Raw genomic sequence first — 51,984 nt, 5'->3', positions numbered from 1 at the left:
CCGCCGCCGTCCGGGACCGGCCCCCAGGCCGCACGCCCGGACGGCGGGCGGGCGGAGGGCCGGGGGTACGGCGGCGCGCCGCGCCGCCGCTTGATACCTACAAGAACAATTCGGCAGTGCGCAGACACGACAGCAGACAGCGGCTGCGTCTTTGAGCTGATCAGGCAGACGGTTGGCTCAGGCTTCGGTGCGCTGAGTTGATGGCGGCCAGAAGTTCGCGGGCCGAGGCGTCGCGCTTGCCACTGAGGGCGTTCTCTACTCCGGCGAGTTGTTGGAAGGCCCAGCGGGATTCGGTGCGTTGGGCGGTTTCCAAGGCCAGGCGTCCGCTGGTGAGGCCTTCGTTGAGGTCGCCGATGCGGAGTTGGGCGGCGGCGATGTCGGCGTGGACGGCGGCGATCTTCTTGTGGTCGGTCTCGTGGGAGAGGGCGTTGAGGGCGGCTTGGCCTTCGTCGATGACGCGGTGTTCGTCGCCGAGGTTGACGTAGGTCGAGAGCCGGTAGGCGGCCATCCGGCCGGGGTCCAAGAAGCGGGTCCACGCCCGTTCGCGCTGAGGCCGCGCGTCGCCGTAGGCATCCCTTGCCTGCTCCAGTCGGGTGAGTGCCTGCCGGTCGCCGAGGCCGGCGAGTTCTTCGGCCTCGCGGGCCAGGAGCCAGGCGCGGGTGGCGTTGTCTCCTTCGGCCGGTAGGTACTGCTGGGCCAGGCGGATGTTCTGCACGGCGGGGGCGCCTCGGGTGGCATAGGAGCGGTAGGCATACGCGCATGCTTGGATGATCGGATGCCCGCTCTGCTGTGCTGCCAGGGCGGCGATGCGGTCGAACGCGGCGGACTGCCCCTGTTGCTTGATCTCCCAGGCGATCCAGGAGGCCAGGACCGCTGCCTCACCCGTCGTCGCGGCCAACCGGCGGCGTAGGCGGTCGGGAAGTCCAGCCTGGAGCAGAGTGCTCAGTTCGTTGAGGTGGGCGGTGAGGCCCTGGTAGAGGCTGCGGGCGGGCATGGTCTCTTCAAGGCGGTGGAAGCCGATCGTGCGGGCTTCGAAGCGTTCGACGGTGTCTTCTTGGTCGGCGCGGCTGCCGGAGAGGGCCAGGGTGAGGCGTTCCCAGGGGTTGGCGATGGTGGCGGCGCTTTCGGCGGTCAGTCCGGCTGCGAGGAGCAGCATCGTTCGGCGGTCCATGTGGCCATCCAGCCTTCCCACGATCCAGGCCAGCGTCAGCATGTCAACGTCGCAAGCGTCGTCGCTCTGGCGCGAGCCGATGACTACTTGTTCCACGCTAAGAAGGCTGCTTGCTGGTGTTCCATCCCTCGCCGGGATGGGTGTCGCGGGGAGAGTCACGCCGGTGAGGACGCGGGGGGCCAGGCCCAGGATCATGCGGGCGGGGTCGGGCATGCCCAGGCCCTCGGCAATGCGCTCGAAGACGTCGAGTGCGGTGACTTGGGCCTTGTTCTTCATGTACTCGCTGACTTTGCCCTGGCTGAAGCCCACGGCGACGCCGATGCGGGTCTGGCTGATGCCTGCGTACTGGCGGACGAGCCGGAAGAGGTGGCCGATGTCGCGATTTGTGAGGGCGGCGTGCATTTCGGGGCGTTGCCACAGGTCGGTCGGTATGACGACCGGTTCGGCCCCGTCTGCGGGCATGTGCCGTTTCCCCTTGCGTCCTTGGACTGCCGGTGACTCCACGCTCACGCCTCGCAGTTATCCCGTCAAGGGATATCGCTGATCCCGGCTCAGGATTCCGGCTCGGGATGGGTTGCCTTGTCGCAGGTGAACACGCTTGTCCCATGACTCGAAGCGATCGGCCAACAAGTGAGAGGTGCCGGGCCTGCCGAGCGACGGGATGGCGCTATGTGCGCAAGAGCCGCATGGACGCGTTGCGTCGCATCGACGGTACGGCGGTCGAACTTGTCCGCGTGGACTGCTTCGAGTGTTCCGGAGTCGGAAGGAAGCGGGCGGAGTAGTGGAGATCATCACGGACTGTATGAGTCCGCACGTCAAGGACGCTCAGGGAGGGCACATGCAGTTGGTCTGGCAAGAGCGGCCTGCGCGTAACGAGCGTGTCCGGGTGGCGGCCTGGACGTGCCCGTTCCATGCGACCTCGTACGAGCTGTGCCGCCTGGGCGGGCAGTCGCACATTCGCCGGATCCTGCGCACCGAAGACGGCGAAGTGATCCACGAGACCTACCAGTGGCCCGTCAGGAAGGCTGAGGAGGTCTGGAGGGCGCTGCTGAAGGGCCACGTCGTCTGAGCAGAGGGAGGACGGCGGTGCGGTTGACGAGAGCGTCCCGCACCGCCGTCCTCTTGTCGGGGGTAGGCCTATCTGTCGGCGGAAGGGGTTGCTCAAGCAGCATGCGCTGATAGCCTGCTTGGCTAGACAGGCATGTTGAATGTGGAGCCCTGATGTCATTTGAATACACACCTCCGAAGTACGCGCAACTGATCGCGGAACTGGAGCGGCGCATCGACTCGGGCGAGTATCCGCCCGGCTCCCCGCTGCCCAGTGAACACCAGCTCATGGCCGAATTCGCGATGGCGCGCCCGACCGTGGTCAAGGCCCTCGGCGTCCTGCGGGATCAGGGCTGGATCGTCACCCATCAAGGCAAGGGCCGCTTCGTGCGCGGGCGACCCGCCATCCCCACCAGCCAGCAGGCGCGGGCCGGGCGGGAACTCCTCGACCGCAAGGAAGTGCAGGTCTCCAGCCGATTGCTGGTGACCGGGGAGGTCGAGGCGCCCAACCGGATCGCGTCCTATCTGGCGCTCAAGCCCAAGTCGCCGGTCATGCTGCGGCGCTCGCTCATCGAGCACGACAACGAGCCGACCGAGATCTCCTCCACCTGGCTACCGGTCGAGACGGCGCAAGGCACAGCGCTGGCCGAGTCGGAGGAGTTGAAGCAGGGTCTTCGGCGCTACGTGGAGAGTGCGGCCGGCGCAGCGCTGGATCACATCATCGAGCACGCCACCGCGCGCAACCCGACCAAGGAGGAGTGCTCGCTGCTCGGCGTCAAGAGTTCGGCTGCGCTGCTGGCCGTCTATGCCGTGGCGTGCGACGCGACCGGCAAGCCATGGGTGGTGGTCGAGTCTATTCTGCCTGGTGACCGGCACGAATTGGAGGATGCCTACCCAATTCGGTAGCCGGAGTTCCAACTTCCTCACGAAGCCCGCTTGGTGCACTTGACTGGCCAAGTGGGCTTCGTGCTTAATGGGCTTACAACTTGGTCAGTCAAGATGGCTGACCGCTCAAGAGAGGGAGTGATGCAACATGGCAATCCAAGGCCCCATCCCCGTCACGTTCGCCCAGGTCTTCCCGCACGGCTGCTACAGCGTCGGGGAGGTCGAGCCGGTCAAGGACTTCGAGGCCTCCACGAACGGCCGGTTCGTCCAAGCGCGGGACAAGCAGACGGCGGAACTCGTCTGGCAGATCCCCGTCATGGACGCCGACCCGTCGCTCAAGGCCGCTCAGAAGACCGTGGCCGTCAAGATCCTCAGCCCCACACAGCCGGTCGCCCCGGCTCCCGTCGCGGGGCTGCCGTTCACGCCGGTCGAGTTCGACGGCATGACCGTCACCCCGTACGTCAACGGGGCCGGGCGGCTCGCCTACTCGATCAAGGCACGGCAGATGCTCGCCCCGCGCACCAACGTCAAGTCCGCCAGCAACAGCAAGGAGGTCGCCGCATGAACGACGGCTACAGCTACACCGTCATCCGCGTCCAGCCCGACGAGCAGCCCCACATCGGGGTCTCGATCTACCCGGACGCCCTGGCCGAGGTGAAGTACTTCCCGGCCAACGAGCGTTCCCACGCCTTCATCACCATCACGCACGGCGCTGCGGACGTCACCATCGGCACCACGAACACGGCCGAGATCACCGACGAGCACGTCACCTTCGCCCGCCACCTGCGCGACGCGGCAACGGCCTTCCTCACCGACTGCGAGCGCCTGCACGCCGAACAGCAGGCGGCGGCCTGACAAGCAAGCGGGGCCGCTGGAACTGGTCCTTCCGGCGGCCCCTCATCTCCCCTGACACACATCACGAGAGGTCTTCAGCCTAATGTTCAAACGGCTTCCTGGTGACGAGGCGCGCAACCTCGTCACCACCAGCCCGGACACCGCCGTCGTCTTCCAACCGGCCGTCGTCCGCACGCCCGCCCTCATCACCCTGGTCATCTACCTCTACCGCTTCCTCGTCGCCCTGGTCCGGACGATCTGGCGGCACCCCGTAGCGACGGCCGTACCCGCTGCCCTCGGCTTCACCTGGTACCAGTACGGCTGGCCGCTGGCGGTGTCCCTGTTCGGGATCGTCACGCTGAGCCTGACCGCCTGGGCCTTCATCGACCGGCCGTCCTTCGCCCGGCTCGTCGGCTGGCGACTGCTGGCCTGGTGGCGGCTCATGTCGGTCTACCGCCGTCACTGGCAGTCCGTCATGGACGTCTCCGGCCTCGGCAAACGGGTCAACGGACGTACTTACCTGCCCTGGCTCGTCCGCGTCCAGTGCGACGGCTGGGCCGACCGCATCACCGTACGCATGCTGCGCGGGCAAGCAGTCAAGGACTGGTCCGACCGCATCGAGAACCTCGCGCACGGCTTCGGCGTCACCTCCTGCCGGGTAGCGCTCATCAAGGGCGGCAGACTGCTGCTCATCTTCCCGCGCCGCGACCCCTTGGCCACGCCGATCCCCGCGCTACCCGTTCCCGACCAACCAACCGTGGGACCGGTCGAGATCGGCAAGCAGGAGGACGGCCGACCACTGAAGCTCAAAGTGCACGGAACCCACGTCCTGATCGCGGGCGCGACCGGAGCAGGCAAGGGCTCCTTCCTATGGGACACCATCCGCGGCTTGCTCCCCGCCATCCGGGCGGGCCTGGCCGAAGTCTGGGCACTCGATCCCAAGCTGATGGAGCTGTCCTTCGGACGCGAGCTGTTCCAAGGCCGCTACGCCGCCGATCCCGCAGACTGCGCCGATCTCCTCGACGAGGCGGTCAGCGTCATGCAGAAGCGCGCCGCCCGCTTCGCCGGTCTCCAGCGCTCCCACGTCCCAACGATCGAGGACCCGTTCGTCCTGGTCCTCGTCGATGAGGTCGCGTTCCTGACCGCCTACCAGCCCGACCGGCAACTGAGGCAGCGCATCTCCGCTGCCCTGGCCACGCTCGCCACCCAAGGCCGCTCGGTCGGCGTCGGCGTCATGGCCGCACTCCAGGACCCGCGCAAGGAGGTCATGAACATCCGCAACCTGTTCCCCGACAAGATCGCGCTGCGGCTCGATGAGTCCGAGCAGGTGGACATGGTCCTCGGCGACGGCGCACGCGACCGGGGCGCACTCGCCGACCACATCTCACCTATCCCCGAGCAAGGGGCCGGCGTCGCCTACATGCGACTGGAGACCTCACCCGAACCCATCCGGGTCCGCGCCGCCTACGTCTCCGACACCGACATCCGCGCCATGGTCGCCCAGTTCGGGGAGGCCGCATGACGCTCGTCCACCTCCTCAACGGCCTTCGCTGCGCCACCTGCCACACCCTCAACGTTCTCCGGCTCGATCCGGTCCGCGCCCTGGTCGAGTGCTCCGAGTGCGGCCAGACCGCCCTCACCATCACCGACGAAGGGAGGCCCGAATGACCAATCCGAACGATCGCGCTCTTCCCCGCACGGTGCGGCTCGCCATGCCCGCTGCCCGGGATGTCGTGGTAGAGGTTGCCAAGCAGAACGGCGTCTGCATCCGGCCCGTCCCGCTCAAGCGGCTTGACGTCGTCACAGGACAATGGGAGATCATTGACGCCCCCTGCGGCACGACCATGGAGGCGCAGTGTCCTCCGTGCGCGAAGCGCAATCGGCAGCTACGCATGGCTCAGTGCCGGGAAGGCTGGCACCTCGACGAGGAACCCACGATCACGCCGAACGAGGCGAACGACGAACAGCGTTGGCTCGTCGAGTTCCGCTCCGACGTTCAGGCGCAACGAGACGTGGCCGATCGTCTCGGCGACGACACCAGCGACCTGGACGCCGTCATCGAGGGGCTGGACGCCGAGATCAACGAAGCGGGCATGCGTGGCAACGTTCTTGGCCGCACCACACCCAAGCGCTCGCGCTCGACGAGGCGACGTCAGGATGCCCCAGACCTGCCCAAGCGGAAGATGACGCCCACCACTCTGGGCCGGACCTTCGAGGCCCCGGACGGCCGGACCTACCGCCCCTCATTGTTCGTCACCCTCACCCTTCCGAGCTACGGCAAGGTACGTGACGGCGCGCCCATCGATCCGGACACCTACGACTACGCGCGGGCCGCTCGTGACGCCCTGCACTTCTCCAAGCTCGTCGATCGCTTCGTTCAGAACCTTCGCCGCGTGGCGGGCTACGACGTGCAGTACTTCGCGACCGTGGAACCGCAGAAGCGCCTTGCTCCCCACCTGCACATGGCCGTCCGGGGCACCCTGCCACGTGCCGAGATCAAGCAGATAGCGGCCGCGACGTACCACCAAGTGTGGTGGCCACAGGCCGACGAGCCGGTGTTCGAGGGCGAGCATCTACCGGTCTGGGAGCAAGGGGCCGGCTACCTCGACCCCGACACCGGAGAGGTCCTGCCCACCTGGGACGAAGCGCTCGACCAGCTCGACGCCGACGAGGACGCCCAACCGCTCCATGTGATCCGCTTCGGCGATCAGGTGGACGTCAAGGGCGTGCTCGGGGGCACCCAGGACTCCGACCAATGCATCCGCTACCTGTCCAAGTACCTGACGAAGAGCCTCAGCGAAGGGCTCGACAACCAGACCCAACGAGACCACGCGGCCCGCTTCGTCGAAGCCCTCCGATTCGAGCCGTGCTCCCCCACCTGCCCCAACTGGCTGCGGTACGGCGTCCAACCGAAGGGCGCCAAAGCTGGCATGGCTCCCGGCCGCTGTCGCTCCAAGGCACACAAGCCCGAACACCTCGGCTACGCCGGTCGTCGCGTCCTGGTCTCCCGCAAGTGGAGCAACAAGACGCTGGCCGAGCACAAGCAGGACCGCCGTACCTGGGTCCTGGAAGCCCTCGGCCAGGCCGACGAGCCCACCGACCCACACCGCTACGTCTGGCAACCGGTGAAGGCCGGCGATCCCGACCTCGCGCCCATGGGCGTCCGCCTGCTCCGATCCGTCGCCGAACGGCAGCGTTGGCGCGCTCACCTGAGACAGCTCGAAGAGCAGAGTCTTTCGGCAAATCCGCAGGCTGCCTGAAGAGAGGAACACCTTGGACCAACTCTTCACCGTCCCCGAAGCAGCCGAGCTGCTGCACACCTCGACTCGCTTCGTCCGCCGACTCATCGCCGAACGCCGCATCGAGTTCGTCAAGGTCGGGCGGCACGTCCGCATCCGTGAATCCGCACTGATCGCCTTCGTCGTCGCGGGCACCGTCGCCCCCATGACGGCCTTCGACGCAACCGGGAGGGTCGCCTGATGGCGAACAAGAACAACCATCGCCGTTTCGGCAGCATCCGTCAGCGGGAGTCCGGCCGCTACCAGATCCGCTACCCGGGACCAGACGGGCGGATGAGGTCGGGCACCGAGACCTACGAGCGCAAGTCCGACGCTGAGCGGGCGCTGTCCCTCATCGAGGCTGCGATCATCAAGGGCGAATGGAACGATCCAGAGCGCGGCAAGATCAAGCTCAAGGACTATGCCGACACGTGGATCACCCAGCGCCCTGGGCTGCGTCCCCGGACAGTGGATCTCTATCGGTGGCTGCTCAAGAAGCACATCGCGCCGTATCTCGGCAACGTGCAACTGGCCAAGATCTCCACCTCGACCGTTCGGCAGTGGCGGGCCGACCTGCTCGGCAAAGGGATGTCGGTCGGTATGGCGGCCAAGGCGTACCGGCTCCTGCGCGCCGTCCTGATGACCGCCGCCGAAGATGACGACATCATCCCGCGCAACCCCTGCCGCATTCGTGGGGCCGGCGACGAGCACGCGGAAGAACGACCCGTGCTCACCGTCTCGCAAGTGTTCGAGCTGGCCGAGCGAGTCGGGGTGCGTCCTGTCGGCAACGTGCGCAAGGTCAAGGAGGGCGCGTACCGGCTGCGCTTCCAGCGGCACGGCGAGATGCGTACTCACCCACAGGTATTTCTCACAAGGGCAGAAGCCGACCGGGTGCTGTGGAAGATGGCCGCCGAGAAGCGGACCGGCTCCACCCAGGACCGACGCTTCCGCGCGATGGTGCTGCTGGCCACGTTCGCAAGCCTGCGGTGGGGTGAGGTCAGCGCGCTACGCCGGATGGACATCGACCTCAAGACGCGTACCGTCCGCGTCCGGGTCGCGTTCGTCGAGCGTTCGACGGGTGGTCTCGTGCTCGGGCCGCCGAAGTCCAAGGCCGGACGCCGGACGATCGGCATCCCGCAGAGCATCGTCCCCATGCTCAAAAAGCACATGGACACGTACGTCCAGGACCGCCCCGACGCTCTGATGTTCCCCGGGGCCAAGGGCGGCCCGATGCGCCGGAGCGGCTTCAACACGCGTACCCGGTGGGTGGACGTCGTCACGGACATGGGGCTGCCTGGGCTGCACTTCCACGACCTGAGGCACACGGGCAACATGCTGGCCGCAGAGTCAGGCGTGGGCCTGAAGGACCTCATGGCGCGCATGGGGCACGACAACGTCCGGGCGGCCATGATCTACCAGCACGCCGTCAGAGGCGCTGACGAGGCCATCACGAACGCCATCGACCGGCAGCTCGAAGCACGGGACGACGACGATGACGAGGGCACGGCCGGTGTCCTGGTCCCCACAGGGTGATCATGAGCTAATGGCCCGTTAATGGCCCGCGAAGATCGAACAAGTCCGGAAACAAACAAGGCCCGGGTCGGGATTCATGTCCCTACCTGGGCCTCACCAGTTGGAGCGGGTGACGGGAATCGAACCCGCGCTGTCAGCTTGGGAAGCTGATGTTCTGCCATTGAACTACACCCGCGCACACCCCGAAGGTTGCGACCCCCACTGTAGCGGAAACTTGGCGCACAACAGCAATCCCAGCCCCACGTACTTTGTTGCCGCCCGGTAAGTTGCTCAGCGTGTTGCTATCTGACCGTGACATCCTCGCCGAGATCAAGGCCGGGCGGCTGGCCGTGGATCCGTTCGATCCGGAGATGATCCAGCCCTCCAGCATCGACGTGCGGCTCGACCGCTTCTTCCGGGTGTTTGAGAATCACCGGTACCCGCACATCGATCCGTCCATCGAGCAACCGGATCTCACGCGGATGGTGGAGCCCCAAGGGGACGATCCGTTCATCCTGCATCCGGGGGAGTTCGTGCTGGCCTCCACGTACGAGGTCATCACCCTGCCCGACGATCTGGCCTCGCGGTTGGAGGGGAAGAGTTCGCTGGGGCGGCTCGGGTTGCTGACGCATTCGACGGCCGGGTTCATCGATCCGGGGTTCAGCGGGCATGTGACGCTGGAGTTGTCGAACGTGGCGACCCTGCCCATCAAGCTGTGGCCGGGGATGAAGATCGGGCAGTTGTGTGTGTTCAGGCTCACCTCCCCGGCCGAGCACCCGTACGGATCCGCCAAGTACGGCTCCCGCTACCAGGGCCAACGCGGCCCCACGCCGTCCCGTTCGTTCCGGAACTTCCATCGCACGCAGATGTAACAAAGATGAACAAAAGGTGAACATCAGGGGAATAATGGAGTGAACGCACTCCGTTCGGCGCTCGTTCGCTCAGCCCTCCTGAGCTGCGCCGACGGTGGCGCAAGCTGCAAAAGGGCCTAAAACTACGCGGAACAGCGGTGTTGCACAACATACGCCGGGTAGCCAGAAGGCGAAGGGGACATGAAGTTCGCATTTCGCCTGGTAAGCCATACCCTCTTCCACGGAACCATCCCCGCACATCTGGAGAACGACGTGCGCCTGCGTCTCACGCCTCGTGAGGACAGCTACTACGACCTGTTCGCCGACTCGGCGAACAACCTGGTCACGGCATCCCGGCTGCTGGTAGAGATCATCAGCGACGGCTCGGACAGGGAAGCCCTGGCCGAGAAGATGCGCGCTTGCGAGCACGCCGGTGACGAACGCACCCATGCGATCATGAACCGGCTCAACGAGAGCTTCATCACCCCCTTCGACCGCGAGGACATCTACCGGCTCGCATCGAACCTCGACGACGTGATGGACGCCATGGAGGCGGCCTCCGACCTGATCGTGCTTTACCAGATCGACCACCTGCCCAAGGACGTCGTACGCCAGGTGGAGGTGCTGGAGCGGGCCGCGGAGCTGACCGCCGAGGCGATGCCGCGCCTGCGCTCGATGAAGAACCTCAACGAGTACTGGATCGAGGTCAACCGCCTTGAGAACCAGGGCGACCAGGTCTACAGGCGACTGCTGGCCAAGCTGTTCAGCGGTGAGTACGACGCTCTCACCGTCATGAAGATGAAGGAGGTCGTCGACGCGCTCGAAGAGGCGGCCGACGCCTTCGAGCACGTGGCCAACACCGTCGAGTCGATCGCGGTCAAGGAAAGCTAGGCCCAGCAGTGGACCTCACGCTCGGCCTCGTCATCGGCGTGGTCGTCATCGCCCTGATCTTCGACTACACCAACGGGTTCCACGACGCGGCCAACGCGATCGCCACCTCCGTCTCGACCAGGGCCCTCACTCCCAGGGCCGCGCTGTTCATGGCCGCGGCCATGAACTTCATCGGCGCCCACCTGGGCACCCAGGTCGCCCAGACGGTCGGCAGCGGCATCATCGACGCTCCGGACGGCTCCCACGGCCTGGTCATCGTGGCCGCGGGACTCATCGGCGCGATCACCTGGAACCTGATCACCTGGTACTTCGGCCTGCCCTCCTCCTCCAGTCACGCCCTCATCGGCGGCCTGGTGGGCTCCGCGCTGGCCTCGGCCAGCGTGGTGCACTGGGACGGCGTGATCGAAAAGGTCGTCATTCCGATGGTGTTGTCGCCGCTGGTGGGGTTCTCCCTCGCCGCGGCGATCATGATCGCAATATATTGGATCTTCCGCAACAGCCAGCCGGGCAAGACCAACCGCGGCTTCCGCTACGCGCAGACCGTCTCGGCCGCCGCCATGGCGCTCGGGCACGGGTTGCAGGACGCGCAGAAGACGATGGGTGTGATCTTCCTGGCGCTCACCGTCGGCGGGTTCGCCCAGCCGTCGGACCCCATCCCGCAGTGGGTCATCCTGGCCGCCGCCGGGGCGATCTCCGCGGGTACGTACGCGGGCGGCTGGCGCATCATGCGCACCCTGGGACGGCGCATCATCGCGCTGGACCCGCCCCAGGGCTTCGCCGCGGAGTCGGCGGCGGCGACCGTGTTGTACGGTGCCGCCATCGGGTTCGGCGCGCCCATCTCCACCACGCACACGATCACCTCGGCGATCATGGGTGTGGGGGCCACCAAGCGGCTCAGCGCCGTGCGGTGGGGGGTCGCGGGGAACATCATCACCGCGTGGATCCTGACCATCCCGGCCGCCGCGCTCGTGGCGGCGGTGTCCTACTTCATCCTGCACGCCGTCGTCGAAGGGTGAGTACGCACACAGGATCCGCTACGCCGGCGCGTACATCACGTCCACGTCCCACCGGTTGAACCCGAGGGACTCATACAACCGGATCGCCGCCGTGTTGGCCTCGTCCACGTACAGCATCGCCTGGGCGAGGCCGCGCGAGCGCAGGTGACTCAGGCCGGCCAGGGTGAGGGACTTGCCCAGGCCGGTCCCCTGTTGTGCGGGATCCACGCCGACCACGTACACCTCACCGAGGGGTTCGTGGCCGTGGTCGGAGGAGCCGTGGATCTTCGTCCAGTGGAATCCGGCCAGCTTGTCGTCGCGGAAGGCCAGGAAGAAGCCCGCCGGGTCGAACCAGGGCTCCTGCTCGCGGCGCAGCAGGTCGTCCATCGTCCACGCGCCCTGCTCCGGGTGGTGGGCGAAGGCGGCGGCGTTCACCTTGAGCCAGGACTCCTCGTCCTGACCGGGTACGAACGCGCGCAGGCTCACCCCGGGCGGCAGCGAGTACGCGGCCAGCGGCGCGAACAACGAGCGGCGCATCTGCCACAGGGAACGCACGCGCTCGAAGCCGAAGGCGGCGGCCAGCGCCCCGGCGCCCGCGTGGTCACCGTGCGCCCACAGCCGGGGCCTGCCGTCGGTCAGCTCCATGACCGCGCTGAGCAGGCGCGCCCCGTACCCCTGACGGCGCTGGGCCGGGCGGATGACGAGCTCCACGCTCGGCCCTTCGACCTCGTCGGTGGGATCGACGTGCGCGTAGCCGGCCAGCGCCGCGCCGTTCCAGATCAGCAGGGAGCGGGCCTGCGGGTCTCCGCCGTACCGAAGGTGCAGCATCACATGCTCGTTCAGCGGACGGACGCCGTCGCTCTCCGTCGCCTCCTCCACCAAGGCGAGCACCTCGGCGATCTCCTGGTCGTCCAGCCGTTCCCTGATCTCCACGCGCACGTTCACAGAACGAACTCTAGGCGTCCCACTGGCAAATAACGCCATGTGACGGCCCCGTAAATCGTTACCTTTGCGACATTGGTTGCATAGGTTGCGGTCGTAACGTCTGTGGCCATGATGTCTCGTTCCCCCCTCCGGCTGGCGCTGGCCGGAGCCGTCGCCTCGGGCGCGGTCCTGCTGGCCACCATCCCGGCCAACGCGAGCAAGGCCACCATCCCGGCCAACGCGAGCAAGGCCACCATCCCGGCCGACGCGAGCAAGACCGCGCTCCCGGCCAATGCGAGCAAAGCGCCCAGGACGGTCCCCGTCCGGCTGCTCGCGCTCAACGACTTCCACGGCCACCTCGAGCCTCCGACCGGCTCCTCCGGCCGCATGGTGGACGAGCACGGCAACACCGTCGACGCCGGCGGCGCCGCCTACGTGGCCGCGCACATGAAGGCCAGGACCGACAGGAACACCATCGCGGTGGCCCAGGGCGACCTCATCGGAGCCACGCCGCTGATCTCCGCGGCCTACCACGACGAGCCGTCGATCGAGTTCATGGACAAGCTGGGGCTCAAGGTGGCCGCGGTCGGCAACCACGAGTTCGACGAGGGCTACACGGAGCTGCGGCGGATCATGAACGGCGGCTGCCACCCGGTGGACGGGTGCTCGCCCGCCGGAAAGTGGAAGGGCGCCAAGTTCGACTACGTGGGCGCGAACGTCCTGTTCAAGAACCGGAACGAGAAGACCGACGCGCTGGCGGCGCTGGGCGGCTCGAACTCGCCCAAGGTCAAGCAGGTCCTGGCCGACTGGGGCGTGCCCGCGCTGCCGCCGGTCAGCATCAAGTGGATGAACGGCGTGCCGATCGGCTTCATCGGGCTGGTCACCCGGACGACGCCGGACATCGTCACGAGCGAGGGCATCAAGGACCTCAAGTTCGTGGACGAGGTCAAGGCCGCGAACGTGGCCTCCAAGCTGCTCAGGCTGGTGGGCGTCAAGGCCCAGGTCGTCCTGGTGCACGAGGGTGACCAGGTGACGGCCGGCCAGTCGCCGGACGCCTGCGCCGCCGTACCGGGATCGGGCAACCGCATCGCCACGCAGGTGGACGCCGAGATCGACCTGATCCTGAGCGGCCACTCGCACCAGGCGTACCTGTGCAAGGTCAAGGACCCGGCGGGCAACGACCGCGTGTACTCGCAGGGTGGCTCGTTCGGCCGGGTGATCACGCAGGTCGACATGAACGTAAATGTCAGGAGCCGCGACATCGACCGCGCCTCGGTGGTGGCGGACAACCAGGTCGTGACCCGTACAGTCACCGCCGATCCCGAAATTTCGGCGTTCGTACAGACTTGGAAGGAGCGCGTCGCGCCCGTCGCCAACAAGGCGGTCGGCACGATCAGCGCCGACATCACCAACGCGGCCGCCCCGTCCGGTGAGTCCGCCCTCGGCGACCTGATCGCCGACGCCCAGCTCGCCGCCACCAGGACCGGCGGCAACGCGCAGATCGCGCTGATGAACCCCGGTGGTGTACGTGCGCCGCTGACGCACGCCACCTCACCCGCGAACGAGGGCGACGGCGTCGTCACCTACGGCGAGGCGTTCACCGTGCAGCCGTTCAACAACCTCATGCAGGTCGTCACGCTGACCGGGGCCCAGCTCAAGACGGTGCTGGAGCAGCAGTTCACCGGCGGGCCGAACAACCAGGCGTTCACCAAGATCCTGCAGCCGTCGGCGAACTTCACCTACACCTACAGCCAGAGCGCCGCCTGGGGCTCGAAGGTCTCCGGCATGAAGATCGACGGCGTGGCCGTCACGGACACGCAGACGGTCCGGGTCGCGGCCAACAACTTCCTGGTGGGCGGCGGCGACGCGTTCCTCGCCTTCAGGGACGGCACGGACCTGTGGAGCGGGCCGCTGGACATTGACGCCTTCGTCGAGCACCTCGGCAAGGACAACCCCATCGCCCCGCCCGCCACCAACCGCATCACCGTAGTCAGCTAGCCGCCTGCGGGCCCGCCTCCTCGGGGCGGGCCCAGGCCAGCCACTTGCGCGCGATCTCCGCCTCCAGGTCCACCCCGTGATGGCGGGCCATCAGCAGCGCGTGACACACCACATCGGCCAGCTCCGCCCTGAAGTCGGCGTCGAGCTCCTCGCCGGTGCGCCCCTTCGTCCTGGCCCTGCCCGTGAGCATGAGGAACGCCTGCGTCAGCTCGCCGACCTCCTCCTGGAGCTTGAGCAGGAACCAGGTGTCGTCGCGCTCTATCCCGACATGCCGCGCGTAGTTCCGCGAGATGGTCTCGATCTCATCGGTGAGCTCGGGGAGGTGCATGCCCCCGAGTCTAGAACAGGCTTGCATGTGTAAGATGAATCTGACAGGTGAAAGCGAGGTAGCCACTGACAAGCAAGAAGCTGCTGGACACGCTGGCGGCGATCGGCCATCCGCTCAGGCTCAAGGTCATCGCCGAGCTCGCCACGGGCCGACTGCACGTCAGCGAGCTGGCCAGGCGGCTGGGGATATCGCGGCCGCTGCTGTACATGCACCTCCAGCGGCTGGAGGAGGCAGGCGTGATCACCGGTGAGCTGGAACTGTCGCCGAACGGGAAGGCGATGAAGTTCTACGAACTGGTGCCGTTCGAGGTCCACGTGACTGTGGACACGGTTCTCGACGCTCTTCGCGCGGATGAGGCAGCAGGACAGGAAGGACTCGACAACGTGCAGGAGAGCGATCGATGAAGGACATACTCCTCCCCCTCGGCGTCATAACGATCATGACCATCGGCATCGTGGTGGCCTTTGTCCGCACGGCCAAGCTCCACAGGGCGGCCATGGCGGAGTACCGGGCGGCCGTGGATGCGATGACCCAGCAGCAGGACCGGGTGAACACGCAGCTCGGCGAGCTGACGGACCGGGTGGCCGAGATCGAGCGCCTGCTGCGCAGCGTCGACTGAGATCAGCGAGACAGACCGGCAGGACAGACCAGTAAGACAGATCGGCAAGACCGGGTGCGGCGAGCTGGCACTCGCCACACCCGGGACGGAAGTAGCGCGACCACGCCGTTTCCGGCGTGCCTTCATGCGCACCCACCTCCAAGGAAAGGAGAGCAGTTCATGCTGCTCCCACGCAAATCTGATGACGGACCGGGACGGTCCCCCGTCGTACGGGTGGCCGCCTGGAGCGCCGCCCACCCGTGGCGGGCGATCGCCGCCTGGCTCCTCTTCGTGGTCCTGTGCCTGGGTACGGGCATCGCGGCCGGCACCAACAACGCCTCGACCGAGGACTACTGGATCGGCGAGGCCGGCCGCGCCGAGGCCATCGCCACCAGCGTCGGCCTGGAACGCAAACCCGTCGAACACATCCTGATCCGGACAGGAACGGGACGGCTGGACCCCGCCGCCGCCCGCGCCGCCGCCGAGGACGTCACCGCCCGCATGCGCGGCCTGGCCGAGGTGGAGAAGGTGGACCGGCCCGTACGCGCGGCCGACGGCACGGCGCTCCTGCTGTCGGTGACCATGAAGGGCAAGGAGCTGGACGCGCGGACGCACGTCGATCCGCTGCTCGCCCAGACCGCCGCGGCCCAGCGCGACCATCCCGGCCTGATCCTGGAGCAGACCGGCAGCGCCTCCATCAGCAAGGGCGTCAACCAGCAGCGCAGCGACGACCTGGCCATGTCCGAGGCGATCGCGTTCCCGGTCACGCTGATCACCCTGCTGCTGGTGTTCGGCTCGGTGCTCATGGCCGTCGTGCCGCTGCTGCTGGCCCTGTCGTCGATCGCCGCCGCCATGGGGCTGTCGATGCTGGTCTCGCACCTGCTGCCGGACGCCGGGGTCGGCAACAACGTCATCCTGCTGATCGGCATGGCGGTCGGCGTGGACTACACGCTGTTCTACCTCAAGCGGGAACGCGAGGAGCGGGCCCGCGCGGGCGGGCGGCTCAGCTCCCAGGCCGTGGTGGAGCTGGCCGCCGCCACCTCTGGGCGGGCGGTCATCGTCTCCGGGCTGGCCGTCATCGTCTCCACCGCCACCCTGTTCCTGGCCTCCGACGTCGTGTTCTCCTCCCTGGCCACCGGCACCGTGCTGGTCGTGCTGGTCGCCATGGCCAGCTCGGTCACCGCGCTGCCCGCGCTGCTCGCCGCGATCGGCCGGCGGGCCGAGCGGCGCGCCGCCCGTACTCAGAAGCAGGGCAGGCCGGCTCAGAAGCGGGGCAGGCCGGAGGGCGGCAGGTTGTGGAACACGTTGCTGCGGCCCGCCGGACGGCATCCGGGCCTCACGCTGGCCGTGTCCGTGCTGGTGATGATCGGCCTGGCGCTGCCCGCGCTCGGCATGGAGCTTCGGGTGCTCAACAGGGACAGCCACTCCCGGGAGATCCCGGCGTTGCAGATCCACGACCGGATCGCCGCCGCCTTCCCCGCGTTGCAGACCCGGCATCACGTCGTCGTACGCGACGGGGATGGGCGTACCGGCGAGGTGGCTCAGGCGATCAGCGAGCTCAGCCGGCGGACCGAGGCCGATCCGCTGTTCGTGAAGGACGCCACGACCGGGGTGCGGACCTCCCCTGACGGGCGGGTCAGCGTGGTCGAGCTCGCGGTGCCGTACCGGCTGAGCTCGCCGGAGGCGGAGCAGTCGCTGTCGCGCCTGCGTGAGCAGTACCTGCCCGCGACCGTGGGAGCGGTGCCCGGCGTCGAGACCGCCGTCACCGGGGACGCCGCCCGCAACGTGGACGACCTCGCACACACCAACGACAAGCTGCCGCTGGTGACCGGGTTCCTGCTGCTGGTCACGTTCGTCATGACGGCCGTGGTGTTCCGCTCGGTGCTGCTCGGGCTGCTCGGGGTGCTGCTCAACACGTTGTCGGTGGCGGCCTCGTTCGGCCTCGTGGTGGTGTTCTTCCAGCATGGCCTGGCCACGGATCTGTTCGGGTTCGATCCCGCCGCCACCAGCGCCATCGGGTCGAGGGTGCCGCTGTTCCTGCTGGTCATCCTGTTCGGGTTGTCGATGGACTACCAGGTGTTCGTGGTCAGCAGGATCAGGGAGAAGGCGCTCGGCGGGCTGCCGACCCGGCAGGCGGTGCTGGACGGCATCGCGAGCTCGGCGGGCGTGGTGACCAGCGCCGCGATCGTCATGGTGACGGTGTTCGGCGGCTTCGTGTTCCTGAACCTGGCCGAGATGAAGCAGATCGGGTTCAGCCTGGCGGTGGCCGTGCTGCTGGACGCCTTCGTCATCAGGACCACGGTCCTGCCCGCGGCGATGATCCTGCTCGGGCGGCTGAGCTGGTGGCCCGCGCGCCTGTCCCGCCGCGCCCGGCCGCACGCGCCGCAGCCCGCGTCAGGGGTCCCCTCCAGGTTGTAGCCCTTCGCGGCCGGGGTCGGGGTGGGTCTTGGTGTCGTGGTGAGTTCGGATGAGGTCGTACAGGGCGGCGGCCAGGGCGATGGCGACCGAGGTCACCACCACGGCCAGGCCGTGCCTGAAGGCGGTCGGCCAGCCCTCGCCCAGCCCGCCGAAGAACACCGAGCCCACCGCCGCGATCCCGATGGCGGTGCCCAGCCGCTGCCCCGTCTGCAGCACCCCGGCCGCGCTGCCCCCGCCCTCCGGCGGCACCTCCGACAGCGTGATGGCCTGGTTGGGCGCGATGACCAGGCCGCTGCCCATGCCCGCGAGCAGCAGCGGCAGCGCGGTGGCCAGGCCGACCGCCTGGCCGGGTACGAGCGCGGTGGCCTCCATCGTGGCCAGCAGGCCGACGATCACCATGCTCAACCCGATGGCGACCAGCCGGCGGCCCAGCCGGGAGACCAGGTGGCCGCCGAGCAGCGCGGCCGAGGCGGAGCCGAGCGCGAACGGGGTGATCGCCAGCCCGGCCGCCAGCGCGCTGTAGCCGCGCCCGCTCTGCAGGTACAGCGTGAAGATGAAGAAGATGCCGGTGAACCCGGCGAAGTAGAACAGCGCGATGACCGAGCCCAAGCTGTAGGAGCGCTTGCGGAAGAGCGCCAGGTTCACCAGCGGCTCGCGCCGGTAGAGCCGCTCCCAGACGACGAACCCGACCAGCACCACCAGGGCGGCCGGCACGAGCAGCCACTTGGCCGCGCTCTCCCACTGGTGCCGCTGGATGAAGGGCAGCAGCAGCCCCGCCACGCCGATCCCGAGCAGCAGCACGCCCACCGGGTCCATGCTCTCGGGCCGCCGGTGCACGAGTTGCGGACGCGGCAGCAGCCGCCAGGCCAGCGGCAGCAGCACCATCCCGATGGGCAGGTTCACCAGGAACACCCACCGCCAGCCGAAGTCGGGCCCGAACACGCTCACCAGCGCCCCGCCGATCAGCGGCCCGGCGGCGGTGGAGACGCCGATGGTGGCGCCGAGCGCGCCGAAGGCGCGGCCCCGCTCGTACCCCTGGAACATCTGCTGGATCAGCCCGGAGACCTGCGGGTTCAGCATGCCCGCAGCCATGCCCTGGACCAGGCGCGCCACGATCAGCACGTGCATGTTCCAGGCGAGGCCGCAGGCGAGGCTGGACAGGGTGAACAGCGCCACGCCCCACAGGAAGACCGTCCTGCGGCTCCTGGAGTCCCCCAGCCGACCGGCGGGGACCAGGAGGAGGCCGAAGGTGAGCGCGTATCCGGACAGGGTCCACTGCAGGCCGTCCTCCGAGGCGTGCAGGCCGTCGCGGATGGAGGGCAGCGCGACGTTGACGATGCTCACGTCGAGCCCCGTCATGAACGCGGCGACCAGGCACACGGCCAGCGCCCGCCGTCGCGTGTCGCCCCCGGACGACACCATCGTCACTGACTTCTGATGCCCCTGCTGATCACGAAATATCGCTTAAAGGTGCTTTCTTTGCCCGCTCCGGCAGCCCCTTCGTTTCCGGGCGGCGGGCGGGTAACGTCCGATCATGGGCACGATGGAGGTCGAGCGGAACGGCATCAACGCGGTCCCGGCGGACGAGCGGCACGGCCGGCCGAGAGATCTGTTCTGGCCCTGGGCGGGCGCCAACCTGTCGCTGTTCGGGGTGGCCTTCGGGGTGTACGTCGTCGGGCTCGGGCTCGGCGTGGTGCCCGCGATCATCGTCGGCGCGCTGGGCTACGCGCTGTCGTTCCTGCTCGTGGGCCTGGTCGCGGTCGGCGGGGCCCGCTCGGGCGTGCCGACGATGACGCTGGGCCGGGCGCCGTTCGGCTTCCAGGGCAACAAGCTGCCCACGCTGTTCAGCTATGTCTCGAACGTCGGCTGGGAGATCGTGCTGGTCACGCTCTCGGCGCAGGCCGGCGCGGAGATCCTGCGGCGGCTCGCGCCGGACGTCCCCACCACGACCACCACGGCTGTCTGCTTCGCCGTCGCGGCGGTGGTGGTGATCGCGGTCGGCGTGTACGGCCACGCGATGATCATGGTTGTCCAGCGTTACCTGACGTACGTGTTCGTCGTGCTCACGATCGTCTACCTGGTCCTCATGGCGCCCAGGCTCGGCGGCTCCCTGGAGACCACGGCCGGGCCCGGTGGCTGGCTGGGCGGGATCATCTTCGCGATGACCCTCCTCGGCTTGGGCTGGGTCAACTGCGGCGCTGACTACTCCCGCTACCTGCCCGCGAACTCCCCGCCGCGCCCGGTGGCCCTGTGGACCATGCTCGGGGGCGCGCTGCCGCCGCTGGTGCTGCTGGTGTTCGGCGTGCTGCTGGCCGGAGGCGATCCGGAGCTGGCCGGGGCGGCGGGCGCCAATCCGGTGGCGGCGCTGGCCGAGGCCCTGCCGACGTGGTTCCTGCTGCCGTACCTGCTGACCGCCATCGGCGGCTTCCTGGCCGGCGCGATCATGGACATCTACTCGTCCGGGCTGTCGATGCTGGCCCTGGGGGTGCCCGTCAGGCGGCACCACGCGGTGCTGATCGACGGGCTGCTCATGCTGCTGGGCGGCTACTACCTGCTGTTCGTCTCGACCAGCTTCCTGGCGACCTTCCAGGCGTTCCTGGCCATCGTGGGCGTGGTGATGGCGGCCTGGGCGGCGATCTTCCTGGTGGACATGTGGCGGCTGCGGGCGGGCGGCAAGGACTACGACGAGCGGCTGCTGCGGGCCGGCGCGCCCGCCGTCAACTGGGCGGGCGTGGTGTCGCTGGTCGTCGCCTCGGTCGTGGGGCTCGGGCTGATCAACTCGGCCGACGAGAACATCGCCGGGGTCGTCGGCTTCCTGATGAGCGAGGAGTTGAAGGGCGGCACGTTCGGGTCGGCGAACATAGGTGTGGTGATCGCGCTCGTGCTGGCCGGACTGTTGTATTACCTGCTCACGGCGGCGAGAAGGCGTGCGGTTACTCTTAGTGATTGATGACATACACTCCGTTGCGTCTGCTGAGGTGGGCGATGCATGTCACGGCCTGCGGCCTGCTGGCGATCGCCATGATCGGCGTGCTGCGCGAGGACCGCATGGCCGTGGCGGTCCAGGGCCTGATGCTCGGCCTGCTGTACGCCGCCGGCCCGGCGATCTGGGACCGGCCCGTCGCGGGGCGCGTGTGGCTGGGGCTGGTGACCGTCGCGTGGGTGGTGCCCGCCGTGGCGTCGCCGCCGTTCGTGTGGCTGGCGTTTCCGTTGTTGTTCGCGTACCTGCACGTGCTGCCGTTGTGGGGGGCCATGTTCGGCGTGGCGGTGCTGACGTCGGCGGCGGCGCTGGCGGCGGCCTGGCATGCGGGTGAGTTCAGCGTGCCGCTGCTGGTCGGGCCGGGTCTGGCGGCCGTCGTCGTGACGCTGCTGGCCATGGCCTGCAAGGCGCTGCAGGCCGAGCCAGGGAGATGAGTCAGGCCGTCACGATGGCGAAGTCCGGCGCCGGGCGGTCCAGCACGGCCACCAGCCGCTGCAGCACCGTCGTGTCCCCCTCGCGGTCCACGCCCTCCACCCCCTTGCCCGCCGCCAGCAGACCCACGAGCTGGGCCTTGGTCAGCCGCAGCGTCAGGTCCGCGCCGGCGCCGTCGCTCGGGGCGGGCTGCTGCACGAACGCGCCGTTGGACAGCGTCGTACGGTAGCGCTCCCCCAGGTCGATCAGGTGCCAGTCGATGGCCAGGCGTTCGTGCCAGGCCCGCGGCCCGTCCACCCGGATGGAGATCGAGTCGAAGATCTGCTCCACGGTGAGCGCGGCGAAGAAGTCGGGCGAGGTGGCCTCCATGGTCGCGGGCACGATGCCGTCGGTCAGCTCCAGCGCTCCCATCAGGTAGAAGTTGCGCCAGGTGGCGTTCTCGGCCCCGTGGCCGAGCCGGGTGTAGACCTCGGCCAGCAGGTCGCGGGCCTCCTTGTTGCCCTCGTCGGCGAAGACGGCGTGGCCGAGCAACTGGGCGGCGAAGCGCAGGTCGTTCTCGTCGATGTAGCGCCTGGCGAAGGCGACCACGGCCGCGCCGCCGCCCAGGCACTCGACGTAGCGGATGGCGCTCTCCCTCGGCGGGTGCTCCCACAGGTGCGCGGGGTTTCCGTCGAACCAGCCCAGGTAACGCTGGTAGACGGCCTTGACGTTGTGGTTGAGCGAGCCGGAGTAGCCGCGGGCGTGCCAGGCCTGCTCCAGTTCTGGCGGCAGCCGTACGGCCTCGGCGATCTCGGGTCCCGTCAGGCCCTTGTTGAGCAGGCGCAGGGTCTGGTCGTGCAGGTAGGCGTACAGGTCGCGCTGCTGGGTCAGGAAACGTTCGATGCGCTCGCGGCCCCAGGTGGGCCAGTGGTGGGAGGCGAAGGCGACGTCGGCGCGGTGGGCGTACAGGGCGATGGTCTCGGTCAGGTACCTGGCCCAGGCGCGCACGTCGCGTACCGCGTCGCCGCGCAGCGGCAGGAGGTTGTGCTGGTTGTGGGTGGCGTTCTCGGCCAGGCACAGGGCGCGGTGATCGGGGAAGAGCACGTTCATCTCGGCGACCGGCGTGAGCTGGAAGATCATCCTGACGCCGTCGATCGTCTCCTCCTGGCCGGTACGCGCGATCTCGGCGGTGGGCGGGATGAGCGACATGGTCCCGGTCGAGGCGGTCATGCCCAGCCCCGCGCCGATCTGGCCCTCCGGGGAGCGGGGCAGGGCGGGGCCGTACATGTAGACGGCTCTGCGTTTCATGGCGGGGCCCGCGTAGACGCTCTGCGTGATCGCGTGTTCCATGAAGCCGGCGGGGGCCAGGATCGGCACGCCGCCGCCGGTGACGCCGCGTACGCCGCCGAAGTGGTCGGCGTGCGCGTGGGTGTAGACCACGCCGGTGACGGGGCGGTCGCCGCGGTGGGTCCGGTACAGCTTGAGCGCGGCGGCGGCGCACTCGGTGGAGATCAGCGGGTCGATGACGACGACGCCGCGTTCGCCCTCGGCCAGCGTCAGGTTGCCCAGGTCCAGGCCGCGTACCTGGTAGATGCCCTCGGTGACCTCGTACAGGCCCTGTCTGGCGCACAGCGCGCCCTGCCGCCACAGGCTGGGATGGGCGGTTTGGGGGCAGTCCTCCTGCTGGAGGAATTCGTAGGAGTCGTTGTCCCACACGACCCTGCCGTCCACTGTTGTGATCACTGCGGGGCTGAGCTTGGCGATGAAGCCGCGGTCGGCGTCCTCGAAGTCGGCCCTGTCGTGAAATGGAAGGTCTGCCATGTTCCCCCGCATGCCCTCACCGCCCGGCAAATAGCTCAATAAACGCCCTAAATAGGATGAATCTCCCGGCAAGTCGATGTGATTGGCTGGTCCCGAGCTGAGGGGGAATCTTGGAAGCGTGCGTGTTCGATCTTGATGGTGTGCTGGTGGACTCCGAGCCGGTCTGGGAGGAGGTACGCCGGGCGTTCGTCGCCGATCATGGCGGCGTCTGGCAGCCGGACACGCAGTCCAGGCTCATGGGCATGAGCACCGGAGAGTGGGCCGCGTACCTGCACGAACTCGGCGTGCGGCTGACACCGGACGAGATCGCCCGCGGCGTCGTGGAGCAGATGGCCGGGCACTACCGGGATGAGGTGCCGCTGATGCCCGGGGCCGTGGAGGTGGTGCGGCGGTTGTCGGGGCACCTCACGCTGGGGCTGGCCAGTTCCTCCCCGCGCCGGCTGATCGACGTGGTGCTGGACGCGGCCGGCCTGACGGAGTGCTTCGCGGCCACCGTCTCCACCGAGGAGGTGCCGCGCGGCAAGCCCGCCCCCGACGGTTACCTGGAGGCGGCCCGGCGGATCGGCGTCGATCCCGGTGGTTGCGTGGCGGTCGAGGACTCCAGCAACGGGCTGCGCTCGGCGCACGCGGCCGGCATGCGCGTGATCGCCGTACCGCACCCCAAGTACCCGCCCGCGCCCGACGCGCTCGCCCTGGCCTGGCGCGTCCTGCCCGACCTCGGATCCCTCACCCCTGACGCGCTCGGGTAACCACCCGACCTCGGATCCCTGGCCCCAGACGCGCTCGGGTAACCACCGGACCTCGGATCCCCGACCCCAGACGCGCTCGGGCAGCTACCCGGGGGTCGCTCTCGAAGAATGTCACCACCCCTGGCTACGATTACGGAATCGTGCGAGACATCACGGTTTTCAGTGGCAGCGCCCATCCCGAGCTGGCCGAGGAGATCTGCGCCCACCTGGGCACTAACCTGCATCCCGTCCAAGTCAACCGCTTCGCCAATGACGTGCTCGAAGTGCAGTTGCAGGCCAACTGCCGCGAGCGCGACGTGTTCCTCATCCAGCCGCTCGTGCCGCCCGTACAGGAGCATCTGGTCGAGTTGCTGCTCATGCTCGACGCCGCACGCGGCGCCTCCGCGGCCAGGACGACCGTGGTGATGCCCCACTATGCCTACGCGCGCAGTGACAAAAAGGACGCCCCGCGCATCTCGATCGGGGCGCGGCTGGTGGCCGACCTGATGGTGGCCGCGGGCGCGAGCAGGGTGCTGGCGATGACGCTGCACTCGCCGCAGGTGCACGGCTTCTTCAGCGTCCCCGTCGATCACCTGCACGCGCTGCGCGAGATGGCCGAGCACTTCCGCCGCTACGACCTGTCCAACACGGTCGTCGTCTCCCCCGACCTCGGCAACGCCAAGGAGGCCGCCCACTTCGCCCGCCTGCTCGGCACCGGCGTCGCCATGGGCGCCAAGCAGCGCTACAGCGACGACCGCGTGGTGATCAGCTCGGTGATCGGCGACGTGACGGGCAAGGACGTGGTCATCCTGGACGACGAGATCGCCAAGGGCAGCACGGTCCTGGAGCTGCTCGACCGGCTGCAGGAGCGCAATGTCCGGTCTGTACGGGTGGCCTGCACGCACGGCCTGTTCGCCGGCGGCGCGATCGAGCGGCTGAGCGCGCGGCCCGAGGTCGAGGAGATCGTCTGCACCAACACCGTCCCGCCGCCCAAGCCCAGCGACAAGCTCACCGTGTTGTCGATCGCGCCCGCCCTGGCCGAGGCCATGCGCCGCATCCACGACGGCGAGTCGGTGAGCGCCCTGTTCAGCACCTCCTGACCAGCAGGGCCGCGCACCAGCGGAAGTGACCGTCGCCGCCGTCCGAGGAGAACAGGTCGTAGGTGGTCAGGGCGTAGGCCGTCTGGTACAGGCGCATCGTTTCCCTGGCGTGGCCCAGCTCGGTGGCGAAGAGGTGGGTGAGGGTCTCCACGTGCTCGGCGGCGTGGGGGCCGTACATGTCGTAGATGGCGGCGGTGATCGCGGCCTCGAAGGCGGGGTCGCCGGCGGTGGTGAAGAAGCCGAAGTCGAGTACGGCGACCGGGCGGCCGGTGCCGTCGACGTGGATGTTGGGCGGGACGAGATCCCCGTGGATGACGGTGACGGGGGTTTCGGGCAGTGCCCTGAGGGCCTGAACGGTCTGTCCGACCGTCTCGGCCAGGTCGGGGACGTGGGCGGCGAGCAGGTCGCCGTGCCGGCGGGTCGCGCGCTCGACCAGGGCGGCCAGAGCGTCGGGGAAGCGGGTGTGGCCCTGCCAGAGCGGCCGGTCGTCGCCCTGGACCGTGAGGCGTCGCATGGCCTCGGTGCCCGGGACGGCGGCCAGGCCGCGCAGGACCGTGAGGAGCGCGCCGGTCTCTTCCGAGGTCAGGTCACGTTCCGGCGCCCGCGCCGCCGAGTCCGGCCGTAGCGGCGATCCGGCCAGCTCGCGCTCATAGGTGACCAGGGTGCCGTTCCGCTTCTCGATCTTGAGAATCTCCGGCGTGGCGAAGGGCGGCCTTTGACGGGAAATATCGGCATATACCTGGCTGGTCAGGTCGAGGTACTCCGGCGGTCTGCCGTCCCACACCTTGGCGACCAACCCCTCGTCGAGCCGGTAGACGGCCCCTTCGACACCGGCGGCCAGCGGCCGTGCGTCGCGGTGGCCGCGGTGGGCGAAGTACTTCAGCCAGTCGGCGGTGTGCCGGTGGTCGGTCACGGGAGCGGTTCCTCCTGGGTGGGCAGTGATCCAGAAAATCCCTCCCCTGAAGGGGATGGAAGCTGCCAAAGTGGCCATCATGCACGAAGCGACGGAACGTCTTCTACAGCATTTCCTGGAGGGCGTGGAACCCGCCGTCCCCCTGGTCGCGCTCTGGGCGCACGGCTCGCTCGCCGCCGGTGACTACCAGCCGGGCCGCAGCGATCTGGACCTCATCGCCGTGCTCGACCGCCCTCCGACCATGGACCACTGGCGGCGCATCAAGGCCGTGCACCGCAGGCTCCGCGAGCCTCCGGCGGAGCTGCTGCACTGCTCGTACATGGCCAGGCAGGAGCTGGACGACCACGCGGCCGAGCACATCACGTGGGCGCACGAGCGCATCTTCCGGCGTCCGGTCACCGCGGTCACGCGGCGCGAGCTGCACGACGGGGCGAGGGTGTTGTACGGGCCGCCGCCCGCCGGGCTGCTGCCGCCGGTGACGGACGAGGAGCTGACCCGGTTCGTACGCACGGATCTGCGCGACTACTGGCTGCTCAAGGCCCAGGGACGGCGCCGCTGGCTGCAGGACGTCTGGGTGGACCTGGGCATGATCACGGTCGCCAGGGCCACGGTCACCCTGCGCGAGGGCCGGCTGATCAGCAAGCGGGAGGCGCTGGACGTACTGGCCGAGCTGGACGCGCCGGAGAAGGTGGTGGCCGACATCCGCGCCCGCCGCTACGGCACCCCTGCGCCCGTGCTCAGCAGGTTCAGGAGGGCGCGGCTCGCACGAGCGTTCATCAGATCGGCGATCCGGCGGGCGCTGGCCTCCTGAACCAGGTCGGCGAACCAGCGGACACTGACCTCGTGAACCAGGTCAGCGATTGGGCGGGCACTGATCTCATGAAATTAGGTCAGCGATCAAACGAGGCGTCGGCCTCCTGAATCGGTTCGGCGATCAAGCGAGGCGCCGGCCTCATGAATTTCATCTCATGAAGCAGGATGACAATGCGGGTGGAGACTGTTACTTGCATAGTGAACGCGCGTAACACCACCTGAACCCGGGGGAAAGGGCGGCACATGGGGGAAAGCAGGCAGTCCTATCTGCTGGCCGCGTCATCGGCGGTCGCGCTGCTGCGCGATCCGGCCGTGGCGGCGTCATGGGACAAGCCGAGCGCTCTGATGGAGTTCAGCGTCGCGGGGCTCGCCGGGCACCTGGCGCACCAGCTCGTCAGGGTCGGCGACGTGCTCGTACCGAACGGCCAGGTCGCAGAGCCGATCACACTGCTCGACCACTTCACCCGCTCGCCCTGGGTGCAGGCGGGCCTCGACCACGAGAGCAACCTGACCGTACGGCGCGGCGGTGAGGCGGCCGCGGCGGCCGGGCCCGCGGTGCTGGTCGAGCGGGCCCAGGCGCTGCTGGAGATGCAGAACGCGGCACTGGCTAGCGAGCCCGCCGACCGGGTCGTGAACCTGCCGTGGGCCGGCTGGTCGCTGCGGCTGGACGACTTCCTGCTCACCAGGCTCGTGGAGCTGGTCGTGCACTCCGACGACCTGGCGGCCAGCGTGGGCGTGGACACCCCGACGCTGCCCGACTCGGTGATAGAGCCGGTGGTCGAACTGCTGGCCCGACTGGCCGTACACCGCCACGGCCCCACGGCGGTCATCCGCACCCTGAGCAGAGCCGAACGCGCACCAGCCACAATCAGCGCCTTCTAAGCCGCCACGGCCCCACGACGACCATCCGCACGCTGGGCAGAGCCGAGCGGACACCGGCCACGATCAGCGTCTCTAGGCCACGATCAGCACCTTCGGGCTCTCCTCGGGCCTAGGGGGCTACGATCAGCGCCTTTGGGCCCTTCTCGGACCTTTCTGCGCCTTCGAGCCCTTACCGGCCCTTCTGGGCTCGATCAGGGGCGATGCACGCTGACCTCGGGATAGTCCTTGACCGGCGTCCGCTTGTCCAGCAGGTGCCGGTCGAGGAAGCCCGCCAGGTGGGCGCGGGTGATCTCCAGGGCGCGGGCGCCGTCGAGCTCCTGTGACGGCAGGCCGATCTGCGACCTCAGCACGGCGTAGTCGACGAACGACGAGTGATCGGTGTCCTTGACCGTGATCCAGCGCTTCCAGCCGGTCAGCTTGGGCCAGGCCTGCTTCCACGACTCGTCCGTGCCGTCAGGCGTATGTGACTTAGCCGTGCCGACCAGCAGGAACGGCCGCTTGACCGGCTTGGTGGGATAGTACGTGCCGTCCAGGTTGACGCCGGCCTTGATCCGGGCATCGGCGGGCACGGCCAGGGAGGCGGCGTAACCGCCGACCGAGTGGCCGACCATGGCGATCCGCGAGCGGTCGATCCGCTTGCCCCAGCTCCCGTCGATCAGCTCGTCCAGCACGAACCGCACGTCCTTCACCCGGCCCTTGGCGACCTTGGCATGGTCCTGGCCCTTCACACAGGCCAGGCAGCTGGTGACGCGGCCGTCGGGGAAGGTGGTGGCGAGCGACTCGTAGGTGTGCTCCACAGCCGCGACCAGGTATCCCCTGCTGGCCAGGTCCTCGGCCAGCGAGGTCAGCGTGGCGCGCGGGAAGCTGAACCCCGGCGACATGACGACCAGGGGCAGCCTGCCGCCGGTGGCCTGGGCGTTCACGCGAGCGTGCGTCCTGACCTTCGTGAGTGCGCCGGGGTCCACGGAGTCGTACGGCTTGAGCACCGCCGCCGACTCCTGCTCCGTCATGTACGTCACCGTCTTCCCCGCGGCCTTCTTGGCCGGGTAGTAGAGCGAGACCATGAGCTCCCGCTCCTTCGCCTCGGGGTTCCACGGGTCGGGACGGCTCTTGTCCACGAGGTGCAGGTTGGTGAACCCGACGGGCTTCGAGCCGGTCGGCTTGGGCAGGGCGGGCCCCGCGGCCTGGGCCTGGGCGGCGGGTGCGACGCTCAGGCCGATCAGCACGGTGGCCGTGATGGCGATGGTTCTACGCATGACGACCACGCTGCCGGTCCGGGGGCCAGGAGCGTCCGCCCCGATCGTCGATCGGCATCTACTACTTTCGTCGTAATGCCTGTTCCGGTCCGCCCCATACGCTGTGACCATGCGGTTCGTACTGCTCGGCGTCGGGGTCTTCGCCCTGTCGCTTTTCGTGCTCGGCGGCCAGATGGGGGTGCCGTCGGGCCTGCCGTACCCGGTGACGGTCCTCATCGCCGCCGTCGCGGGCGTGGCCGCGTGGCACGCGCGGCGCTCCTGGTGGCCGCTGGCCGCCCTGGGCGCGCTCACCTACGTCTGGCTGGTGATGTGGCCGCCGCTGCTGGTCGCCTCCTACTATGCGGGCCGCACGCTCGGGAGGACCCGGGACGTCGTGGCCTACGCCGGTGGCGGCCTGGTGGTGTGCGCCGTCTCTGCCGTGGTCGGTGATCTGCGGGGCGGACTGCAGGAGATACTGACCGGCGGGCTGGGCAACGGGCTGTTCATGGCGCTGGGCGTGATCGGGCTGCCGCTGACCGTGGGGCTGTGGACGCGGGCCAGGAGCGAGGTGCTGGAGGCGGCCAGGGAGCGGGCGGAACGGCTCGAACGCGAGCAGGTCATGCGCGCTGAACAGGTCCGGTCGCAGGAGCGGGCCAGGATCGCCAGGGAGATGCACGACATCGTGGCCCACCGGGTCTCGCTCATCGTGCTGCACGCTGGGGCGCTGGAGGTGCGGGCGGCCGACGAGGAGACCGTACGGGCCGCCGCGATGATCGGCGGAATCGGCCGGGAGGCTCTGGCCAACCTGCGTGACGTGCTCGGTGTGCTGCGCACGCCCCAGGCCGAAGCCCCCCAGCCACAGCCGCAGCCGACGCTTGGCGACCTCGACCGGCTGCTCGACCAGTCCCGCGCCCTGGGGATCGAGGTGACCAGGCGCGACGAGGGCGAGCCCCGGCCGGTGGAGGAGACCGTGGAGCGGACCGCGTACCGGGTGATCCAGGAGGCGCTCACCAACGTGCACAAGCACGCGGGGGACGCCGGCACGGACGTGCTGCTGCGGTTCGGCGACGGGGAGTTGGAGGTGGAGGTGCGCAACCGCGCGCCCGGCGCGCCGCACGAGGAGCTGCCGGGCGCGGGCTGGGGGCTGGTGGGGCTGCGGGAGCGGGTGGAGCTGCTCGGCGGCACGCTGCGTACCACCGCCGACGAGAGCGGTGGCTTCCTCGTGAGCGCCAGGATCCCCGCATGAGCACCCAGATCGCTGGGATCCCCGCGTGAGCACCCAGATCGTAGGGAGTCCGGGCATGAGCATCCAGATCACAGGGAGCCCGGCATGATCAGAGTGCTCATCGTGGACGACGAGGAGCTCGTGCGGTCGGGGTTGCGGCTGATCCTGGAGGCGTCCGGCGACATCGCGATCTCCGGTGAAGCCCGCGACGGGGTCGAGGCGCTCGCGGCGGTGCGGCGGTTGCGGCCCGAGGTGGTGCTGATGGACGTGCGTATGCCGGTCATGGACGGTCTGGCCGCCGCCGCCCGTGTGCTGGCTGAGCCGGAACCGCCCAAGCTGATCATGCTGACCACGTTCGATCTGGATGAGTATGTGCACGAGGCCCTGCGTTTGGGGGCGGTCGGATTTCTGCTCAAGGACACGCCGCCCAGGGAGCTGGCCGCGGCCGTCCGCACGGTGGCGGGTGGTCAGGCCATGCTCTCTCCGTCGGTCACCAAGCGTCTGATCGCCTCCTACGCCGATCGCGCCCCCTCCCGCGCCGAGGCCGCCCGCAGGCAGCTCGCCGGGCTCACCGGCCGGGAGGAGGATGTGATCAGGGCGCTGGCCCGCGGCCTGTCCAACGCCGAGATCGGCCGCGAGTTGCACCTCACGGAGGCCACGGTGAAGGCGCACGTCAGCCGGGTGCTGGCCAAGCTGGGCCTGGCCAACCGGGTCCAGGCGGCCATCCTGGTCCACGACGCCGATCTCGGTTAGGCGTTGGCGTAGTGGCAGGCTGTCTGGGCTTCTCGTGCGGCGGGCAGGATGTTCAGGAGTTCGGTGCGGCAGCGGGCGTCCACGCCCGCCTCGGCTGCCTGGCCCGAGGCGAGTACCTGGCAGCGGGCGTGGAAGCGGCACCCGCCCGGGATCCTGGTCGGGTCCGGCGGCTCGCCGGTCAGGACCACCCGCTCGGGCGACTCGGGCAGCACCGACATGAGTGCCTGCGTGTACGGATGCCGGGGAGCGGTCAGCACCTGTTCCACGGGCCCGGACTCGACGATCCTGCCCAGGTACATCACGGCCACCCGGTCGGCGATGTTCCAGGCCAGGCCCAGGTCGTGGGTGACGACCAGTGCCGACAGGCCCAGCTCCTCGCGCAGGCGCAGCAGCAGGGCCAGGATCTCGCCGCGTACGGAGGCGTCCAGCGAGGCCACCGGCTCGTCGGCGATCAGCACCTTGGGGTTCAGGGCGAGAGCGCCGGCGATCACCACCCGCTGCCGCTGCCCGCCGGACAACTCGTGCGGGTAACGCAGGAAGAACCGGTCGGGTGGCCGCAGCCCCGCCCTGGACAGGGCCGTGGTGACGACCTCCCGCTCGTCGGCCAGGCCGTGGATGCGCGGGCCCTCGGCGACGGCCTCGTACACGGTGTGCCTGGGGTTGAGCGAGCCCATCGGGTCCTGCAGGACGAGCTGCACCTGCCTGCGGTAGGACCGCAGTGCCTTGGAGGCGTAGTCGAGTGCCCTGCCGTCGTATCGGACCTCGCCGGAGGTGGGGCGTTCGAGGCCGAGCAGTGTGCGGGCGAGCGTGGTCTTGCCGCAGCCGGACTCGCCGACCAGGGCCACGATCTCGCCCTCGCCGATGGCCAGGTTCACGCCGTCCACCGCGCGGGCGCGGCGGCCCCGCGAGGAGAACTCGACGTGCAGGTCGCGGGCCTCCAGCAGGGTCGGCCGGGTGGCCGCGACCGCCTCGGCGGTGGTCTGCGTCTCGGTCACGACGCCTCCTCCTTGTCCCCGACGTGCACGCAGGCGGTGGTCCGCGTCTCGGTCACGACGCCTCCTCCTTCTCCCTCACGTGCACGCAGGCGGCAGTACGTCCCGGCCCCGCCGGCCACAGCTCGACATCCAGCGAGGAGCATTCGTCCAGCGCGACCGGGCAACGCGGATGGAACGAGCAGCCGCCGGGCAGCCGCATGGGGTCGGGCGGGTCGCCGCCCAGGCCCTTGGGCGCCATCCGCGAGACGGGGTCGCCGACCGTCGGGAACGCCGCCGCCAGCGCCCTGCTGTAGGGATGCCTGGCCGCGTGGAACACCTCGGCGGACGGGCCGTGTTCGACGACGCGGCCCGCGTACATGACGGCGAGCTGGTCGCACACGTCGGCCAGCACCGACAGGTCGTGCGAGATCATGATCAGCGAGATGCCGTGCTCGGCGACCAGCTCCTTGATCAGGGACAGGACCTGGGCCTGCACCATCACGTCGAGCGCGGTGGTCGGCTCGTCGGCGATGATCAGCTTCGGCGAGCAGGCCAGCGCCATCGCGATCATCACCCGCTGCCGCTGCCCGCCCGACAACTCGTGCGGATAACTGCGGGCCCGCCAGGCGGGCAGGCCGACCTGGTCGAGCAGTTCGGCGACGCGCTTCCTGGCCGCCTCGGGCTTGGCCAGGTCGTGCACGAACAGCGGCTCGGCGATCTGGTCGCCGATCCTGCGTACCGGATTGAGGCCGTGCTGCGCGCCCTGGAAGACGATCGACGCCTCGGCCCAGCGCACGGCCCGCAGGCGGCCCCACTTCATGGCCAGCACGTCGTCGCCGTCGAGCAGGATCCGGCCGCCGACGCGCGCGTCCCTGGGCAGCAGCCGCAGCAGCGCCATGGCCAGCGTCGACTTGCCGGATCCCGACTCGCCGGCGACTCCGAGCGCGGCTCCGGAGTCGAGCTTGAGCGACACCCCGCGTACGGCGGGCACCTCGCCCGCGGCGATGCGGTAGGTCACCGACACGTCGTCGAGTTCGAGCAGGCTCATGCGACCAACTCCGTTGGCGGCAGGAGCTCAAGGATGGTTCGCTCGCTCACGCGCCCCTCCTCAGCTGCGGGTTGAGCACGGCCTCCAGCGCCCGCCCGAGCAGGGTGAACGCCATGACGACGACGAGGATGGCCAGGCCGGGGATGAGGATGTACCACCAGGCGCCGTTGGTGGCGGCGCCGAAGTCGTAGGAGGCGCGCAACATGGTGCCCCATGAGGTCTTGTTGGAGGTGACGCCGAGGAAGGCCAGGGTGGACTCGGTGACGATCGCGCTGGCCACCTCCAGCGTGGTGCTGGCCAGCAGCAGCGGTGCCACGTTGGGCAACACGTGCCGGGTGGTGATGTGCCAGTGCCCGCCGCCGAGCGCCTTGGAGCGCTCGATGTACGGCCTGGCCTCGATGGCGAGCGTCTGCGCCCGGATGAGGCGGGCGGTGGACGGCCAGGAGGTGATGGCGATGGCCACGATGACCGTCCACGTGCTGCCGCCCAGGATGGCCGCCAGCACCAGCGCCGTGACCAGCGAGGGCAGCACCAGGAACCAGTCGGTGACCCGCATCAGCACGCCGTTGGTCCAGCCGCGGAAGTGCCCGGCGGCGACGCCGACGACCAAACCGATCACGATGCTGAGCAGGGCGGCCAGGAAGCCGACGAGCAGTGACGTACGCGATCCCCACCAGATCATCAGCAGCACCGAACGCCCGGACTCGTCGGTGCCGAAGGGGAAGGCGGCGCTCGGCGCGTCGAAGTCCTCGCCGGGGGCGTTCACGACGTTGGTCACACCCTCGTCGATGAACAGCGGCGCGACCAGCGCGAGCAGCACGGCGGCGAGCAGGATCACCAGGCCGGCCATCCCGGCGCGGTGGTGGCGGAACTCGGCCCAGAAGCGGCTCAGCGCGAGTCGCCTGCGAGCCATGGCGACACTGGTCATGCCGATCTCACCCTCGGGTCCAGCACATGGTAGACAACGTCGGCCAGCGTGTTCATGACGATCACCGACACGGTGATCAGCATGAACGTGCCCTGCATGAGCGTGAAGTCGGGCACCTGGATCGCGTGGTAGAAGAGCTGGCCCAGGCCGGGCCACGTGTAGATGTACTCCACGGTGACCGCGCCGCCGACCACGAAGCCGATGCGCATGAACACCAGCGTCACCGTGGGCAGCAGCGCGTTGGGCACCGCGTGCCGGCGGCGTACCTCGTCGTCGCGCATGCCCTTGGCCCTGGCCACGGTCACGTAGTCCTGGCTGACCTCCTCCAGCAGGGAGGAGCGCATGACCAGCAGGTACTGCGCGTAGACCACGGCCACCAGGGTCAGGCACGGCAGCACCATGTGGGAGGCCACGTCCAGCACGTACGCGAACCCGTCGGGCGCGTCCACGCTCTCGATGCCGCGGAAGGGGAAGATGCCGGGGATCGGCCCGATGCCGACGCCGAACACCATCATCAGCAGCAGTCCGAGCCAGAACGTCGGCACCGACCACAACAACAACGAGGTGGCGGTGGAGAGCTTGTCGAAGCGGCTGCCGTGCCGCCAGCCCGCCCTGGTGCCCTGCCAGATGCCGAGGCTGACCGCGATGACCAGGCCGGTGCCCGCCAGCAGCAGGGTCGGGCCGATGCGTTCGCCGATCAGGTCGAGCACCGGCCGCTTGTACTCGTAGGAGGTGCCCAGGTCGAGCCTGAGCGTGTCGCCCACGAAGTCGAAGAACTGGTCGATGAGCGGCTTGTCGAGGCCGAGCCGCCGGCGTTCGAGGTCGAGCTGGTCCGGGGTCATGTTGCGGCCCTGGGCCAGGTTGCGTACGGGATCGCCGGGCAGCAGCCGGAACACGAAGAAGGTCCCGACGATCACCATGGCGATACTGAACAGCGCCCCACCGGCCTTCGACAGCGCGTACCGCAGCGTGCCGCGGCGGGTGGAGCGCTCCTCAGCGGGGCCCGCCGCCTGTGCGGCGGCGGGCTCTGCTGCTTCCAGCGGAGTCGTCATTCGCGTGTTTCTGCCGGAGTCGTCATTCTCGTGTTTCTGCCGGGGTCGTCATTCGCGGTCGTCGGCGGTGCTCTTGCGCCGCCTGGTCAGGAGGAAGGCCGCCAGTCCGATCACGACGACGCCGCCCACGACGCCGGCGATGAGGCCGGTGTTGGAGCCGCCGCCCGTGCTCGCGCCGCTGGCCGCCTGGGCCTTGACGTCCGCGGTGTAGAACGGCCAGTAGCTGCTGCCGCCGTACAGCAGGCCCTTGGTCTCGGGGATCGGGGTGATGCTGGTGATGCGGTCCTTGCGGTAACCCTCAAGGTCGTTGGTGTAGTAGAGGGCGATGACGGGGGCGTCGGTGTACAGGCGCTCCTGCATCTGCTTGAGGAGTTCGGCGCGCTTGGGCCGGTCGAGCTCCTTCTGCTGCTCCTTGTAGAGCTTCTCGAAGGTGTCGTCGCAGTAGAAGGACTCGGTGCCGCCGCCGTCGCCCTTCGCGGTCGGCCGGCGGCTGCACAGGTGCGTGGCCATGACCTCTTCGGGATCTGGGTTGACCGACCAGCCGCTGATGGCGATGTCGAAGCGGGCGGTGACGCCGGTCTCCTCGGTGAACTTGCTGGATTCGAGCTTCACCGTGGTCAGCGTGATGCCGATCTCCTTGAAGAAGCCCGTCAGGTACTCGGCGAGCTTGTCCTCAAGCGGCGTCTCGGTGTGGATGGTGAAGCGGAACTCCAGCTTGCGGTCGCCGTCGGGCATCGTACGGACGCCGTCGGCGCCCTTCTTGTACCCGGCGTCGTCGAGGATCTTGTTCGCCTTGGCCACGTCGTGGGAGATCTTGGTCTCGCCGGTGGCCTCCCAGAAGAAGTCCGGGTACATCGGCGGCACGATCGAGCCGTCAGCGGGCTTGGCCAGGCCGTTCTGCACCTCGTCGACCAGCTTCTGCTTGTCGATGGCGTAGTGCAGCGCCTGGCGCACCTTCGGGTCCTTCAGCGCCGGGTGGCCGTCGCCGACCTCCTTGTCGTCGAGCGTGGTGGCGCCGTGGTTGATCTGCAGGTACGACGCGCGCCGGCCCTGGGTGTTCCACGCCTCGATGTTCGGGTCGTTCTGGATCGCCTCGAACTCCGTCGGGGTCATCCGGCCGAGCAGGTCGATGTCACCGGTCTTCAGGCCCGCGATGGCGGCCTGCGGGTTGTTGTAGAGGATGACCTGCAGCTCGTCGATCTTGGGCTTGCCCCGCCAGTAGTTGGGGTTGGCCTGCAACTTGACGTACTGGTCCTTCTTGTGCTCGACCGCGACGTACGGGCCGCTGCTCACGGACGGGTACTTCTCGGCGTCGTAGCCGCCGATGTCGGTGACCGGCTCCCAGGCATGCTTGGGCATGATCGGGGTCGGGTTCTCCAGCATGGACGCCTGCGGCGTCTTCAGCTTGATGACCAGGTCCTGGCCGTTGGCGGTGACGCTCTCGAAGTTCTCCACCGACGGGCCGTTGGCCGTCTTGGCGCCCTCGTCGGTCATCATCTTGTTGAACGTCCAGGCCGCGTCCTCGGCCGTGATCGGCTGGCCGTCGGACCACTTGGCGGTGCGGATCTTGAACGTCCAGGTGAGGCCGTCCTCGGACGCCTCCCACGACTCGGCCAGATCGGGGCTGGGCTCAAGCGTCTTGGAGTCGGGCACCGTGAGGTAGCCGTACATCCAGCGGTGCACCGACGTCGAGACCACGCGGACCGCGAGGAACGGGTTCATCGAGTCCATGGCCTGCGTCGCGCCGACGCGCAAGATCTTCTTCCCCGCCGCGGGATCCTGGGCTAGGGCGGCCGTCGTACCCTGACCGGCCACTAACAGCGCGACACCCAGCGCAGCCAGGCGTGCGAACCATCTCCTCATAAGTGCCTCACCTTCAGGCGGGGATTCCTGTGTAGAGAAAGGCACACCATACGGAGACCGCGTGTCAACGAGTGGCGGAAAATTGTTTCATCTTCGTTTCCTTCGACGGTGTAAATTTTCAGCGCTTATGGCACTACTGTGACCTGCCGTCCCGCCTGTCCTGGTGACTGCCCGCATACATCTCCTCCCACCGGTTAGGGGGGTGGAAACACGCAGCGCAAGGGGGAGAGTACACATGCTGGACGGCAAGACCATCGCTTTCCTGGTCGCTCCCGAGGGAGTCGAGCAGGTGGAGCTCACGGAGCCGTGGAAGGCGGTCAAGCAGGCCGGCGGCACGCCCAGGCTCGTCTCGACCGCGCCCGGCCACATCCAGGGGTTCAACCACCTGGACCCGGCGGACACGTTCGCCGTCGACGACACGGTGGACGCCGCCGACCCCGCCTCCTTCGCCGGCCTCATCCTGCCGGGAGGCGTGGCCAACCCGGACTTCCTGCGTACGGTGCCGGAGGCCGTGGAGTTCACCCGTGCCTTCTTCGACGCGGGCAAGCCGGTGGCCGCCATCTGCCACGCGCCGTGGACGCTGGTCGAGGCGGATGTCGTACGCGGACGTACGCTGACCTCCTGGCCCAGCCTCAGAACCGACCTGCGCAACGCCGGGGCGACCTGGGTGGACAAGGAGGTCGTGGTGGACACGGCCGGCCCGAACATGCTGGTCACCAGCCGCAAGCCGGACGACCTCAAGGCGTTCTGCCAGGCGGCCATGGACGCGTTCGGCCAGTAGAGCTCCGCCGGACGCGCGGAGACCACCGTTCACCCTGACGAGATCGAAAACCGCGTGTAACACCTTGTCCCCTGGGGGGAAATGGTCTAGACCTAGACCAAAAGGAGCGTCCTCCGCGCCCCCCAGGGAGACTCTCAATGTCCACTGAAGAGGATTCCAGGCGTCTCGCCGAGCTCGGCTACAAGCAGGAGCTGGCGCGCACCTGGAGCGGTTTCTCGAACTTCGCCATCTCCTTCTCGATCATCTCCATCCTCGCCGGCTGCTTCACGACCTTCGGACAGGCCTGGAACAACGGCGGCCCCATCGCCATCTCATGGGGCTGGCCGCTGATCTCCATCTTCATCCTGATCATCGGTTTCTGCATGTCGGAGCTGGTGTCGGCGTACCCGACGGCGGGCGGCATCTACTGGTGGGCCGCCAAGCTGGGCAAGCCGATCCACGGCTGGTTCACCGGCTGGCTCAACCTGATCGGCCTCATCGCCGTCACCGCCTCGGTCGACTACGGCTGCGCGACCTTCCTCAACATCACCCTCAACCGCCTGACCGGCGGCGCCTGGGAGGGCACGCTCCCGCAGGCGTTCCTGCTGTTCGTGATCGTCCTGGCACTGCACGCGCTGATCAACATCTACAGCCACAAGCTGATCTCGCTCCTGCAGAACGTCTCCGTCTGGTGGCACGTGGCGGGCGCCGCGATCATCGTCGCCATCCTGATCTTCGCCCCGGACAACCACCAGTCGGCCTCCTTCGTCTTCTTCGGCACCAACAACAACTCGGGCTTCGGTGACGGATCGGACGGACTGCCCTTCTGGTTGTACGTGCTCCCGCTCGGCTTCCTGCTCACCCAGTACACGATCACCGGCTTCGACGCCTGCGCCCACGTCTCGGAGGAGACCCAGGGCGCGGCCAGGAGCGCGGCGCGCGGCCTGTGGCAGTCGATCTTCTACTCGGCCATCGGCGGCTGGATCCTGCTGCTGTCGTTCCTGTTCGCCGCCACGAACGTGGACGCGCTCAACGAACAGGGCGGCTTCGTCGGCGCCATCTTCGAGACCGCGCTCTCCTCCCCGCTGGCCACCGCGATCTTCGCGATCTCCACGATCGGCCAGTTCTTCTGCGGGATGAGCTGCGTGACGTCGATGTCGCGGATGACGTACGCGTTCTCGCGCGACGGGGCCGTGCCCGGCTGGCGGCTGTGGTCGAAGGTGGACCGCAACCGCGTCCCCGTCAACGCGATCATCGCCGGCTGCGTCGCGGCCGCGCTGATCACCCTGCCCGCCCTCTACGCCCCTCCGGGGTTCGCCACCCCGGTCGCCTTCTACGCCGTCGTCTCGATCGCGGTCATCGGCCTCTACCTGGCCTTCCTCATCCCGATCTGGCTCCGGCTGCGCATGGGCGACGACTTCGTCCCCGGGCCGTGGACGCTCGGCAAGAAGTACAAGGCGCTGTGCTGGATCGCCTGCGTGGAGATCGTCGTCGTCTCGGTCTACTTCGTGATGCCGTTCTCCCCGGCCGGCGTACCCGGCAGCGCCGACTTCACGTGGACGTCCGTGAACTACGCGCCGATCGCGGTCGGGGTGGTGCTGATCGGCATCGCCCTGTGGTGGGCCCTGTCGGCCCGCCACTGGTTCACGGGACCCCGCCGCCCGGTCGACGAGGTCCCTGCCGCGTGAACGGGTACGGGCCTCAGATCACCACTTGAGCCCGTCGGCCGGCCACGCCGGCTGCTGCTGCTTGAGCGTGTTCTCCTTGAGGGTGCCCACGGCGCAGGTGGTGTGCTGCGCCGGCACCTTCAGCGAGATCAGGTACTCGTCGAAGATGTCCGTCTGGCACTTGTCCTTGCCGTAGATGCGGTGCCCGTAGCCCTCGTACGTGATCAGCACCGCCTTCGGCCCGAGCTGCCTGGTCACGTTCGCCGACCAGATCCACGGCGTAGCCGGGTCGTGGATCCCGTTGCCGACCAGCAGCGGGGCGTCGCCGGTGTACTTCAGCTCGTGCTGCGGGTTGGTGTTCGGGTAGTTCATGCAGATCGGCAGGTCATCCGTGATGTACGGGTGATACCGCGTGTCCGGGGCCAGCCGGTTCGCGATCTTCATGAGCGTGGCGTAGTCGGTGTAGTTACGCAGCTTGAAGTTGTAGTCCTGGCAGAGCTGAGTGGTCGGCAGGGTGGCGGCGTCACCCTCCACCGGCCCCCTGCCGGGCAGCGGCGGCACCCACGCCGGCGGCGGCCCGCCGTTGAGCCAGTTGATCGTCTCGCTCAGCGTGCGCCAGTCGGGCCCCTCGTTGCCCAGCGCCGCGTTGTAGATGACCTGCAACTCGGTCATCGTCTGGCCCGTGCTCGGGTACTTCAGCTCACCGGCCCGCGCCTTGGCCAGCAGGTCCTTCCAGATGGCGCGGATGTCCTCGCCGTGCAGGACGCAGGCCGGGTCCGACTCGCACCATCCGACGAACTGGTCGAACGCGTGCTCCACGGCGATCGCCTCGGTGCCGAAGAAGCCCTTGACGTCGAGGCTGTGGTCCATGTTGCTGTCCAGCGCGATGGCCCTGACCCGGTCCGGGAACAGCTCGGCGTACATCTGGCCGACGATGGTGCCGTAGGAGATGCCGTAGAAGGTGAGCTTCTCGTCGCCGAGAGCGGCGCGCAGGGCGTCCACGTCACGGGCGATGTCGACCGAGTCGACGTGGTCGTACACGGGGCCGGTACGTTCCCGGCAGTCCTGGTGCAGCTTCTTGGTGAAGGCGTCCCAGGCGTCGAAGTCGGCCTGGCTCTTCATGACCAGGGGCGGCATCTGGTTGTAGACCGACGCCGAGCAGATCACCGCGTTGCTGCGCGCCACCCCCCGGGGGTCGAAGCCCACGATGTCGAAGCGCCGCTGCAACTCCTCGGTGTAGGAGCCGGGCGCCCCGTAGACGGCCTCCACACCCGACACGCCCGGACCGCCCGGGTTGATCACGAGCGAGCCCACCCGGGCCGCCGGATCGGTGGCCTTGCGCCGCGCGACCGCGATGTCGACGGTGGGACCGTCCGGCTTGGCCCAGTCCACCGGCACTGTCAGTGTGCCGCACTCGGCGGCCGGCTCCTCCGCACACAACGCCCAGGCGATGGACGACTGCTCGGCCTCCGCACTCGCCGCCGAAACAGGTAACAACGCCGTCAGTCCCACGAAAGCGACGGCGAGCAGGGAAAGTCTCTTACGCATGTTGCTCCGATCGATGGGTCGGTCTGCCCGCATCCGGGAATACGGCCAACCCCGATCCTCGCTCCCGAACAACCTGCGCGCGCAAATCCTGTCCGCCTACGTCGCCAAGGGAACTCGCCGACCGACCCGTCAGGAAGCCTCGAACGCCCGCGCGACGGCCGCGCGGATCTCCTCCATCGAGGCGTCGCCCAGCTCGCGCTTGACCGACGTCATGTCCACCTCCGGCATCCCGCAGGCCACCGCCCAGTTCCACGGCGTCAGGTCGCCGTCGACGTTGAGCGCGAACCCGTGGCTGGTCACGCCCCGGCTCTGCCGCATCCCGATCGAGATGATCTTCCGCCCCGTCGATGCCGTCCAGACCCCGGTGAGCAGTTCGGAGCCCGGCGGGGTGTCGCGCCGCTCGGCCGGCAGCCCCAGCTTGCCCAGCGCGTCCACCAGCCGCAACTCCACCTCGCGCACGTAGTCGACGATGCCCTCGCCCTCGTCCAGCTTGACGATGAGGTAGCCGACGAGCTGCCCGGGCCCGTGATAGGTGAGCTGACCGCCACGGCCCGTCTCGATGACGGGGATGCCGCGCGTGGGGTCGGGCAGGTGGGCGATCGGGGTGCGGCGCCCGATGGTGTAGACGGACGGGTGGCTCAGCAACCACAACGTGTCCGGCCGCTCGTCCCGTTGGCGCTGCCCGACCAGGTCGGTCATGCGCTCCATCGCCTTGTCGTACTCGACGAGCTCATCCTGGATGAGCGTCAGCGGCCTTGCCCTCATACTCCGAGGATATGCCGCCTCCCTGAATGCGAACGCGGGCGGTACGGGGTGGGCGAGCGGGCCCACCCCCAGCTGTCCTCGGTGGCGCGGTTACGCGGTCGGGTAACCCTTCGGCGGCGCGTTCGGGACGAGGATCCACATCACGACGTAGACGACCCACAGCGGTCCCGGAATGAGCGACAGGAGCAGCCAGAGGATCCGGACGAGGGTGGGAGGCAGGCCCATCTTGTCGGCGAGACCGCCGCAGACGCCTGCGATGATCCTGTGCTCACGTGAGCGGTACATGCTGTTCCTCCGTGTGGTTTTCGCGGACCTTACTGGGAACGCGATCTACTTGGGCCAACGGACGACGCGGCTGTAAGACTCCCGTCAGGAACCCTGAGAAAACCCTGTAAGGGTCAGCCACTCATGTGCCATGCCCAGATGTCGGCTGGTCAGTCCCTTCGCGGGATCGACGTGGACGAGCAGGAAGTCGTTCAAACCCTGATGCACCCTGAGATACTCCTCGTCCTCCGCCCACACCTGGTCGTCGAACCACACGAACGGCCGCCGCCCCGCGTACGCCGCCACGTGCGGCGTCTTGAACATCTCCCCGCGCTCGCTGGGCCCCTCCGGGCTCATCGTGATGACGGGCAGCGCGGGCAGGCCGATCCTGGGAGAGATCCACTCGTTGGCGTGGTGTTCCCAGGTCGTGGCCCAGACCAGTTCGGAGCCGGTGGTGATGGCCAGGTCGAGCAGGCGGCGGCCGTGCCGGGGGTTGAGGTGCACGGTGTAGACGTCGGTGTCGATCGTGCAGCGGTAACGGTGGAAGTCCGGCGTGGGGCGGCCGATGGGATTGAGCACGCCGTCCACGTCGAGCAGGATCAGAGGTTTCACTGAGCGGCCGCCCGGTGGTCCTGGGGGCTGATGCCGCGTACCCGCTTGAAGGCCGCGCTGAGCGCGAACGGGCTGCCGTAGCCGACCTTCCTGGCCACCGAGCCGATCGTGGCGTCGGGCTCGCGCAGCAGGTCGGCGGCCAGGGCCAGCCGCCAGTCGGTGAGGAAGGCCATCGGCGGCTCGCCGACCAGGTCGGTGAAGCGCCTGGCCAGCGCCGCCCTGGACACGCCCACCTCGGCGGCCAGCGCGCCGACCGTCCACGGGTGTGCGGGATTGTTGTGCAACATGCGCATGGCCTTGCCGACCACCGGGTCGTTCATCGCGCGATACCAGCCGGGCGCCTGGTGGGTGGCGAAGTGCGCCCGCAACACCGCGATGAGCAGCAGGTCGAGCAGGCGGTTGAGGACCGCCTCCTGCCCCGGCTCGTCCTTGACGATCTCGGCGCCGAGCAGCGTGATGAGCGGGTCGCCCGGCTGCACGATCAGCCGGGGCAGCGCTTCGAGCAGCCGCCTGCTGACCTCGCCCTCCAGGTTGTAGGTGCCGGTGAGCAGCACGGTCCCGCCGTCGGAGTTGTTGCCCCACGTCCGCACGCCCAGGTCCATGGCCTGGTAGAGGGACTCACCGTCGAGCGTGGTGCAGTGCTGGCCGGGGTGGATGACGATCTGCGGCTTGGTGCCGGGGTCGTCGGCCACCGTGTACGGCTCCGGCCCCCGCGCGATGGCCACCTGCCCTGGCTCCAGATGTACGGGCCCGCCCTCGTCGTACCAGAGCCAGGACTCGCCCCGTACCTGCGCGATCACCGACAGCGGAGCCTCGTCCTGAATGCGCAGTGACCAGGGCGGATCGAGGATCGAACGCAGCAGGAAGGCGCTGCGCGCCCGCGGGCCGTCGAGAAGCGCCGCGAGCTGGTCCATGCCTTAGACGATCGCATATGCAAACGAGCTTCTCAACCATGGAGAGTCTTATCGGCATCGGGGCTTACTAGATGCATGACGATTCTGGTGCTGGGCGGCACGGGCAAGACCGGCCGCCGCATAGCCGACCGGCTCAACGGCCTCGGCCTGCCCGTACGGATCGGGTCCCGCTCCGGCGTCCCGGCCTTCGACTGGCAGGACCGCGAGACCTGGCGGGCCGCCATCGACGGCGTCACGGCCGTCTACGTGTCCTACTACCCCGACCTCACCTTCCCCGGCGCGTACGACGACATCAAGGCGTTCACGGACTTCGCCGTGCGCGGCGGCGTACAACGACTGGTCCTGCTGTCCGCGCGGGGCGAGCCGGAGGCGGAGGCCAGCGAGCGCACCATCCAGGAGTCCGGCGTGGACTGGACGGTGCTGCGCTGCGCCTGGTTCATGCAGAACCTGAGCGAGGACTTCCTGCTCGGCCCGGTGCTCGACGGCGTCATCGCCCTGCCGGCCGCCGACGTGCCCGAGCCCTTCCTGGACGTGGAGGACATCGTGGACGTCGCCGTGGCGGCCCTGACCGAGAAGGGGCACGCGGGCCGGCTGTACGACATGACGGGACCCCGGCTGCTCACGTTCGGCGACGTGGCCAGGGAACTGTCGGAGGTGACGGGCAGGCGGATCACGTTCGCCCGGGTGACGCAGGAGGAGTACGTGAGCTCGGCCGTCAAGCACGGCGTGCCGGAGGAGGCGGCGCAGCCCCTGGCCGCCATGTTCGCCGAGATCCTGGACGGCCGCAACGCCTCCGTGGCGGACGGCGTGCGGCAGGCGCTCGGCCGCCCGGCACGCGACTTCACCGACTTCGCCCGCGCCAACGCCGCCGCCTGGAAGCGCTGACCCCCGCGGGCCGCCCGAGTCACCCTGCGTGTCCGGTCCAATCACTGAACGGCAGATGAACGCGATTACCGGGTCTCCATTTCCGCTAGCCTCACCTCCATCACTCCCACGTGCTCGGAAGGTGTAGTCGTGATCGGCTGGCTCGAAGCGGTGATTCTGGGGTTGGTTCAGGGACTCACAGAGTTCCTGCCGATCTCCTCCAGCGCCCACATCAGGGTGGTCTCCGCCTTCGCCGGCTGGAAGGACCCCGGGGCCGCGTTCACCGCGGTCATCCAGATCGGCACGGAGCTGGCCGTGGTGATCTACTTCAGGAAAGAGCTCTGGGAGATCATCTCGACCTGGACGCGCTCCCTGTTCCGCAAGGACCTGCGCGGCCACTGGGCGGCCCGCATGGGCTGGTACATCATCGTCGGCACCCTGCCCATCGCCGTTCTGGGCCTGGTGCTGAAGGACCAGATCGAGGGCGCCTTCCGCGACCTGCGCCTGGTGGGCACGACGCTGATCGTCTTCGCGCTCATCCTGTGGTTCGCCGACCGCACCGCCCGCAACAAGCTCACGCTGGAGAAGCACCTCAGCTTCGCCCACGCCCTCGTGTACGGCTTCGCCCAGGCCCTGGCCCTGATCCCCGGCGTCTCCCGCTCCGGCGGCACCACGACGGCCGGCCTGCTGCTCGACTACCGTCGCGAGGACGCCGCCAAATACTCCTTCCTGCTGGCCATGCCCGCCGTCTTCGCCTCAGGCGCGCTGGAGCTCTTCGAGATCGGTGGCGCGAACACCCCCGACTGGGGTCCCACGATCCTGGCCACGATCATCTCGTTCATCGTCGGGTACGCGGCGGTGGCCTGGTTCCTGCGCTACATCAGCACCCACCGCTTCACCCCGTTCGTGATCTACCGGATCATCCTCGGCTTCTTCGTCATCCTCGCGGTCACGGCGGGCTGGATCCCGGCGCGCGGATGACCCCGTAAGTGGCGAATGTATTAAAAAACCCAAACTGCCAAGCAGCCACCATGACATATCGCGGAAGTCGTTGTGCCTGCCCGGAAACAAGGGCTACCGTTAAAAACATTCGCCATACGGGGCCAAACCCAAAACGGCCCCGCCAGGTGTTAGCCCACCTGACGGGACCTGGATCCGGCCCCCTCCCAGAAAGGTGACCAGATCGTGCACGACAATCTACCCGCTGCCCCATGCCCTCGCGTCCCATGGTGCCGCCTCGCCCACCCCGCCGCCGCCCTCACCGACCGCGACCACGTCAGCGCCCCGCTCGTCCTGTCCGACCTGGGGCAACGCCTGACCCTGTTCCGCTGGCAGGCCGAGAGCAACGGCACCCTGCTCGACCAGCCCAGAGTTCGCATCACATACGGACCGCTCAATTCACGCCTGAGTCCCGCCTGGCTCGACCTCACCCCGGAAAACGCCGACAGCCTCGCCGAAATTCTCGGCCAGCTCACTCCGCTGAGCACCGCCGGTCTTATCGCCGGACTGTACGCTCACGCCAATTGAGTCCGCTCGGCACATAAGTGTGGCGAGGGCCGAACCGCCCTCGCCACCGATCTAGTGCTCTCGGCACCCGTCGCATAATTCGACCTAGACGATGTCATTCTGCTTCAGCTCCTGGACCGCTTCGCGCCAGTCCGGGTCCGCGCAGTTCACGATGGCAGACCGGCGCCCATCCGCCACAACCGTCGCCACGAACTTGTGATCAGAGGGATCGAACGCCTGCAAGCCCTCCGGAACCTCCTCGAACGAACCACGCTCGTCCGGGGTGATCTCAACCTTGTGGACATGACGAGGATCGGCCTGTCTGCGATGCAACTGCAGGAAGAAGCGATCTCCTACTCCCGGCTGCCCCCTGTAGGAGCAGTGCTTCTCATATTCCTCAAATATGAGCCAGGAGCTGTCGAGTACGACGATCCCACGACTCTCCACGTGCTCCAAGAATTCAACAGCCGCTTTAGCGCACGCAGCGCTCACATGATCGGCTTTCCCGTTGGATACGATCAGCACGTTGGTGTCCATGACGACACGCGAAAGATGGTTCAAGTCGGCTTCTCGTCATTCGCTCGCCTGCGTGCCGCCCGGTTCATGGCGGCTGCCTCCTCGAACTGATTCCCGAAGAAATCATCCGGCCAGTTCGTGATGTTCCCGAATGAATCCAGCACAAGCCGGTCGACCTTCGAGGCGGCGCCTTCCGTCCTGCAGAAATAGAGCAGGCAGTCCTCGGGTTCCAGCGCCAACCCCCGACCGATCTCCTTTTCCGCGATGCGACGCTGCAGGCGCATGAGGAAGTGTTCGGAGTGGCTTTCGACCACCACCTGTATGTTGCGGACTTTCGCGGCCTCGATGACCACGTCCGCAAGTCCGCTCTGCACGGCGGGATGCAGGTGAATCTCCGGCTGCTCAAGGAGCACCGTCGACCCTTCGGGGGCGTAGGCCAGCAGAACCAACACCGGGAGCACCTGGCTGACGCCGAACCCGACATCCGTGAGAAGGACCGGCGTACTGCCGGGTGAGCGCCTCACCTGAACGCGGTAGAGGGTTCCTCTGTCGTCAACCGGCTCCACCGCGAAGGAATGGATCAGTCCGAGCTCTTGCAGCCAGGCGGCGACATGCTCCTCCACACTGATGAGCTTGGTGCGGCGGGAGCCGTCCTTCCGGATCACGAATCCGCGCGCGTTGGTCCTGCCATCGGCCTGGGAGGCGATCAGCGCTTCGATGGCCAGCTCACCCCTCCTGCCGACGTCGACAGGCCGACCACCTGACCAGATGTACTGACGCGCGGGGTCCTGTCTCAGGGGACCAAGATAGTAAATACGACTACACAGCTTCTCGAATTGCAGCTCCAGATCGGACAAGAAGGCCGCGTTCCGATAGTACGCGCGCACCTGATGGGGAAAGCTGTAGAACTTCCCTGGCGAAGGCAAGAGCCGCGGCCGTTCCGGTACGTGCTCGAAGGGATATCCATCGGAGTCGAGCACATACTCATCCTTCTCGCTTGCGACGCGTTCAAGCGAGAAGCCGACGTCGCCCAGCCGATACTCGATCCGTTGCGCGACCATGAAATGCCCCAGCTCCCGAACCCGGGCGAGCAGACTGAGATCACGGCTTTTATCGATCGCCGCCCGCCCTTTCGGGTCAGTATTCTGGATCTCGTATGCCTTGCTCTCATGCCAACCGATCTCAACTCCGACCGTGTTCTTCGAATTGTGCTGAAACACAAGGTCGAAGAATGTTCCCAGGCTTACGAGCGACGCCGGCCCTCCGCCCAGGTCGAAGACACGGCCCCTGTTCGACGATTCGGCAGTCTGCTTGAGCAGCAGCAGACTCTGCAAGAAACTGGTCTTCCCGGACGAATTACTACCAAAGAACGCCGTTATCGGGCCAAACTCGACATTGCCGCTGTCCTGCCAAGCCTTGAAATTTTGCAACCTGAGACGCGTTATCATCAATTTCCGCCTCTCTGGCGGCCCGCGTCGAGTGTCACGGAATTCATGACGAGTAGCTTAGTAGTCGCAGACTGCCGCGTCACGGATCCGCCAATATGAGAGTTTTCGCAGCTATAGACTGCGGGGATAGCGACTGCACCACGCGAAGACGGCGGCGAAGAGCGTCCAGGCGGTGACGTACGCGATCGGATGCGCCCACCCGTCCCCCATGATGTCGGCCAGCGCCACCCGGCCCTCGAAATAGACCGCCAGCCCCGCCACCGCCCCCGGGATCGCTCCCCACCACCGTTGCCACCACACCTCGTGCACGGCCACCTCGAACGCGACGAGGGCGATCGGCCCGAACAGCAGGAACTTCAGGCTCGGCGGGTCGGCCAGGAGCCCGGTCAGCGCCATGACCGCTCCGGCGGAGGCGGCCGTCAGCAGGACGAGCGTGCCGAAGGGGGCGGGCTCGTTCCTCGGGTCGTCCTCAGGCGGGCTCGGCGCGGACTCCTCGTGCGGTTCGTTCAGCACATCCGTCATTCTGGCCAACCCGGCCGACGGCCGCGCGGGTGAGCTGACGCGGGCTGAGGCGATCACGCCGGTGCGCGCTCCGCGACCGATCCCGAGGAGGGGGTGGCCGCCGCCTTACGGTAGGTGATCAGCGTGAAGACCAGCGCGGCCAGGCCGAGCCCGGTGGACAGCACCACCACGCCCACCCGTCCGTACGCCTCCAGCGCCGCCCCGCCGGCCAGCCCCGCCACGAACAGCCCGAAATACTGCGCCGACGACAGCAGCCCCAGCCCGATCGACACGTTCCCCGGCACCGTGGTGACGGTCCTGAACTGCTGCGCGGGCGCGATCAGCCAGCCGACCCCGCCCCACAGGAAACCCCACACGAGCGCGACGGGCAGCGACAGGTTGGCCACGGGGATGAGCGCCATGAAGACGGTGGCCGCGCCCAGGCCGATGAAGATCATCCGGCGTGGTCCGTACGCGTCCGTGAGCCGCCCGCCGAGCAGGTTCCCCACGACGCCGCCCAGCCCCCACGCCCACAGCAGCGCGGGCAGCGGCAGATCGAACAGCGACCCGATGTAGGTGTAGGCGCTGAACCCCGCCGCGAACACCAGCAGCTGCGTCACCATCACCGCCAGCACCGCCCGCTCCCGCAACGGCGCGAACCGCTCCCGCAACCGCCCGGACGCCTCGATCCGCACGTCGGGCACCAGGACCGCGACCCCGATCAGCCCGGCCACGCCGAGCGCGGAGACCATCCACAACGTGGCCCGCCAGTCCGCCGCCTCACCCAGCCAGGTCCCCAGCGGCACCCCGATGGCCGACGACACGCTCAGCCCGCCCATCACCAGCGCCAGCGCGCGCCCACGCCGTTCCGGCGCGGTCAGCGCGTTCGCCACGGCCGACGACGTGGGCGTGAACATCGCGGCGCCCGCCGCCGCGACCACCCGGGTGAGCATGACCAGCGGGTACGTCGGCGCCAGCGCGGTCAGCACGTTCCCCGCCACGAACACCCCCATGGCCAGCAGCAACAACGTCCTGCGCGACATGCCCACGGTCAGGGCGGCCAGTAACGGCGACAGCACCGCGTACGCCAGCGCGAAGACCGTCATGAGCTGCCCCGCCGCCGACCTGGAGATCTCCAGGTCGGCCGAGATCGGCGACAACAGCCCCGCGGTGACGAACATGCCCGTGCCGATCGCGAAGTTCCCCGCGGCCAACGGATACAGCCGTGAGCTCAACGTAACCTCCACCGAAATTGTTGGACGAGCATCAAACTGACGTATAGTTGGACCAATGTCAAACAATTGGACGGGGGTAGGGTTTGCCCATGCGCCTGCTGCCGCAACCCGCAACGGAGGACATCGAGCTCACAGAGGTCCTGCGGGCGCTGTCCGACCCCGTACGCCTGGAGATCGCCGTCCGCCTCGCCGCGGCCGGAGAGTTGAACTGCACCATCGCGGGCGACGACCTCGGCGTGCACAAGTCGACCGCCTCGCACCACTACCGCATGTTGCGTGAGGCCGGGGTGGTCCGCACCAAGCAGGAGGGCCGGCTGAAGTTCATGAGCCTGCGCCGCGACGATCTGGAGGCCCGCTTCCCCGGGCTGCTCGACGCCGTGCTGGCCGCCGCCCTTCCGCTGCCCGCCGGGGCCCATGTCGGCCTCTGACACCGGCCTGCCGATCCGGCACGTCCTGCCCGAACTGCTCGCCACCCTCGACCGGCACGGCAGCGCGGTCCTGACCGCCCCGCCCGGCACCGGCAAGACCACCGTGGTGCCCCTGGCGCTGGCCGAGACGGGCCTGCGGGTGCTGGTGGCCGAGCCGCGCCGCCTGGCCGTACGCGCGGCGGCCCGCCGTATGGGCGTCAGCTACACGATCAGGGGCGAACGGCACACCGGCGCGAACCCCATGGTCGAGGTCGTCACCACCGGCGTGCTGCTGCAGCGGCTCCAGCGCGACCAGGAACTGGCCGGGGTGGACGCGGTCATGCTCGACGAATGCCACGAGCGCCATCTCGACGCGGACACGGCCCTGGCCTTCCTCCTCGACGTACGCGACACGCTCCGCCCCGACCTGCGCCTGCTGGCCACCTCCGCCACCGCCGACGCCGAACCCTGGGCCGCGCTGATCGGCGGCCCGATCGTCGCGGCCACCGGCGCCGCCCACCCCGTGGAGACGGTCTGGGCCCCGCCGCCGCGCCCGGTCGCCCCGCCGCACGGCCTGCGCGTCGATCCCGCGCTGCTGTCCCACGTGGCCTCGGTGGTACGGCGCGCGCTCGCCGAACGGGACGGCGACGTGTTGTGCTTCCTGCCCGGCGTGGGCGAGATCGCCAAGGTGGCCGGGATGCTGGCGGGCGACGTGGAGCACCTCCTCCAGGTGCACGGCCAGGCCCCGCCGCACGTCCAGGACGCCGTGCTGACCCCGGGCACGGCCCGCAGGGTGGTGCTGGCCACGTCGGTCGCCGAGTCCAGCCTGACCGTGCCCGGCGTACGGGTGGTGGTGGACTCGGGGCTGGCCCGCGAGCCGCGTACCGACCACGCCCGCGGCCTCGGCTCCCTCACCACGGTCAGGGTGTCCAAGGCGTCGGCCACCCAGCGCGCGGGCCGGGCGGGCCGCGAGGCCCCCGGCACGGTCTACCGCTGCTGGCCGGCCGCCGACCACGAACGCCTCGCCGACCACGCCCGGCCGGAGATCGCACTCGCGGACCTGACGGGCTTCGCGCTACAGGCGGCCTGCTGGGGCGCCCCCGACGCCGCCGGCCTGGCCCTCCTGGACCCGCCACCACCGGCCGCCCTGTCCGCCGCCACCCGCACCCTGCACCTCCTCGGCGCCCTCGAAACCATCTCCCCGACGAGCACCCCCGACGGCCCCTTCCAGACGAGCGCCCTCAGCGACCCGTCCGAAGCGAGCTCCCCCGACGACCGCTTCCGGGTGACCGGGCGCGGGCGGCGGATGGCGCTCGCGGGCGTGCACCCGCGCCTGGCCAGAGCCCTGCTCGACCTCGGCCCCGAGGCCGCCGAGGTGGTGGCCCTGCTGTCGGAGCAACTTCCCCGCGAGTCGCCGGACGACCTGGTGGAGGTCTGGCGCGCGGCCCGCCGCGGCGGCACCGGTTTCGCCGCCCGCTGGCGCCAGGAAACCCGCCGCCTACGCCGCACCACCACCCAACCAAAACCAGACGACCGCGCAACGCCGGGCGACCGCGCAACGCCGGGCGACGCGCTGGCCGGGATGGCGGTGGCGTTGGCGTTTCCCGAGCGGGTGGCGCGCAGGCGGGGCGCCGGTTACCTCATGGCGTCGGGCACTCAGGCCCAGCTCGCCGAGGGCTCCAAGCTCCAGACCGCCGAATGGCTGGCCATCGCGATCGCCGACCGCCCGACCGGCTCAGCCAGCGCCCGCGTAAGACAGGCCGTGGTGATCGACGAGGCCACCGCGAGAAGAGCGGCCGGCACCACCACCCAGGACGAGATCACCTGGCACGTCCCCCCGGGCGAACGCCGCGGCGACGTCTCCGCCCGCCGGGTGACCCGCACGGGCGCGATCGAGTTGTCCGCCACCCCCCTCAAGAACGCCGACGTACGCGAGGCCATCCTGTACGGCCTGCGCACGGAAGACGTCCTGACCTGGACCAGACAGGCCAAGGACCTACGCGACCGCATGGCCTTCTGCCACCGAGCCATCGGCGCCCCCTGGCCCTCGATGGACAACCTCATCGACCTGGCCGACCAGTGGCTGGAGCCCGAGCTGTCCAGGGCCCGCCGCCGCGCCGACCTGGAACGCATCGACGTCGCCACCGCACTCAAACGCCTGATCCCGTGGAGCGAACGCCTCGACCAGGCAGCCCCGGAACGCATCGAGGTCCCCACCGGCTCCAAGATCCGCCTGGACTACGTGGCAGAGCAGCCGGTGCTCGCGGTGAAACTACAGGAGCTGTTCGGCTGGCTGGAGACGCCGACGATCGCGGGCGTGCCGGTCCTGATCCACCTGCTCTCCCCAGCGGGCCGCCCGCTGGCCGTGACGGCGGACCTGGCCTCGTTCTGGCGCGACGCCTACCGTTCCGTACGCGCGGAGATGCGTGGCCGCTACCCTAAACACCCCTGGCCGGAGGACCCCCTCACCGCGCCACCCACCCGCCGCACCAAAGGACGATCATGAGCGACTGGCGGGCCG

At 68.7% G+C, this 51,984-nt stretch carries 53 protein-coding genes, 1 tRNA gene and 1 pseudogene (1 of these 55 only partly in view); 33 read left to right on the top strand and 22 right to left on the bottom strand.

From position 1 onward, the window contains the following. Positions 1–160: 160 nt before the first annotated feature. Entirely contained in the window at positions 161–1,633 is a 1,473-nt protein-coding gene (locus tag AB0I81_RS58065) for a helix-turn-helix domain-containing protein (protein ID WP_360677929.1), read from the bottom strand. Between the two features lie 376 nt (positions 1,634–2,009). On the opposite strand from AB0I81_RS58065, the gene AB0I81_RS58060 reads away from it, so the two are divergent. The 9 genes from AB0I81_RS58060 to AB0I81_RS58020 all read left to right on the top strand — a co-directional run bounded on the left by AB0I81_RS58060 (position 2,010) and on the right by AB0I81_RS58020 (position 8,748). After that, entirely contained in the window at positions 2,010–2,240 is a 231-nt protein-coding gene (locus tag AB0I81_RS58060; protein ID WP_360677927.1) for a hypothetical protein, read from the top strand. 152 nt (positions 2,241–2,392) lie between these two features. Next, positions 2,393–3,124 (top strand): GntR family transcriptional regulator, encoded by a 732-nt coding sequence (locus AB0I81_RS58055; RefSeq protein ID WP_360677925.1) that lies wholly within the window; start codon positions 2,393–2,395, stop codon positions 3,122–3,124. A 127-nt stretch (positions 3,125–3,251) separates the two neighbouring features. Further along, positions 3,252–3,668, top strand: coding sequence for a plasmid replication, integration and excision activator (locus AB0I81_RS58050; RefSeq protein WP_360677923.1), 417 nt, complete (start codon positions 3,252–3,254; stop codon positions 3,666–3,668). Beyond that, positions 3,665–3,958, top strand: a complete 294-nt coding sequence (locus AB0I81_RS58045; RefSeq protein ID WP_360677921.1) for a hypothetical protein — start codon at positions 3,665–3,667, stop codon at positions 3,956–3,958. The genes AB0I81_RS58050 and AB0I81_RS58045 overlap by 4 nt, the downstream gene beginning before the upstream one ends. A gap of 82 nt (positions 3,959–4,040) precedes the next feature. Then, positions 4,041–5,459, top strand: coding sequence for an FtsK/SpoIIIE domain-containing protein (locus tag AB0I81_RS58040; protein WP_360677920.1), 1,419 nt, complete (start codon positions 4,041–4,043; stop codon positions 5,457–5,459). Continuing rightward, positions 5,456–5,605 carry a hypothetical protein gene (locus AB0I81_RS58035; RefSeq protein WP_360677918.1) on the top strand — a complete coding sequence of 50 codons (150 nt, stop codon included), beginning with the start codon at positions 5,456–5,458 and terminating at the stop codon, positions 5,603–5,605. Before AB0I81_RS58040 ends, AB0I81_RS58035 begins: the two co-directional genes overlap by 4 nt. Then, positions 5,602–7,197 (top strand): replication initiator, encoded by a 1,596-nt coding sequence (locus tag AB0I81_RS58030; protein ID WP_360677916.1) that lies wholly within the window; start codon positions 5,602–5,604, stop codon positions 7,195–7,197. The genes AB0I81_RS58035 and AB0I81_RS58030 overlap by 4 nt, the downstream gene beginning before the upstream one ends. Positions 7,198–7,210: 13 nt before the next feature. Then, positions 7,211–7,417, top strand: a complete 207-nt coding sequence (locus AB0I81_RS58025; RefSeq protein ID WP_360677914.1) for a helix-turn-helix domain-containing protein — start codon at positions 7,211–7,213, stop codon at positions 7,415–7,417. After that, positions 7,417–8,748 carry a site-specific integrase gene (locus AB0I81_RS58020; protein WP_360677912.1) on the top strand — a complete coding sequence of 444 codons (1,332 nt, stop codon included), beginning with the start codon at positions 7,417–7,419 and terminating at the stop codon, positions 8,746–8,748. The genes AB0I81_RS58025 and AB0I81_RS58020 overlap by 1 nt, the downstream gene beginning before the upstream one ends. 101 nt (positions 8,749–8,849) lie before the next feature. Here AB0I81_RS58020 and AB0I81_RS58015 read toward each other — a convergent pair. Then, positions 8,850–8,923 (bottom strand) — tRNA-Gly (locus AB0I81_RS58015). Between the two features lie 100 nt (positions 8,924–9,023). Between AB0I81_RS58015 and dcd the strand changes: the two genes are divergently transcribed. The 3 genes from dcd to AB0I81_RS58000 all read left to right on the top strand — a co-directional run bounded on the left by dcd (position 9,024) and on the right by AB0I81_RS58000 (position 11,485). After that, the gene (gene dcd / locus AB0I81_RS58010) at positions 9,024–9,599 is read left to right on the top strand and encodes a dCTP deaminase (RefSeq protein ID WP_360677910.1); all 576 of its coding nucleotides are present in this window, start codon (positions 9,024–9,026) and stop codon (positions 9,597–9,599) included. A 252-nt stretch (positions 9,600–9,851) separates the two neighbouring features. Beyond that, a complete protein-coding gene (locus AB0I81_RS58005; RefSeq protein WP_106243913.1) occupies positions 9,852–10,469 on the top strand; it encodes a DUF47 family protein in 618 nt (205 codons plus the stop codon). An 8-nt stretch (positions 10,470–10,477) separates the two neighbouring features. Beyond that, complete coding sequence (locus AB0I81_RS58000; protein ID WP_360677908.1) at positions 10,478–11,485, top strand: inorganic phosphate transporter; 1,008 nt, start codon at positions 10,478–10,480, stop codon at positions 11,483–11,485. 18 nt (positions 11,486–11,503) lie between these two features. Here the strand turns inward: AB0I81_RS58000 and mshD are convergent, their stop codons facing one another. Next, positions 11,504–12,409, bottom strand: coding sequence for a mycothiol synthase (gene mshD / locus AB0I81_RS57995; protein ID WP_360677906.1), 906 nt, complete (start codon positions 12,407–12,409; stop codon positions 11,504–11,506). A 108-nt stretch (positions 12,410–12,517) separates the two neighbouring features. Here mshD and AB0I81_RS57990 point away from each other — a divergent pair, with 108 nt between their 5' ends. Next, positions 12,518–14,386: a bifunctional metallophosphatase/5'-nucleotidase gene (locus tag AB0I81_RS57990; RefSeq protein WP_360677904.1), complete on the top strand. Its 1,869-nt coding sequence runs from the start codon at positions 12,518–12,520 to the stop codon at positions 14,384–14,386. Here the strand turns inward: AB0I81_RS57990 and AB0I81_RS57985 are convergent. Beyond that, on the bottom strand, positions 14,379–14,714 hold the full coding sequence (locus AB0I81_RS57985; RefSeq protein ID WP_360677902.1) for a pyrophosphatase: 336 nt from the start codon (positions 14,712–14,714) through the stop codon (positions 14,379–14,381). The genes AB0I81_RS57990 and AB0I81_RS57985 overlap by 8 nt on opposite strands. Positions 14,715–14,779: 65 nt before the next feature. Here AB0I81_RS57985 and AB0I81_RS57980 point away from each other — a divergent pair. From AB0I81_RS57980 to AB0I81_RS57965, 4 genes and pseudogenes are all read left to right on the top strand, one after another. Beyond that, positions 14,780–14,950 (top strand): annotated as a pseudogene (locus AB0I81_RS57980) (winged helix-turn-helix domain-containing protein); the annotation flags it as partial. Beyond that, positions 14,951–15,118, top strand: a complete 168-nt coding sequence (locus AB0I81_RS57975) for a hypothetical protein (protein ID WP_360677900.1) — start codon at positions 14,951–14,953, stop codon at positions 15,116–15,118. Next, positions 15,115–15,333: a hypothetical protein gene (locus AB0I81_RS57970; protein ID WP_360677898.1), complete on the top strand. Its 219-nt coding sequence runs from the start codon at positions 15,115–15,117 to the stop codon at positions 15,331–15,333. The genes AB0I81_RS57975 and AB0I81_RS57970 overlap by 4 nt, the downstream gene beginning before the upstream one ends. Before the next feature lie 159 nt (positions 15,334–15,492). Beyond that, the gene (locus AB0I81_RS57965; protein WP_360677896.1) at positions 15,493–17,730 is read left to right on the top strand and encodes an MMPL family transporter; all 2,238 of its coding nucleotides are present in this window, start codon (positions 15,493–15,495) and stop codon (positions 17,728–17,730) included. Here AB0I81_RS57965 and AB0I81_RS57960 read toward each other — a convergent pair. Next, a complete protein-coding gene (locus AB0I81_RS57960) occupies positions 17,707–19,152 on the bottom strand; it encodes an MFS transporter (protein WP_360677894.1) in 1,446 nt (481 codons plus the stop codon). The genes AB0I81_RS57965 and AB0I81_RS57960 overlap by 24 nt on opposite strands. A gap of 112 nt (positions 19,153–19,264) precedes the next feature. Here AB0I81_RS57960 and AB0I81_RS57955 point away from each other — a divergent pair, with 112 nt between their 5' ends. Both AB0I81_RS57955 and AB0I81_RS57950 read left to right on the top strand, forming a co-directional pair. Then, positions 19,265–20,680, top strand: coding sequence for a cytosine permease (locus AB0I81_RS57955; protein ID WP_360677892.1), 1,416 nt, complete (start codon positions 19,265–19,267; stop codon positions 20,678–20,680). Between the two features lie 35 nt (positions 20,681–20,715). Further along, positions 20,716–21,144 (top strand): hypothetical protein, encoded by a 429-nt coding sequence (locus AB0I81_RS57950; protein WP_360677890.1) that lies wholly within the window; start codon positions 20,716–20,718, stop codon positions 21,142–21,144. 1 nt (position 21,145) lies between these two features. Here AB0I81_RS57950 and AB0I81_RS57945 read toward each other — a convergent pair whose 3' ends face one another. Further along, positions 21,146–22,942 (bottom strand): alkyl sulfatase dimerization domain-containing protein, encoded by a 1,797-nt coding sequence (locus AB0I81_RS57945; RefSeq protein ID WP_360677888.1) that lies wholly within the window; start codon positions 22,940–22,942, stop codon positions 21,146–21,148. A 122-nt stretch (positions 22,943–23,064) separates the two neighbouring features. On the opposite strand from AB0I81_RS57945, the gene AB0I81_RS57940 reads away from it, so the two are divergent. Both AB0I81_RS57940 and AB0I81_RS57935 read left to right on the top strand, forming a co-directional pair. Continuing rightward, positions 23,065–23,691: an HAD family phosphatase gene (locus AB0I81_RS57940; protein WP_360677886.1), complete on the top strand. Its 627-nt coding sequence runs from the start codon at positions 23,065–23,067 to the stop codon at positions 23,689–23,691. A 140-nt stretch (positions 23,692–23,831) separates the two neighbouring features. After that, complete coding sequence (locus AB0I81_RS57935; protein ID WP_360677884.1) at positions 23,832–24,770, top strand: ribose-phosphate pyrophosphokinase; 939 nt, start codon at positions 23,832–23,834, stop codon at positions 24,768–24,770. Here the strand turns inward: AB0I81_RS57935 and AB0I81_RS57930 are convergent. After that, positions 24,757–25,683 (bottom strand): aminoglycoside phosphotransferase family protein, encoded by a 927-nt coding sequence (locus AB0I81_RS57930; protein WP_360677882.1) that lies wholly within the window; start codon positions 25,681–25,683, stop codon positions 24,757–24,759. The genes AB0I81_RS57935 and AB0I81_RS57930 overlap by 14 nt on opposite strands. Before the next feature lie 79 nt (positions 25,684–25,762). On the opposite strand from AB0I81_RS57930, the gene AB0I81_RS57925 reads away from it, so the two are divergent. Continuing rightward, positions 25,763–26,494: a nucleotidyltransferase domain-containing protein gene (locus tag AB0I81_RS57925; protein ID WP_360677880.1), complete on the top strand. Its 732-nt coding sequence runs from the start codon at positions 25,763–25,765 to the stop codon at positions 26,492–26,494. A 245-nt stretch (positions 26,495–26,739) separates the two neighbouring features. After that, complete coding sequence (locus tag AB0I81_RS57920) at positions 26,740–27,378, top strand: maleylpyruvate isomerase N-terminal domain-containing protein (RefSeq protein ID WP_360677878.1); 639 nt, start codon at positions 26,740–26,742, stop codon at positions 27,376–27,378. A 191-nt stretch (positions 27,379–27,569) separates the two neighbouring features. On the opposite strand, the gene AB0I81_RS57915 is transcribed toward AB0I81_RS57920, so the two are convergent. Continuing rightward, positions 27,570–28,634: an alpha/beta hydrolase gene (locus AB0I81_RS57915; protein ID WP_360677876.1), complete on the bottom strand. Its 1,065-nt coding sequence runs from the start codon at positions 28,632–28,634 to the stop codon at positions 27,570–27,572. A gap of 109 nt (positions 28,635–28,743) precedes the next feature. Here AB0I81_RS57915 and AB0I81_RS57910 point away from each other — a divergent pair, with 109 nt between their 5' ends. Together AB0I81_RS57910 and AB0I81_RS57905 are read left to right on the top strand one after the other, a co-directional pair. After that, positions 28,744–29,859, top strand: a complete 1,116-nt coding sequence (locus AB0I81_RS57910) for a histidine kinase (RefSeq protein WP_360677874.1) — start codon at positions 28,744–28,746, stop codon at positions 29,857–29,859. A gap of 84 nt (positions 29,860–29,943) precedes the next feature. After that, positions 29,944–30,591: a response regulator transcription factor gene (locus AB0I81_RS57905; protein WP_360677872.1), complete on the top strand. Its 648-nt coding sequence runs from the start codon at positions 29,944–29,946 to the stop codon at positions 30,589–30,591. On the opposite strand, the gene AB0I81_RS57900 is transcribed toward AB0I81_RS57905, so the two are convergent. The 5 genes from AB0I81_RS57900 to AB0I81_RS57880 all read right to left on the bottom strand — a co-directional run bounded on the left by AB0I81_RS57900 (position 30,588) and on the right by AB0I81_RS57880 (position 36,456). Next, positions 30,588–31,535 (bottom strand): ABC transporter ATP-binding protein, encoded by a 948-nt coding sequence (locus AB0I81_RS57900; protein ID WP_360677933.1) that lies wholly within the window; start codon positions 31,533–31,535, stop codon positions 30,588–30,590. The two genes, AB0I81_RS57905 and AB0I81_RS57900, sit on opposite strands and share 4 nt — an antisense overlap. Positions 31,536–31,638: 103 nt before the next feature. Continuing rightward, positions 31,639–32,613 (bottom strand): ABC transporter ATP-binding protein, encoded by a 975-nt coding sequence (locus AB0I81_RS57895; protein WP_360677870.1) that lies wholly within the window; start codon positions 32,611–32,613, stop codon positions 31,639–31,641. 46 nt (positions 32,614–32,659) lie between these two features. Then, complete coding sequence (locus tag AB0I81_RS57890) at positions 32,660–33,541, bottom strand: ABC transporter permease (RefSeq protein ID WP_360677868.1); 882 nt, start codon at positions 33,539–33,541, stop codon at positions 32,660–32,662. Then, positions 33,538–34,593 carry an ABC transporter permease gene (locus AB0I81_RS57885; RefSeq protein ID WP_360677866.1) on the bottom strand — a complete coding sequence of 352 codons (1,056 nt, stop codon included), beginning with the start codon at positions 34,591–34,593 and terminating at the stop codon, positions 33,538–33,540. Before AB0I81_RS57885 ends, AB0I81_RS57890 begins: the two co-directional genes overlap by 4 nt. A gap of 48 nt (positions 34,594–34,641) precedes the next feature. After that, positions 34,642–36,456, bottom strand: coding sequence for an ABC transporter substrate-binding protein (locus tag AB0I81_RS57880; protein ID WP_360677864.1), 1,815 nt, complete (start codon positions 36,454–36,456; stop codon positions 34,642–34,644). 235 nt (positions 36,457–36,691) lie between these two features. Between AB0I81_RS57880 and AB0I81_RS57875 the strand changes: the two genes are divergently transcribed. Together AB0I81_RS57875 and AB0I81_RS57870 are read left to right on the top strand one after the other, a co-directional pair. Next, positions 36,692–37,237: a type 1 glutamine amidotransferase domain-containing protein gene (locus AB0I81_RS57875; protein WP_360677862.1), complete on the top strand. Its 546-nt coding sequence runs from the start codon at positions 36,692–36,694 to the stop codon at positions 37,235–37,237. A gap of 137 nt (positions 37,238–37,374) precedes the next feature. Continuing rightward, positions 37,375–38,904 carry an amino acid permease gene (locus tag AB0I81_RS57870; protein ID WP_360677860.1) on the top strand — a complete coding sequence of 510 codons (1,530 nt, stop codon included), beginning with the start codon at positions 37,375–37,377 and terminating at the stop codon, positions 38,902–38,904. A gap of 18 nt (positions 38,905–38,922) precedes the next feature. Here the strand turns inward: AB0I81_RS57870 and AB0I81_RS57865 are convergent, their stop codons facing one another. From AB0I81_RS57865 to AB0I81_RS57845, 5 genes are all read right to left on the bottom strand, one after another. Next, positions 38,923–40,431, bottom strand: coding sequence for an alpha/beta fold hydrolase (locus AB0I81_RS57865; RefSeq protein ID WP_360677858.1), 1,509 nt, complete (start codon positions 40,429–40,431; stop codon positions 38,923–38,925). A 129-nt stretch (positions 40,432–40,560) separates the two neighbouring features. Beyond that, on the bottom strand, positions 40,561–41,196 hold the full coding sequence (lipB, locus tag AB0I81_RS57860) for a lipoyl(octanoyl) transferase LipB (RefSeq protein ID WP_360677856.1): 636 nt from the start codon (positions 41,194–41,196) through the stop codon (positions 40,561–40,563). Positions 41,197–41,286: 90 nt separating this feature from the next. After that, positions 41,287–41,481, bottom strand: a complete 195-nt coding sequence (locus AB0I81_RS57855; protein ID WP_360677854.1) for a PspC domain-containing protein — start codon at positions 41,479–41,481, stop codon at positions 41,287–41,289. Between the two features lie 84 nt (positions 41,482–41,565). After that, complete coding sequence (locus AB0I81_RS57850; RefSeq protein ID WP_360677852.1) at positions 41,566–42,072, bottom strand: HAD domain-containing protein; 507 nt, start codon at positions 42,070–42,072, stop codon at positions 41,566–41,568. Next, positions 42,069–42,986, bottom strand: coding sequence for an AraC family transcriptional regulator (locus tag AB0I81_RS57845; RefSeq protein WP_360677850.1), 918 nt, complete (start codon positions 42,984–42,986; stop codon positions 42,069–42,071). The genes AB0I81_RS57850 and AB0I81_RS57845 overlap by 4 nt, the downstream gene beginning before the upstream one ends. A 75-nt stretch (positions 42,987–43,061) precedes the next feature. On the opposite strand from AB0I81_RS57845, the gene AB0I81_RS57840 reads away from it, so the two are divergent. From AB0I81_RS57840 to AB0I81_RS57830, 3 genes are all read left to right on the top strand, one after another. After that, positions 43,062–43,871, top strand: coding sequence for an NAD(P)H-binding protein (locus AB0I81_RS57840; RefSeq protein WP_360677848.1), 810 nt, complete (start codon positions 43,062–43,064; stop codon positions 43,869–43,871). 129 nt (positions 43,872–44,000) lie between these two features. Beyond that, positions 44,001–44,831: an undecaprenyl-diphosphate phosphatase gene (locus AB0I81_RS57835; RefSeq protein ID WP_360677846.1), complete on the top strand. Its 831-nt coding sequence runs from the start codon at positions 44,001–44,003 to the stop codon at positions 44,829–44,831. Positions 44,832–45,035: 204 nt separating this feature from the next. Continuing rightward, positions 45,036–45,377 carry a hypothetical protein gene (locus AB0I81_RS57830; RefSeq protein WP_360677844.1) on the top strand — a complete coding sequence of 114 codons (342 nt, stop codon included), beginning with the start codon at positions 45,036–45,038 and terminating at the stop codon, positions 45,375–45,377. An 84-nt stretch (positions 45,378–45,461) separates the two neighbouring features. On the opposite strand, the gene AB0I81_RS57825 is transcribed toward AB0I81_RS57830, so the two are convergent. From AB0I81_RS57825 to AB0I81_RS57810, 4 genes are all read right to left on the bottom strand, one after another. Beyond that, positions 45,462–45,893, bottom strand: coding sequence for a hypothetical protein (locus AB0I81_RS57825; RefSeq protein ID WP_360677842.1), 432 nt, complete (start codon positions 45,891–45,893; stop codon positions 45,462–45,464). Between the two features lie 20 nt (positions 45,894–45,913). Further along, the gene (locus AB0I81_RS57820) at positions 45,914–47,320 is read right to left on the bottom strand and encodes a DUF3696 domain-containing protein (RefSeq protein ID WP_360677840.1); all 1,407 of its coding nucleotides are present in this window, start codon (positions 47,318–47,320) and stop codon (positions 45,914–45,916) included. A 111-nt stretch (positions 47,321–47,431) separates the two neighbouring features. Beyond that, positions 47,432–47,833, bottom strand: coding sequence for a hypothetical protein (locus AB0I81_RS57815; RefSeq protein ID WP_360677838.1), 402 nt, complete (start codon positions 47,831–47,833; stop codon positions 47,432–47,434). A 62-nt stretch (positions 47,834–47,895) separates the two neighbouring features. Beyond that, positions 47,896–49,056, bottom strand: coding sequence for an MFS transporter (locus tag AB0I81_RS57810; RefSeq protein WP_360677836.1), 1,161 nt, complete (start codon positions 49,054–49,056; stop codon positions 47,896–47,898). 89 nt (positions 49,057–49,145) lie between these two features. Here AB0I81_RS57810 and AB0I81_RS57805 point away from each other — a divergent pair, with 89 nt between their 5' ends. The 3 genes in view from AB0I81_RS57805 to AB0I81_RS57795 are tightly spaced (each overlapping or abutting the next) and all read left to right on the top strand, a layout consistent with a single transcriptional unit that may run on beyond the window. After that, positions 49,146–49,484, top strand: coding sequence for a metalloregulator ArsR/SmtB family transcription factor (locus AB0I81_RS57805; RefSeq protein WP_360677834.1), 339 nt, complete (start codon positions 49,146–49,148; stop codon positions 49,482–49,484). Further along, on the top strand, positions 49,471–51,969 hold the full coding sequence (locus AB0I81_RS57800) for an ATP-dependent helicase C-terminal domain-containing protein (RefSeq protein WP_360677832.1): 2,499 nt from the start codon (positions 49,471–49,473) through the stop codon (positions 51,967–51,969). Before AB0I81_RS57805 ends, AB0I81_RS57800 begins: the two co-directional genes overlap by 14 nt. Next, positions 51,966–51,984, top strand: the beginning of a protein-coding gene (locus AB0I81_RS57795) for a hypothetical protein (protein WP_360677830.1). Its footprint extends 617 nt past the window's final position; the window shows 19 of its 636 coding nt (coding positions 1–19); it begins with the start codon at positions 51,966–51,968; its stop codon lies off the right edge, out of view. Before AB0I81_RS57800 ends, AB0I81_RS57795 begins: the two co-directional genes overlap by 4 nt.

Origin of the sequence: Nonomuraea sp. NPDC050404, from assembly GCF_040655495.1 — a bacterium.
In the GTDB taxonomy this organism is placed as follows: domain Bacteria; phylum Actinomycetota; class Actinomycetes; order Streptosporangiales; family Streptosporangiaceae; genus Nonomuraea.
The sequence above is the reverse complement of the archived record's forward strand: the minus strand, read 5'-3'. Positions and strand labels throughout refer to the sequence as shown.

Excerpts from the sequence above, each read along its gene's own strand:
- AB0I81_RS58065 (WP_360677929.1), bottom strand. The coding sequence starts at position 1,633 with ATGCCCGCAGACGGGGCCGAACCGGTCGTCATACCGACCGACCTGTGG.
- AB0I81_RS58060 (WP_360677927.1), top strand. The coding sequence starts at position 2,010 with ATGCAGTTGGTCTGGCAAGAGCGGCCTGCGCGTAACGAGCGTGTCCGG.
- AB0I81_RS58055 (WP_360677925.1), top strand. The coding sequence starts at position 2,393 with ATGTCATTTGAATACACACCTCCGAAGTACGCGCAACTGATCGCGGAA.
- AB0I81_RS58050 (WP_360677923.1), top strand. The coding sequence starts at position 3,252 with ATGGCAATCCAAGGCCCCATCCCCGTCACGTTCGCCCAGGTCTTCCCG.
- AB0I81_RS58045 (WP_360677921.1), top strand. The coding sequence starts at position 3,665 with ATGAACGACGGCTACAGCTACACCGTCATCCGCGTCCAGCCCGACGAG.
- AB0I81_RS58040 (WP_360677920.1), top strand. The coding sequence starts at position 4,041 with ATGTTCAAACGGCTTCCTGGTGACGAGGCGCGCAACCTCGTCACCACC.
- AB0I81_RS58035 (WP_360677918.1), top strand. The coding sequence starts at position 5,456 with ATGACGCTCGTCCACCTCCTCAACGGCCTTCGCTGCGCCACCTGCCAC.
- AB0I81_RS58030 (WP_360677916.1), top strand. The coding sequence starts at position 5,602 with ATGACCAATCCGAACGATCGCGCTCTTCCCCGCACGGTGCGGCTCGCC.
- AB0I81_RS58020 (WP_360677912.1), top strand. The coding sequence starts at position 7,417 with ATGGCGAACAAGAACAACCATCGCCGTTTCGGCAGCATCCGTCAGCGG.
- AB0I81_RS57990 (WP_360677904.1), top strand. The coding sequence starts at position 12,518 with ATGATGTCTCGTTCCCCCCTCCGGCTGGCGCTGGCCGGAGCCGTCGCC.
- AB0I81_RS57985 (WP_360677902.1), bottom strand. The coding sequence starts at position 14,714 with ATGCACCTCCCCGAGCTCACCGATGAGATCGAGACCATCTCGCGGAAC.
- AB0I81_RS57970 (WP_360677898.1), top strand. The coding sequence starts at position 15,115 with ATGAAGGACATACTCCTCCCCCTCGGCGTCATAACGATCATGACCATC.
- AB0I81_RS57965 (WP_360677896.1), top strand. The coding sequence starts at position 15,493 with ATGCTGCTCCCACGCAAATCTGATGACGGACCGGGACGGTCCCCCGTC.
- AB0I81_RS57960 (WP_360677894.1), bottom strand. The coding sequence starts at position 19,152 with ATGGTGTCGTCCGGGGGCGACACGCGACGGCGGGCGCTGGCCGTGTGC.
- AB0I81_RS57955 (WP_360677892.1), top strand. The coding sequence starts at position 19,265 with ATGGGCACGATGGAGGTCGAGCGGAACGGCATCAACGCGGTCCCGGCG.
- AB0I81_RS57950 (WP_360677890.1), top strand. The coding sequence starts at position 20,716 with ATGCATGTCACGGCCTGCGGCCTGCTGGCGATCGCCATGATCGGCGTG.
- AB0I81_RS57945 (WP_360677888.1), bottom strand. The coding sequence starts at position 22,942 with ATGGCAGACCTTCCATTTCACGACAGGGCCGACTTCGAGGACGCCGAC.
- AB0I81_RS57925 (WP_360677880.1), top strand. The coding sequence starts at position 25,763 with ATGCACGAAGCGACGGAACGTCTTCTACAGCATTTCCTGGAGGGCGTG.
- AB0I81_RS57920 (WP_360677878.1), top strand. The coding sequence starts at position 26,740 with ATGGGGGAAAGCAGGCAGTCCTATCTGCTGGCCGCGTCATCGGCGGTC.
- AB0I81_RS57915 (WP_360677876.1), bottom strand. The coding sequence starts at position 28,634 with ATGCGTAGAACCATCGCCATCACGGCCACCGTGCTGATCGGCCTGAGC.
- AB0I81_RS57910 (WP_360677874.1), top strand. The coding sequence starts at position 28,744 with ATGCGGTTCGTACTGCTCGGCGTCGGGGTCTTCGCCCTGTCGCTTTTC.
- AB0I81_RS57905 (WP_360677872.1), top strand. The coding sequence starts at position 29,944 with ATGATCAGAGTGCTCATCGTGGACGACGAGGAGCTCGTGCGGTCGGGG.
- AB0I81_RS57895 (WP_360677870.1), bottom strand. The coding sequence starts at position 32,613 with ATGAGCCTGCTCGAACTCGACGACGTGTCGGTGACCTACCGCATCGCC.
- AB0I81_RS57890 (WP_360677868.1), bottom strand. The coding sequence starts at position 33,541 with ATGACCAGTGTCGCCATGGCTCGCAGGCGACTCGCGCTGAGCCGCTTC.
- AB0I81_RS57885 (WP_360677866.1), bottom strand. The coding sequence starts at position 34,593 with ATGACGACTCCGCTGGAAGCAGCAGAGCCCGCCGCCGCACAGGCGGCG.
- AB0I81_RS57880 (WP_360677864.1), bottom strand. The coding sequence starts at position 36,456 with ATGAGGAGATGGTTCGCACGCCTGGCTGCGCTGGGTGTCGCGCTGTTA.
- AB0I81_RS57875 (WP_360677862.1), top strand. The coding sequence starts at position 36,692 with ATGCTGGACGGCAAGACCATCGCTTTCCTGGTCGCTCCCGAGGGAGTC.
- AB0I81_RS57870 (WP_360677860.1), top strand. The coding sequence starts at position 37,375 with ATGTCCACTGAAGAGGATTCCAGGCGTCTCGCCGAGCTCGGCTACAAG.
- AB0I81_RS57865 (WP_360677858.1), bottom strand. The coding sequence starts at position 40,431 with ATGCGTAAGAGACTTTCCCTGCTCGCCGTCGCTTTCGTGGGACTGACG.
- lipB (WP_360677856.1), bottom strand. The coding sequence starts at position 41,196 with ATGAGGGCAAGGCCGCTGACGCTCATCCAGGATGAGCTCGTCGAGTAC.
- AB0I81_RS57855 (WP_360677854.1), bottom strand. The coding sequence starts at position 41,481 with ATGTACCGCTCACGTGAGCACAGGATCATCGCAGGCGTCTGCGGCGGT.
- AB0I81_RS57845 (WP_360677850.1), bottom strand. The coding sequence starts at position 42,986 with ATGGACCAGCTCGCGGCGCTTCTCGACGGCCCGCGGGCGCGCAGCGCC.
- AB0I81_RS57840 (WP_360677848.1), top strand. The coding sequence starts at position 43,062 with ATGACGATTCTGGTGCTGGGCGGCACGGGCAAGACCGGCCGCCGCATA.
- AB0I81_RS57825 (WP_360677842.1), bottom strand. The coding sequence starts at position 45,893 with ATGGACACCAACGTGCTGATCGTATCCAACGGGAAAGCCGATCATGTG.
- AB0I81_RS57820 (WP_360677840.1), bottom strand. The coding sequence starts at position 47,320 with ATGATAACGCGTCTCAGGTTGCAAAATTTCAAGGCTTGGCAGGACAGC.
- AB0I81_RS57805 (WP_360677834.1), top strand. The coding sequence starts at position 49,146 with ATGCGCCTGCTGCCGCAACCCGCAACGGAGGACATCGAGCTCACAGAG.
- AB0I81_RS57800 (WP_360677832.1), top strand. The coding sequence starts at position 49,471 with ATGTCGGCCTCTGACACCGGCCTGCCGATCCGGCACGTCCTGCCCGAA.